This is a genomic window from Mesorhizobium sp. L103C119B0 (assembly GCF_000502235.1).
Classification (GTDB): domain Bacteria; phylum Pseudomonadota; class Alphaproteobacteria; order Rhizobiales; family Rhizobiaceae; genus Mesorhizobium.
In genome coordinates this window covers 1-54,727 of sequence record NZ_AYXE01000015.1, presented here as the reverse complement: position 1 = coordinate 54,727, position 54,727 = coordinate 1, and the positions used below count along the sequence as shown (strand labels likewise).

General features: G+C 63.1%; 52 protein-coding genes, 1 tRNA gene, 5 pseudogenes and 1 riboswitch (1 of these 59 cut by a window edge). Of the genes and pseudogenes, 29 read left to right on the top strand and 29 right to left on the bottom strand.

Annotated elements, in window-relative coordinates:
• On the top strand, nucleotides 1-1,977 hold the 3' portion of the coding sequence (locus tag X728_RS143830) for a TIGR02302 family protein (protein ID WP_023832508.1). It extends 612 nt beyond the left edge of the window; the window shows 1,977 of its 2,589 coding nt (coding positions 613-2,589); its start codon lies off the left edge, out of view; its stop codon occupies nucleotides 1,975-1,977.
• A 41-nt stretch (nucleotides 1,978-2,018) separates the two neighbouring features.
• A complete protein-coding gene (locus X728_RS143835; protein ID WP_023685340.1) occupies nucleotides 2,019-2,390 on the top strand; it encodes a glyoxalase superfamily protein in 372 nt (123 codons plus the stop codon).
• Here X728_RS143835 and X728_RS143840 read toward each other — a convergent pair.
• Complete coding sequence (locus X728_RS143840; RefSeq protein ID WP_023698713.1) at nucleotides 2,387-3,250, bottom strand: LysR substrate-binding domain-containing protein; 864 nt, start codon at nucleotides 3,248-3,250, stop codon at nucleotides 2,387-2,389. The genes X728_RS143835 and X728_RS143840 overlap by 4 nt on opposite strands.
• A 226-nt stretch (nucleotides 3,251-3,476) precedes the next feature.
• Between X728_RS143840 and X728_RS143845 the strand changes: the two genes are divergently transcribed.
• Entirely contained in the window at nucleotides 3,477-4,427 is a 951-nt protein-coding gene (locus tag X728_RS143845; RefSeq protein ID WP_023694029.1) for a DMT family transporter, read from the top strand.
• Between the two features lie 6 nt (nucleotides 4,428-4,433).
• Here X728_RS143845 and X728_RS143850 read toward each other — a convergent pair whose 3' ends face one another.
• From X728_RS143850 to X728_RS143860, 3 genes are all read right to left on the bottom strand, one after another.
• Nucleotides 4,434-4,805: a response regulator gene (locus tag X728_RS143850; RefSeq protein ID WP_023673316.1), complete on the bottom strand. Its 372-nt coding sequence runs from the start codon at nucleotides 4,803-4,805 to the stop codon at nucleotides 4,434-4,436.
• A 63-nt stretch (nucleotides 4,806-4,868) separates the two neighbouring features.
• Nucleotides 4,869-5,411 (bottom strand): hypoxanthine phosphoribosyltransferase, encoded by a 543-nt coding sequence (gene hpt / locus X728_RS143855; RefSeq protein ID WP_023673315.1) that lies wholly within the window; start codon nucleotides 5,409-5,411, stop codon nucleotides 4,869-4,871.
• A 23-nt stretch (nucleotides 5,412-5,434) separates the two neighbouring features.
• Nucleotides 5,435-6,070 (bottom strand): hypothetical protein, encoded by a 636-nt coding sequence (locus tag X728_RS143860; RefSeq protein WP_023832507.1) that lies wholly within the window; start codon nucleotides 6,068-6,070, stop codon nucleotides 5,435-5,437.
• A 180-nt stretch (nucleotides 6,071-6,250) separates the two neighbouring features.
• Here X728_RS143860 and ftsE point away from each other — a divergent pair, with 180 nt between their 5' ends.
• The 3 genes from ftsE (at nucleotide 6,251) to X728_RS143875 (ending at nucleotide 8,745) form a co-directional block, all read left to right on the top strand.
• Nucleotides 6,251-6,910: a cell division ATP-binding protein FtsE gene (gene ftsE / locus X728_RS143865; protein ID WP_023685344.1), complete on the top strand. Its 660-nt coding sequence runs from the start codon at nucleotides 6,251-6,253 to the stop codon at nucleotides 6,908-6,910.
• Nucleotides 6,903-7,892, top strand: a complete 990-nt coding sequence (locus tag X728_RS143870) for an ABC transporter permease (protein WP_023704319.1) — start codon at nucleotides 6,903-6,905, stop codon at nucleotides 7,890-7,892. Before ftsE ends, X728_RS143870 begins: the two co-directional genes overlap by 8 nt.
• Nucleotides 7,893-8,025: 133 nt before the next feature.
• Nucleotides 8,026-8,745: a YdcF family protein gene (locus tag X728_RS143875; RefSeq protein ID WP_023673311.1), complete on the top strand. Its 720-nt coding sequence runs from the start codon at nucleotides 8,026-8,028 to the stop codon at nucleotides 8,743-8,745.
• 92 nt (nucleotides 8,746-8,837) lie between these two features.
• Here the strand turns inward: X728_RS143875 and X728_RS143880 are convergent, their stop codons facing one another.
• A complete protein-coding gene (locus X728_RS143880; RefSeq protein WP_023673310.1) occupies nucleotides 8,838-9,470 on the bottom strand; it encodes a pyridoxamine 5'-phosphate oxidase family protein in 633 nt (210 codons plus the stop codon).
• A gap of 114 nt (nucleotides 9,471-9,584) precedes the next feature.
• On the opposite strand from X728_RS143880, the gene X728_RS143885 reads away from it, so the two are divergent.
• A complete protein-coding gene (locus X728_RS143885; RefSeq protein WP_023832506.1) occupies nucleotides 9,585-10,490 on the top strand; it encodes a LysR family transcriptional regulator in 906 nt (301 codons plus the stop codon).
• Nucleotides 10,491-10,605: 115 nt separating this feature from the next.
• Complete coding sequence (locus tag X728_RS143890) at nucleotides 10,606-11,415, top strand: 1-acyl-sn-glycerol-3-phosphate acyltransferase (RefSeq protein ID WP_023673308.1); 810 nt, start codon at nucleotides 10,606-10,608, stop codon at nucleotides 11,413-11,415.
• A gap of 69 nt (nucleotides 11,416-11,484) precedes the next feature.
• On the opposite strand, the pseudogene X728_RS01000000167120 reads toward X728_RS143890, so the two are convergent.
• The 3 genes and pseudogenes from X728_RS01000000167120 to X728_RS143900 form a co-directional block, all read right to left on the bottom strand.
• Nucleotides 11,485-12,110, bottom strand: a pseudogene (locus tag X728_RS01000000167120) (LysE family translocator).
• Nucleotides 12,111-12,193: 83 nt separating this feature from the next.
• On the bottom strand, nucleotides 12,194-13,141 hold the full coding sequence (locus X728_RS143895; RefSeq protein ID WP_023731073.1) for an aldo/keto reductase: 948 nt from the start codon (nucleotides 13,139-13,141) through the stop codon (nucleotides 12,194-12,196).
• Between the two features lie 164 nt (nucleotides 13,142-13,305).
• Nucleotides 13,306-13,839, bottom strand: coding sequence for a gamma-glutamylcyclotransferase (locus X728_RS143900; protein ID WP_023673305.1), 534 nt, complete (start codon nucleotides 13,837-13,839; stop codon nucleotides 13,306-13,308).
• Between the two features lie 124 nt (nucleotides 13,840-13,963).
• Between X728_RS143900 and X728_RS143905 the strand changes: the two genes are divergently transcribed.
• Together X728_RS143905 and X728_RS01000000167115 are read left to right on the top strand one after the other, a co-directional pair.
• Complete coding sequence (locus tag X728_RS143905) at nucleotides 13,964-14,962, top strand: DUF2125 domain-containing protein (RefSeq protein ID WP_023832505.1); 999 nt, start codon at nucleotides 13,964-13,966, stop codon at nucleotides 14,960-14,962.
• 124 nt (nucleotides 14,963-15,086) lie between these two features.
• A pseudogene (locus tag X728_RS01000000167115) lies at nucleotides 15,087-16,011 on the top strand (sugar kinase).
• 7 nt (nucleotides 16,012-16,018) lie between these two features.
• Here the strand turns inward: X728_RS01000000167115 and X728_RS143910 are convergent.
• Nucleotides 16,019-16,954, bottom strand: a complete 936-nt coding sequence (locus X728_RS143910; RefSeq protein WP_023832504.1) for a prephenate/arogenate dehydrogenase family protein — start codon at nucleotides 16,952-16,954, stop codon at nucleotides 16,019-16,021.
• 4 nt (nucleotides 16,955-16,958) lie between these two features.
• On the bottom strand, nucleotides 16,959-18,068 hold the full coding sequence (gene hisC / locus X728_RS143915; RefSeq protein ID WP_023832503.1) for a histidinol-phosphate transaminase: 1,110 nt from the start codon (nucleotides 18,066-18,068) through the stop codon (nucleotides 16,959-16,961).
• Between the two features lie 125 nt (nucleotides 18,069-18,193).
• Nucleotides 18,194-18,271: riboswitch (SAM riboswitch) on the top strand.
• A 60-nt stretch (nucleotides 18,272-18,331) separates the two neighbouring features.
• On the opposite strand from hisC, the gene X728_RS143920 reads away from it, so the two are divergent.
• Both X728_RS143920 and metW read left to right on the top strand, forming a co-directional pair.
• Nucleotides 18,332-19,501, top strand: coding sequence for a homoserine O-acetyltransferase (locus X728_RS143920; RefSeq protein ID WP_023832502.1), 1,170 nt, complete (start codon nucleotides 18,332-18,334; stop codon nucleotides 19,499-19,501).
• Nucleotides 19,498-20,112 carry a methionine biosynthesis protein MetW gene (metW, locus tag X728_RS143925; protein ID WP_023673299.1) on the top strand — a complete coding sequence of 205 codons (615 nt, stop codon included), beginning with the start codon at nucleotides 19,498-19,500 and terminating at the stop codon, nucleotides 20,110-20,112. Before X728_RS143920 ends, metW begins: the two co-directional genes overlap by 4 nt.
• A gap of 7 nt (nucleotides 20,113-20,119) precedes the next feature.
• Here metW and X728_RS01000000167110 read toward each other — a convergent pair.
• Nucleotides 20,120-20,438, bottom strand: a pseudogene (locus tag X728_RS01000000167110) (DUF1330 domain-containing protein).
• A 248-nt stretch (nucleotides 20,439-20,686) separates the two neighbouring features.
• On the opposite strand from X728_RS01000000167110, the gene X728_RS143930 reads away from it, so the two are divergent.
• Nucleotides 20,687-21,622, top strand: coding sequence for a glycosyltransferase family 2 protein (locus X728_RS143930; protein WP_023832501.1), 936 nt, complete (start codon nucleotides 20,687-20,689; stop codon nucleotides 21,620-21,622).
• Between the two features lie 51 nt (nucleotides 21,623-21,673).
• Here X728_RS143930 and X728_RS143935 read toward each other — a convergent pair whose 3' ends face one another.
• The 3 genes from X728_RS143935 to X728_RS143945 all read right to left on the bottom strand — a co-directional run bounded on the left by X728_RS143935 (nucleotide 21,674) and on the right by X728_RS143945 (nucleotide 25,266).
• A complete protein-coding gene (locus X728_RS143935) occupies nucleotides 21,674-22,462 on the bottom strand; it encodes a DUF1194 domain-containing protein (protein ID WP_023832500.1) in 789 nt (262 codons plus the stop codon).
• A 63-nt stretch (nucleotides 22,463-22,525) separates the two neighbouring features.
• Complete coding sequence (locus tag X728_RS143940) at nucleotides 22,526-24,346, bottom strand: ABC transporter ATP-binding protein/permease (RefSeq protein ID WP_023832499.1); 1,821 nt, start codon at nucleotides 24,344-24,346, stop codon at nucleotides 22,526-22,528.
• Between the two features lie 137 nt (nucleotides 24,347-24,483).
• A complete protein-coding gene (locus tag X728_RS143945) occupies nucleotides 24,484-25,266 on the bottom strand; it encodes a methyltransferase domain-containing protein (protein WP_023670688.1) in 783 nt (260 codons plus the stop codon).
• Nucleotides 25,267-25,384: 118 nt separating this feature from the next.
• Between X728_RS143945 and gloB the strand changes: the two genes are divergently transcribed.
• Nucleotides 25,385-26,152, top strand: coding sequence for a hydroxyacylglutathione hydrolase (gloB, locus tag X728_RS143950; RefSeq protein ID WP_023701385.1), 768 nt, complete (start codon nucleotides 25,385-25,387; stop codon nucleotides 26,150-26,152).
• A gap of 20 nt (nucleotides 26,153-26,172) precedes the next feature.
• Nucleotides 26,173-26,598, top strand: coding sequence for a cupin domain-containing protein (locus X728_RS143955; protein WP_023701384.1), 426 nt, complete (start codon nucleotides 26,173-26,175; stop codon nucleotides 26,596-26,598).
• On the opposite strand, the gene X728_RS143960 is transcribed toward X728_RS143955, so the two are convergent.
• From X728_RS143960 to X728_RS143970, 3 genes are read right to left on the bottom strand one after another with little or no spacing between them, the layout of a single operon-like run.
• Nucleotides 26,595-27,269 carry a lysoplasmalogenase family protein gene (locus X728_RS143960; RefSeq protein WP_023832498.1) on the bottom strand — a complete coding sequence of 225 codons (675 nt, stop codon included), beginning with the start codon at nucleotides 27,267-27,269 and terminating at the stop codon, nucleotides 26,595-26,597. The two genes, X728_RS143955 and X728_RS143960, sit on opposite strands and share 4 nt — an antisense overlap.
• Entirely contained in the window at nucleotides 27,266-28,153 is an 888-nt protein-coding gene (locus X728_RS143965) for an EamA family transporter (RefSeq protein WP_023670684.1), read from the bottom strand. Before X728_RS143965 ends, X728_RS143960 begins: the two co-directional genes overlap by 4 nt.
• Nucleotides 28,154-28,197: 44 nt before the next feature.
• Nucleotides 28,198-28,998, bottom strand: a complete 801-nt coding sequence (locus X728_RS143970) for a DUF3108 domain-containing protein (protein WP_023832497.1) — start codon at nucleotides 28,996-28,998, stop codon at nucleotides 28,198-28,200.
• 260 nt (nucleotides 28,999-29,258) lie between these two features.
• Between X728_RS143970 and rpmB the strand changes: the two genes are divergently transcribed.
• The 3 genes from rpmB to X728_RS143985 all read left to right on the top strand — a co-directional run bounded on the left by rpmB (nucleotide 29,259) and on the right by X728_RS143985 (nucleotide 31,033).
• Entirely contained in the window at nucleotides 29,259-29,555 is a 297-nt protein-coding gene (rpmB, locus tag X728_RS143975) for a 50S ribosomal protein L28 (RefSeq protein WP_023670682.1), read from the top strand.
• 122 nt (nucleotides 29,556-29,677) lie between these two features.
• On the top strand, nucleotides 29,678-30,358 hold the full coding sequence (locus X728_RS143980) for a queuosine precursor transporter (RefSeq protein WP_023832496.1): 681 nt from the start codon (nucleotides 29,678-29,680) through the stop codon (nucleotides 30,356-30,358).
• Nucleotides 30,359-30,361: 3 nt separating this feature from the next.
• Nucleotides 30,362-31,033, top strand: a complete 672-nt coding sequence (locus tag X728_RS143985) for a spermidine synthase (RefSeq protein WP_023670680.1) — start codon at nucleotides 30,362-30,364, stop codon at nucleotides 31,031-31,033.
• 5 nt (nucleotides 31,034-31,038) lie between these two features.
• Here the strand turns inward: X728_RS143985 and X728_RS143990 are convergent, their stop codons facing one another.
• From X728_RS143990 to X728_RS144005, 4 genes are all read right to left on the bottom strand, one after another.
• A complete protein-coding gene (locus X728_RS143990) occupies nucleotides 31,039-32,064 on the bottom strand; it encodes an esterase-like activity of phytase family protein (protein ID WP_023832495.1) in 1,026 nt (341 codons plus the stop codon).
• The gene (gene cobT, locus X728_RS143995; RefSeq protein ID WP_023706318.1) at nucleotides 32,061-33,959 is read right to left on the bottom strand and encodes a cobaltochelatase subunit CobT; all 1,899 of its coding nucleotides are present in this window, start codon (nucleotides 33,957-33,959) and stop codon (nucleotides 32,061-32,063) included. The genes X728_RS143990 and cobT overlap by 4 nt, the downstream gene beginning before the upstream one ends.
• Nucleotides 33,960-33,970: 11 nt before the next feature.
• The gene (gene cobS, locus X728_RS144000; RefSeq protein WP_023670677.1) at nucleotides 33,971-34,957 is read right to left on the bottom strand and encodes a cobaltochelatase subunit CobS; all 987 of its coding nucleotides are present in this window, start codon (nucleotides 34,955-34,957) and stop codon (nucleotides 33,971-33,973) included.
• Between the two features lie 123 nt (nucleotides 34,958-35,080).
• Nucleotides 35,081-35,710, bottom strand: a complete 630-nt coding sequence (locus X728_RS144005; RefSeq protein WP_032887126.1) for a J domain-containing protein — start codon at nucleotides 35,708-35,710, stop codon at nucleotides 35,081-35,083.
• A 168-nt stretch (nucleotides 35,711-35,878) separates the two neighbouring features.
• Here X728_RS144005 and X728_RS144010 point away from each other — a divergent pair, with 168 nt between their 5' ends.
• Nucleotides 35,879-36,181: a BolA family transcriptional regulator gene (locus tag X728_RS144010; RefSeq protein WP_023670675.1), complete on the top strand. Its 303-nt coding sequence runs from the start codon at nucleotides 35,879-35,881 to the stop codon at nucleotides 36,179-36,181.
• Nucleotides 36,182-36,192: 11 nt separating this feature from the next.
• On the opposite strand, the gene X728_RS144015 is transcribed toward X728_RS144010, so the two are convergent.
• Nucleotides 36,193-37,746, bottom strand: coding sequence for an acetolactate synthase large subunit (locus X728_RS144015; RefSeq protein ID WP_023701378.1), 1,554 nt, complete (start codon nucleotides 37,744-37,746; stop codon nucleotides 36,193-36,195).
• A 536-nt stretch (nucleotides 37,747-38,282) separates the two neighbouring features.
• On the opposite strand from X728_RS144015, the gene X728_RS144020 reads away from it, so the two are divergent.
• The 3 genes from X728_RS144020 to X728_RS144030 are packed head-to-tail and all read left to right on the top strand — an operon-like array spanning nucleotide 38,283 to nucleotide 43,117.
• Nucleotides 38,283-40,232, top strand: coding sequence for a PrkA family serine protein kinase (locus tag X728_RS144020; RefSeq protein ID WP_023832493.1), 1,950 nt, complete (start codon nucleotides 38,283-38,285; stop codon nucleotides 40,230-40,232).
• A 17-nt stretch (nucleotides 40,233-40,249) separates the two neighbouring features.
• Nucleotides 40,250-41,557, top strand: a complete 1,308-nt coding sequence (locus X728_RS144025; protein ID WP_023685368.1) for a YeaH/YhbH family protein — start codon at nucleotides 40,250-40,252, stop codon at nucleotides 41,555-41,557.
• A 9-nt stretch (nucleotides 41,558-41,566) separates the two neighbouring features.
• Nucleotides 41,567-43,117, top strand: a complete 1,551-nt coding sequence (locus X728_RS144030; RefSeq protein WP_023685369.1) for a SpoVR family protein — start codon at nucleotides 41,567-41,569, stop codon at nucleotides 43,115-43,117.
• A 41-nt stretch (nucleotides 43,118-43,158) separates the two neighbouring features.
• Here the strand turns inward: X728_RS144030 and X728_RS144035 are convergent, their stop codons facing one another.
• Genes X728_RS144035 through X728_RS144045 form a run of 3 tightly spaced genes read right to left on the bottom strand, consistent with a single transcriptional unit; the run spans nucleotide 43,159 to nucleotide 45,793 of the window.
• Nucleotides 43,159-44,055 (bottom strand): HlyC/CorC family transporter, encoded by an 897-nt coding sequence (locus tag X728_RS144035; RefSeq protein WP_023670669.1) that lies wholly within the window; start codon nucleotides 44,053-44,055, stop codon nucleotides 43,159-43,161.
• The gene (gene aroB / locus X728_RS144040; RefSeq protein ID WP_023694054.1) at nucleotides 44,052-45,185 is read right to left on the bottom strand and encodes a 3-dehydroquinate synthase; all 1,134 of its coding nucleotides are present in this window, start codon (nucleotides 45,183-45,185) and stop codon (nucleotides 44,052-44,054) included. Before aroB ends, X728_RS144035 begins: the two co-directional genes overlap by 4 nt.
• Nucleotides 45,182-45,793 carry a shikimate kinase gene (locus X728_RS144045; RefSeq protein WP_023670667.1) on the bottom strand — a complete coding sequence of 204 codons (612 nt, stop codon included), beginning with the start codon at nucleotides 45,791-45,793 and terminating at the stop codon, nucleotides 45,182-45,184. Before X728_RS144045 ends, aroB begins: the two co-directional genes overlap by 4 nt.
• Before the next feature lie 172 nt (nucleotides 45,794-45,965).
• On the opposite strand from X728_RS144045, the gene X728_RS144050 reads away from it, so the two are divergent.
• The 5 genes and pseudogenes from X728_RS144050 (at nucleotide 45,966) to X728_RS144065 (ending at nucleotide 49,934) form a co-directional block, all read left to right on the top strand.
• Entirely contained in the window at nucleotides 45,966-46,118 is a 153-nt protein-coding gene (locus X728_RS144050; RefSeq protein ID WP_023670666.1) for a hypothetical protein, read from the top strand.
• 21 nt (nucleotides 46,119-46,139) lie between these two features.
• A pseudogene (locus X728_RS01000000167105) lies at nucleotides 46,140-47,053 on the top strand (site-specific tyrosine recombinase XerD).
• Between the two features lie 88 nt (nucleotides 47,054-47,141).
• Nucleotides 47,142-48,092 carry an acetyl-CoA carboxylase carboxyltransferase subunit alpha gene (locus X728_RS144055; protein WP_023670665.1) on the top strand — a complete coding sequence of 317 codons (951 nt, stop codon included), beginning with the start codon at nucleotides 47,142-47,144 and terminating at the stop codon, nucleotides 48,090-48,092.
• A 237-nt stretch (nucleotides 48,093-48,329) separates the two neighbouring features.
• A complete protein-coding gene (locus tag X728_RS144060; protein ID WP_023832492.1) occupies nucleotides 48,330-49,625 on the top strand; it encodes a murein L,D-transpeptidase family protein in 1,296 nt (431 codons plus the stop codon).
• 60 nt (nucleotides 49,626-49,685) lie between these two features.
• Nucleotides 49,686-49,934: a sulfurtransferase TusA family protein gene (locus X728_RS144065; protein WP_027050749.1), complete on the top strand. Its 249-nt coding sequence runs from the start codon at nucleotides 49,686-49,688 to the stop codon at nucleotides 49,932-49,934.
• A gap of 12 nt (nucleotides 49,935-49,946) precedes the next feature.
• On the opposite strand, the gene X728_RS144070 is transcribed toward X728_RS144065, so the two are convergent.
• A complete protein-coding gene (locus X728_RS144070; RefSeq protein ID WP_023815674.1) occupies nucleotides 49,947-51,044 on the bottom strand; it encodes a GTP-binding protein in 1,098 nt (365 codons plus the stop codon).
• A gap of 3 nt (nucleotides 51,045-51,047) precedes the next feature.
• A complete protein-coding gene (locus X728_RS144075) occupies nucleotides 51,048-52,226 on the bottom strand; it encodes a D-alanyl-D-alanine carboxypeptidase family protein (protein WP_023832491.1) in 1,179 nt (392 codons plus the stop codon).
• 233 nt (nucleotides 52,227-52,459) lie between these two features.
• On the opposite strand from X728_RS144075, the gene X728_RS144080 reads away from it, so the two are divergent.
• Both X728_RS144080 and X728_RS144085 read left to right on the top strand, forming a co-directional pair.
• Nucleotides 52,460-53,623, top strand: coding sequence for a M20 aminoacylase family protein (locus X728_RS144080; protein WP_023699100.1), 1,164 nt, complete (start codon nucleotides 52,460-52,462; stop codon nucleotides 53,621-53,623).
• 106 nt (nucleotides 53,624-53,729) lie between these two features.
• A tRNA-Arg gene (locus X728_RS144085) sits at nucleotides 53,730-53,806 on the top strand.
• A gap of 278 nt (nucleotides 53,807-54,084) precedes the next feature.
• Here X728_RS144085 and X728_RS144090 read toward each other — a convergent pair.
• Complete coding sequence (locus X728_RS144090; protein ID WP_023708223.1) at nucleotides 54,085-54,495, bottom strand: TadE/TadG family type IV pilus assembly protein; 411 nt, start codon at nucleotides 54,493-54,495, stop codon at nucleotides 54,085-54,087.
• Nucleotides 54,485-54,727, bottom strand: a pseudogene (locus X728_RS1000000171100) (pilus assembly protein); the annotation flags it as partial. The pseudogene X728_RS1000000171100 and the gene X728_RS144090, both read right to left, overlap by 11 nt.

Here is a 54,727-nt window from a genome sequence, read left to right as displayed (position 1 = left end):
CCGGCCTATACCGGCAAGCCGCCCATCTTCTTGACCGCGCCAGTCATCGATGGCAACGCCAAGCAGGCGGTTGCCACCTTCACCGTGCCACAAGGCAGCGACGTCTCGCTGCGCGTGACCGGCGGCTCCGGCGAGGAAACGCTAAGCTTTGCCGACAAGGGCGGCAATGCTCGCGCCATCGACCCGTCGGGACCACAGGTGGCGGCCGTCAAAGCAGCGGCGGTCAACCCCGCGACCCCCAAGCTGCGCCAGTTCACCGGCAAGCTGACCGCCGACGGCACGCTGACGCTGAAGTCGGGCGAAGCCGATCTCGGTCGCTGGGCCTTCGCGGTGATCCCCGACAAGCCGCCGACGATCCGCTTCGTCGGCGAGCCCAAGCGCGCCGTCAACGGCGCCTTCGAGCTCAACTACCAGATCGACGACGACTATGGCGCGGCCACCGCCAAGGCGGTTTTCGCGCTGGCCGATCCGGCGGCGCCCGATGCGCATCCGCTCTACGGTCCGCCTGACCTGCCGCTGGCGCTGCCGCGCCGCGGCGGCAAGGCGAACGCCGCCAAGACCACCAAGGACCTCACCGAGCACGTCTGGGCCGGCGCCAGCATCAAGCTGTCGCTTGTCGCCACCGACGATGCCGGACACACCGCAACCAGCGAAACCAAGACTATTGTGATGCCGGAGCGGCCCTTCGCCAACCCGCTGGCGCGGGCGGTGGTCGAGCAGCGCCGCCTGCTGGCGCTCGACGCCAATGCCAAGCCGCGCGTGCTCGACCTGATGGACGCCATCACCCTGCGGCCCGAGGACACGTTCGACAACATGTCGCATTACCTCGCCATCATGAGCGCCCGCAGCCGGCTGAAGATGTCGGACAGCGACGATCAGTTGCGCAACGAGGTTGCCTATCTCTGGGAAATCGCGCTCGGCATCGAGGAAGGCAATCTCTCGTCCGCCGAAAAGCGGCTCCGCCAGGCCCAGCAGGCGCTGCAGGACGCCATCAAGCGCGGCGCCAGCGACGAAGAGATCGAAAAGGCGATGAAGGAACTGCGCGAGGCGATGAACGAATTCCTGCAGGAATTCGCCGAGCGCGCCAAGCAGAACCCGAACGCGCCGCAGATGCAGCAGAATGGTCGCGAGCTGCGTCAGAGTGATATCGACCGCATGATGGACCAGATCGAGAACCTGGCGAAGTCGGGCGACCGCGACAAGGCGCAGGAGCTGCTGTCGCAGCTGGAAAACATGATGAACAACCTGCAGGCCGGCCGTCAGCAGCAGGGCGGCGAGCAGGACAGCGAGATGCGCCAGCAGATGGACAAGCTGGGCGAGATCATGCGCCGCCAGCAGGAGATGATGAACGACACCTACCGCATGGACCAGATGCAGCGCGGAGATAATCAGCAGCCCGGCGAAGGCAATGGCGACGACCCGGACCAGCCGGGCGTCGGCAAGGATCGCGATCCTCTCGCCCGGCCGAAGTCGATGACACCGCAGGAATTCGCCGATGCGATGAAGCAGCTGCAGGAAGGCCAGGGCCAGTTGCAGAGCGAACTCGACAAGCTGAAGAAGGGCCTGGAAGGCATGGGCATGCAACCCAATGAGGGGTTTGGCGACGCTGGCAAATCCATGGGCAATGCCGAAAAGTCGCTTGGCGAAGGCGAAGGCGACCAGGCAGTCGGCCACCAGGGTCGCGCGCTGGAAGCGCTGCGCAAGGGCGCCAAGGAGATGATGAAGCAGCTGCAGGCGATGCAGGGCGACCAGGGCGGCAGCCAGGAAGGCGGCCGCCAACAGGACGCCGGCCGCGATCCGCTGGGCCGACCACGCGCCAGCCGCGGACCCGATTTCGGCGATTCGGTGAAGGTGCCCGACGAGATCGACGTGCAGCGCGCCCGCCAGATTCTCGAGGCGATTCGCAAGCGGCTCGGCAACGCGCTCAGCCCCGACATCGAGCGCAGCTACCTCGAGCGGCTGCTGGAGCTGAAGTAGCCTCCAAGGCAACATCCGTCGAACTGAATGGTATCAGCGCCATGCCGAAACTCGGTGCCGTCACGCCCATCCTGCGCATCTTCGACATCGCCAAGGCACGCGAATTCTATGTCGACTTTCTCGGCTTCAAGGTCGAGTTCGAGCACCGCTTCGACGACAATGCGCCGCTCTATATGGGTGTAATCCGCGACGGCTGTGTCCTGCATCTGAGCGAACATCATGGCGACGGCGCGCCGGGTATAGCCATGCGCATCAAGGTCGAGGACATCGCGGCATTGCACCGCGAACTGATCGGCAAGAGATACCGCTACGCCCGGCCGGGCCTCGAAACCACGTCGTGGCAGACCCGTGAAGTGTCGGTCGGCGACCCCTTCGGCAATCGCCTGCATTTCTACGAGGATGCAACAGACTAAGCCGGCCGGTTGACGAACGCCTCGCGGATCGCCTCCTGCATGCCGTCGATAGCCTCGCCTGAGGCATTTGGGCTGCGGTGCATCACCACATTCGAGGAATCGATATGACCGAACCCGTCAGCGGCGGTGAGTTCACGACAGCCATCCGGAATATTGCTGTGCGAGATCGGCGCGATCGCCAGGCCAGAGGTGACGGCGAGCTTCAGGCCGCCGGTGGTGTCGCTGGTATAGGCGACACGGTAGGCCAGCCCACGCTGCTCCAGCGATTTGATGGCGAAGTCCTTGCACCAGCCGGCCCGGTTGTAGAGCGCGATCGGCACCGGCCGCTCCTCATGCATGTGATGCAGGCTCGATGTCACCCACACGGTCGGATCGTGCATCAGCACCTCGCCGCCGGAAGGATCCTGCCATTCGAACACCACGGCGAGGTCGAGTTCACCGGCCGCCAACGCTGCCAGCTGGGCGCCCGAATGTGCATAGCGCACGGTGACCTCGACCTTGGTGTGACGCTTCGAGAAGGCGCCGAGCGCGCGCGACAGGATGGCGTGACCATATTCCTCGGGAATGCCGATGCGCACAGGCCCGCCAAGCGGTGCCGCCGCCATCGATGCCGCCGTCTCGTCGAGCAGCGAGACGATGCGGCGGGCATTGACGATCAGCTCGCCGCCACGGCGCGTCAGCGCCACGCCGCGCGAGCCGCGTTCGAACAGGCTGTCGCCGACCAGCTCCTCGAGCTTCTTCATCTGCATCGACACCGCCGACTGGGTGCGCCCGGCCTGCTCCGCCGCCCGGGTGAAATTGCCCGCTTCGGCAATGGCGACGAAGGTGCGCAGGAGATCGCTGTCGAGGGGTGGCCGCATCGAATCCGTCATAAGCAAATTTGATCGCTGGTATCATTCCAATTCGTTTGCAACATGTCAAACGCCGCAGCATAGTCCGCTCGCCCATTGGATATGCCGCCGCGAAATCGGCTGCGGACCAATCAAAGAGTCCTCACTCATACCCGCTGCCCGAAACGGTGGCGGGTTCTTTTTACCCCATGCCCGGGCGGCTGCGGGCAGTTAAGGCAAGGGCCGGCAGAACAACATGCGCAACCGGATCGTTCTCGGCATCATCAGCCTGTGCCTTGGCGTGCTGGTGTTCTCGCTCCAGGACCCGCTGGTCAAGGCGGTGTCGGCCGGCTATCCCGTGACCGAGGTGATGTGGATCCGCTCGATCGTCGCTTTGCCGATCCTGATCTTTCTCGTTCGCGCCGACGTCGGCCTGCGGGCCATCGCCTCGAAGCGGTTCGGCCTGCTGACGATACGCGCCTTCATCCAGTTCTCCTCCTATACGGTCTACTATCTGGCGATCGCTGCCTTGCCGCTCGCCGACGCGGTGGCGCTCTATTTCATGGCGCCCCTGTTCATCATGGCGATAGCCGGGCCCTATCTCGGCGAGCGGGTATCCTGGCAGGCTCTCGCCACCGTGCTGATCGGCATGCTGGGCGTGGTCGTGATGCTGCGCCCGGGCGCCGGCCTGTTCGACTGGGCGGCGCTGCTTTCGTTGGGCTCGGCTTTGCTCTACGGCTTTTCACAGCTGATGGCGCGCAAGATCGGCGACACCGAATCCTCCACCGTCATGGCCTTCTACCAGAACGGCGCCTATCTGGTCGGCGCCGCTGCGGTTGCCGGCACATTCTGGCTTGCCGGCATAACCCATGCTGTCCACCCCAGCCTCGAATTCCTGGTGCGGCCGTGGGTCTGGCCGACGACCCCGGATTTCCTCAAGATGGCGGCCTGCGGCTTCGTCGCTTCGGCCGGCATGATTCTGCTGTCGCAGGCCTACAGGCTGGCGCCCGCCAACCGCGTCGCCACCTTCGAATACACCGGCATCATCTGGTCGCCGCTGTGGGGCTTCCTGTTCTTCGACGAGGTGCCGCGCTCGACCACTGCCATCGGTGCGGCGCTGATCATCGGCGCCGGTCTGCTGGCGCTCAACACCGAACGGCGCCGGAGCGCTGCGCCTGTCCTCGCCGCGTCTCAGGATGCCGCCTGAAGCGTGTCAGGCGAAGCAGGCGAGCGCCTGGTCGACCCGCGAGCGGATTTCGGCCAGCGTGAAAGGCTTTTGCACGACGTCGATAATGATGCCGTTCAATTCCTCGGCGCGCTCGCGCTGGTCGGCATAGCCGGTCATCAGCAGGATCTTCATGTCAGGGAAAAGCCTGGCTGCGGCGATCGCCATCTCGATGCCATCCATTTCCGGCATGCGGATATCGGAGACGACGAGGTCGTAGCCGCCGCCTGCAGCACTGACCATCGCCAGCCCCTGCGCGCCGTCGGCGGCGATATCGATCGAGTGCCCGGCGCGTTCGAGCGCGCGGGCGGCGAGGGTGCGGACGGACTCATCGTCCTCGACGATCAGAAGCTTTGCCATGGGCCGGAATTTGGCGGGCAAAAGTTGACTTTTTCTGAAAATTTGAAGCGTCGGGCCCTTTTCTCAGGCATCGCCTTTGACCACACCGACAAACGGCAGTTCGCGAAAAGCGTGAGCGACGTCCATGCCGTAGCCGACGACGAAGTAATCGGGACAGTCGAAGCCGACATAGTCGGCGTTCAGCTCCGTCTGGCGGCGCATGCGCTTGTCCAACAGCACCGCGATGGCGCAGCTTTTGGCGCCGCGCGACAGCATCAGGTTGCGGGTGAAGGAGAGCGTCTTGCCCGACTCCAGGATATCGTCGATCAGCAGCACGTCGCGGCCGGCGACCTCATTGTCGATGTCGCGCAGCACCCTCACCTCGCCGCTGGTGGTGCCGGCGCCATAGCTGGAAATGAAGATGAACTCGACCTCGGGCGACAGCCCGACATCGTGCATGGCGCGGATCAGATCGGCGGCGAAGATGAACGAGCCCTTCAGCACCGAAATCACCAGCAGGTCGTGATAGTCGTGCTCGGCGATCTCCTTGGCGAGTTCGAGATTGCGCCGCGCGATCGCGGACGCCGAAAACAGGACCTCGATGTCCTTGCCGCGCACAACTGGCATCAACAACCTTTCCAGAGAACCGACTAGCCGGCGAAGGTGACCGCCACGGCCTTGACGCCGTTTCTAGGCACATCGAGGCGGCTGGAAAAGCCGAATCTTTCGCCGGGCGCCAGAGAACGGTTGGATGTCCCCAGAGTATAACGGGTGATGCGGCTGTCATTGCCGGTGACACGTATGTCCAGCGGCGGCAATTGTCCCGCCTTCAAACCGTCATTGACGGCCTCGCCATCCACGAACAGCACCGGGGCGGGTCCTGAGGCGTCGACACGCGACGTGACGCCGGCAATGCTGAGTACGGCGCCCTCCGGCTGTTCGACTGACCAGAACGGCGTCTGGCGCACCAGCGCGTGGCCACCCGAGACCCAGAAGGCGGCAAGCGCCGCACCGATGCCGGCAATCCAGAAGATCGGCCCGCCACGCGATGCCGGCCGCCCGGCTGACGCATCTGATTTGCGCAGCATCTCCATGCCTTCCATCGACGGCGTCGCGATGTCGCGCGCCGGCGTCGGCATGGCTTCTATCAGTGGGATCAGCTGCGGCAGCACCTCATAATCCGCATCGACGATGTCGGTCGCCACAGGCCGCGATTCCGGTGCGACACTTGTCCCGGTCATGATTTCGCCGGAAACCGGGCGCGCGGTTCGTTGCTCAGCCATCATGGCCCCGCTGTTGCCTCTTCGTTTCTTTTGCGTAAATGGAAATGGTTAACGCTTCCCCACCGGAACCCTTGTGACGCACTCAAAAACAGCGAAAATTAACCGACGGTTAACCATGGCGGCCGATGGTCGTTGGACAGAAAGGGCTGGCACGCCGCCGCCACACACCTCAGGTCGTCGCACGTGATCCGCTTCGAAAATGTCGGCCTCCGCTATGGCATGGGTCCGGAAATCCTCCGCGACATCTCCCTGCACATTCCGGAGAGCTCCTTCCAGTTCCTGAGCGGGCCCTCCGGCGCCGGCAAGACGACGCTGCTGCGCCTTCTGTTCATGTCGCTGAAGCCGACACGCGGGCTGATCACCATCTTCGGCAAGGACCGCTCGCGCATCTCGCGCGCTGAACTGCCGCATCTCAGGCGCCGCATCGGCGTGGTGTTCCAGGATTTCCGCCTGCTCGACCACATGACCACCTATGAGAATGTCGCTCTGCCGCTGCGCGTGCGCGGCCGCGAGGAAGCGAGCTACCGCACCGACGTCACCGAACTTTTGAAATGGGTTGGCCTGGGCGAGCGCATGCATGTGCTGCCGCCGGTCCTTTCGGGTGGCGAAAAGCAGCGCGCGGCAATCGCCCGGGCCTTGATCGAACAGCCCGAAATCCTGCTTGCCGACGAGCCGACCGGCAATGTCGACCCGCCGCTGGCGCGCCGGTTGCTCAGGCTGTTCATTGAGCTCAACCGGCTCGGCACCGCGGTGGTGATCGCCACTCACGATCTCGGCCTGATGGAGCAGGTCGACGCGCGCCGCATGATCCTGGCCGGCGGAAGGCTGGATATTTATGACTGAGCTATCGGCCGAACAGCTGCATGAAGACGCCGCCGAGCCCGCGACGACGACGCAGCGCGTCCACCGCCGCATGGCGCCGATCGTGCCGGCGCAGAATATTGCCGGCCGCGCCTTGGTGCTGGTCATCGCCATCATGACCTTCCTGTCCTGCCTGACTTTCGGCGCCGTCACGCTGGTGCGCGACACTGCCTCGGTCTGGGAAAACCAGATCTCGCGCGAGGCGACGATTCAGATCAAACCGGTCGACGGCCTCGACATGGAGGCAGCCCTTGCCCAGGCCTCGCAGATCGTCGGCGAATTCCCCGGCGTGAAGGAAACCCGGATCATCGATCGCGACGCCACCGCGCGTCTGTTGGAGCCATGGCTGGGCTCGGGCCTGAATATCGACGAATTGCCGGTGCCGCGCCTGATCATCGTCACCATCGACGAGACCAGTCCGCCCGACTTTAGCGCCATCCGTGCGGCGCTCACGCCCAAGCTGCCGAGTGCTTCGCTCGACGATCACCGTACATGGGTCGACCGGCTGGTCGCCATGGCCCGCACCACGGTCACCATCGGCATCGCCGTGCTGGTCCTGATGCTGTCGGCGACGGTGCTGACCGTAGTGTTTGCGACGCGCGGCGCTATGGCGGGTAACGGCCATATCATCGAAGTGCTGCATTTCGTCGGCGCCGAGGCGCGCTTCATCGCGCGCGAATTCCGCTGGCATTTCCTGGTCACCGGCATGAAGGGCGCGGCCGCCGGCGGCGCAGCCGCGATCCTGGTTTTCATCGTCTTTTCCTGGTGGTCGTCGCGCAACATGGCAACGCCGCAGGCCGACCAGGCCACCGCTTTGTTCGGCAATTTCGCCATCGGATCGGCAGGCTATCTCGGCGTCGGCCTGATGGTGCTGGTGATCGGCGGACTGACGGCGGCGACCTCGCACGCCACCGTCGTCGCCTATCTCAGCGACATCGATGTCCGCCAGCCGGATGCGGGGTGAACCGTGAGGGCAGAAGCGAAAACAGTTCGGGGGCAAGGACAGGAATGGAAGGGACGATCACGGATCGAAAACCGACGTAACGCAATGTGCGCTTTTTTCCTTACCAAAAAGGCATTTCAGGATTAACCATAGGATGATGAACGCGCGGGAGTCGACCGGAACGGCTGGACAGATGCCAGTGGTGCGTTTGCGTGTGCGTACCGGGCTGGGCCGTTTGCGCACCGCCCTGCGTCTCGCCTCCCTCTGTCTACTGCTGCTGGTGGCCCTGTTTGCCGGTGGCTTCGGCTGGTTCGCCAGCAAGGTCAGCCACATGACGACCCCGACCAACCCGGCCAAGGCCGATGCGATCATCGTCTTGACCGGCGGTCAGGCCCGCCTCGACGCAGCACTCGATCTGCTTGCCTCCGGCAAGGGCGAGCGGCTGCTGATCTCAGGCGTGCATCCCTCTGCCAGCCGCCGCCAATTGCAGGCTGCTACCGGCGGCGACAAGGCGCTGTTTTCCTGCTGTGTCGACATCGACCGCGCCGCGCTCGACACGATCGGCAATGCCGAGGAAAGCGCTAAATGGGTGGAGAGCCACGCCTATGGCAGCGTCATCCTCGTCACCAACAATTACCACATGCCGCGCAGCCTGCTCGAGATGGGCCGCCTGCTGCATGGCGCCAGGCTTGAACCCTATCCGGTGGTCAACACCAATCTGGACAATGGCGACTGGCTGACCAAGCCGGAAGCGCTACGCGTGCTTCTGACCGAATACAGCAAATACCTGCTGGCGCTTGCGCGCGGCGTCGTCCCGGTCCGCCAGACTGCCGACAGCGTCGCACTGGCCGAGGTTTCGACCGCCAAGGACTAAAGCAATTCCAGGAAAAGTGTGTAGCGGTTTTCCCGGGAAAAGCACGTACGCTTTCCCTTGGGAATTGGACAGACGATTCTGACGGCGCTCGATTACCCCTTGGCCGTGCCGTCTTCCGCGCCACGCAGCCGCGCAATCTCCTGTTCGAGGCTTTCAATCCGCTTGTCGCGTTCGGCGAGTGCGGCCGCGACATCGGCGGCCTCGAATCGCTGCGGAATGTGTTGCGGGCAATTGGCATCCCAGGCCGAGACGGTGAACAAGATGACCTGCTCGGGGCGCGCCTTGTAGTCCTGCGGCATCAGCCTTGCCAGAAGCTCGGCATCGTCCTCGACGACGCGCGCCGTGCCCCAGATCTTGACGCGCTGGCGATGCGCATAGTCGATCAGGAACAGGAATGCCTGGTTGTTGTCGGCGAGATTCCCCTGCGTGATGAACTGCCTGTTCCCGGAGAAATCGGCAAAGCCGATGGTCTTCTCGTCCAGCACCTTGAGGAAGCCGGCTGGCCCGCCGCGATGCTGGATGTAGGGCTGACCCTCGCCATTTGCCGTCGACAGGAAGACGCTGGTCTGCGCCGCGATGAAGTCGGCGAGGTCGGGCGTCATATGGGCGCGCCATCCGCCGCGCTCCTCGGCGCTGGCATAGCCCTTGCGCGAACCTTTGCGGGTCTGGATCGCCTTGACCGTCGGCGTGAAGGCGACATCGCTGGTGAAAGTATGAGCATTCATGGAAGCCTCCGCGAGGTCGAAACACGGCCATTGTACGCGAAGAGGTAGGTCCTTCCATGTTTTGGATGTAGATGGCATAGTTGCAAGCCATCCTTCCAATTTCCGGAAGACACTATGGATCGTCTCGAAGCCATGTCGCTGTTCGTCGCCGCGGTGGAAGCGGGCAGCCTTTCCGCTGCCGGCCGCCATTTCGGCATTCCACTGGCAACGGTCAGCCGCAAGGTTTCCGACCTCGAAAAGCACCTTCAGGCGCGCCTGCTGAACCGTTCGACCCGGCAGCTCACGCTGACCGATGCCGGCCAGGCCTATCTCGCCGCCTGCCGCCGCATCCTCGGCGAGGTCGGCGAAGCCGAACGCACCGCTGCCGGCGAATACAGCACGCCGACCGGCGACCTGTTCATCACCGCGCCGGTCGTCTTTGGTCGCCTGCACGTGCTGGCTGTCGTCACCGAATTCCTGGCGGCTTATCCTCAAGTCAACATTCGCCTGACGCTGGCTGACCGGATAACCCAACTGGCGGAGGAACATCTCGACCTTGCCATCCGCATCGGCGAGCTTGCGCCTTCGAGCCTCATTGCCATCCGCGTCGGCGCGATCCGTCGCGTCGTGTGCGCCAGCCCCGCCTATATCGCCGCGCATGGCATGCCGCGGACGCCGGACGATCTGGCCGCGCATGAATGCATCAGTTTCGAGGGGCCTTCCGCTCTCGCCAGCTGGAGCTTTGCCGGCGACAAGGGCGAACTGATCGTGCCGATCCGCTCACGGCTGCGCGTCAACACGGCGGAAGCTGCAATCGATGCCGCGATTGCAGGCGCCGGGATGACGCGGGTGCTCTCCTACCAGATCGCGGACGCAGTACGTTCCGGCGTGCTCGTCCCGGTCTTGCGGCCCTTAGAGCCGCAGCCATGGCCGGTGAGCCTCGTCCATGCCGGCCAAGGCCTGCTGGCGGTGAAACTCAGGGCGTTCCTCGATTTCGCCGCTCCGCGGCTGAAGCAGCGGCTATTGCAGGCGACGTGGTGAGTTGAGACTGGCTTGAGTCAGTGGCGAGCCGGCCTATGTCAGGCCATTGCGGCGTTTCCTTTTTGCCCGCGCTTGGTGTAACCAACGCACACCTCCTCAACGGGCCCTTCCCCGCATGCTCTATATCCGCTCGCTGGCGTTCAACTTCGTCTTCTATGTCAATCTGATCGTCCAGATGGTCCTCTGGACCCCTTACTACTTCCTCTCGCCACGCCATCGCGCCTGGTTCGTGCCTAAATTCTGGTCGCGCACCAGCCTGTGGCTCTACGACAAGATCGCCGGCACCAGGAGCGACATCACCGGCGTTGAAAACCTGCCCGAGGGCTCTTTCATCCTGGCGCCGAAACACCAGTCGTTTTGGGACGCGATCGCTTTCTTTCCGTTTTTACACGACCCGCTTTATATCCTGAAGCGCGAGCTGACCTGGATTCCCTTCTTCGGCTGGTACATCCTGAAGATGCGGATGATCCCGGTTCACCGCGGCAGCCGCTCCAAGGCGTTGAAGCAGGTCGTTGCATCGACAAAGCAGGAGATGGGGCGCAATCCGCGCCAGCTGATTATCTACCCCGAAGGCACGCGCCGAGCGCCAGGCGACGAGCCGGCTTACAAATACGGCATTGTCGAGCTCTATACGCAGCTTGGCGTCCCGGTGGTACCGGTCGCCCATGTCGCCGGCCTCTATTGGCCTCGCCGTAAATTCTTGCGCTTTCCCGGCACCATCAAGGCCCGCTTCCTGCCGCCGATTCCGCCCGGGCTCGGCAAGGACGAATTCATGGACCGGCTGATCGGCGATACGGAAGCCGCCTGCGACCAGCTGCTGATCGAGGCATCGCAGGCTCCTAACCCGCCGCAAATGCCGCCGACGGCGGTCAAACGGCTGGCCGAACTCGCCGCGGCCGCCAAAGCAATTCCAGGAAAAGTGTGAGCGGTTTTTTCCGTGCCGAATTGCGTCAAAACAAAAAAGACCAAAGCTTGATCTCTTCTGCGAGCCGGCTCAAGGCCACGCCGCCAGCGCCGTGGTCAGCACCAGCGTCGCCGCGAAGGCCAGATTGATGATCCGCGACGCCAGCGGCTGGCGTAGGGTGCGGGCGAAGGCCGCGCCGGCCAGCAGCCACAGCACATGAATGGCGACGATCATCAGGGTGAGAACCGCCAGCCTGGCCGGGATGCCGAGAGCATCGGCGCCGGCTGCGGTCGCGGAGCCAGCAAGGACCGCAGCAATCGCCACATAGGCTTTCGGGTTGGCAACGGCGAGCAGGAAGCCGCCGAGGAAGGTCGGCAGAACCGCGCTGCTGTCACGCGCGGCCAGCGGCGGCGCAGTCGCTATTCTGTAGGCGAGGTAGAGAATATAGGCGGCGGAAGCGACCGCCAGCACTGGCGCTACGCCCGGCATCGAGGTGAGGATAGCCTTGATGCCGGTGGCCACGACCAGCAGCACCGCGACCGTGCCTAAAATGATCCCCGATGTGTAGTGAAGCGAATTGCGCAGGCCGAAGGCGGCCCCTATCGCCGTGACGCTGATCGTCGCCGGGCCAGGACTGCCATGACGACGGTTGCCGCCAGCACCAGCGCCAGCAATTGCTGCCAGGGCTGCGCCTGCGAAAGAATCTCTGCGGCCATGCTGCCTCTTCTCCACAATAATGGAGAACAGTGTGGCAAGGCGGACAGCCGTCGTCTTGAACGATCGTGCCGAACCTGCGCGGCTAGGCGCTGGCCTTGTCCAGCGCCACGAGATCCTCCGCGCTGAGCTTCAGCGATGCGGCGCGCACCAGGCTGTCGACCTGGTCCAGCGTCGTGGCGCTGGCGATCGGCGCGGTGATGCCCGGCTGCGCCATCACCCAGGCGAGTGCTACTTCCGCCTGCTTGGCCGAATGGCGCGCCGCCACAGTGTCGAGTGCGGCCAGAATGCGCATGCCGCGCGCATTGAGATAAGCCTTCACGCCGCCGCCGCGTTCACTTTTGCCGAGATCGGCCTCGCTACGGTATTTGCCGCTCAAAAACCCCTTGGCGAGGCTGAAATAAGTGATGACGCCGATATCCTCGGCAACGCACAGATCATGCAGCGGCCCGTCGAAGGATGAGCGGTCGTAGAGATTGTATTCCGGCTGCAGCACGCTGTAGCGCGGCAGCCCGCGCAGGCTGGCAACATCGAGCGCGGCGCGCAGCTGGCCGGCGTCAAGATTCGAGGCGCCGATATGGCGGACCTTGCCGGCAGCGAGCAGCTTCTGGTAGGCGCCGAGCGTCTCTTCGTAAGGCGTGGTCGGGTCCGGCCAGTGCGACAAATAGAGGTCGATCACATCGGTCTGCAGCCGCTCAAGCGACGCCTCGACCGCCCTTTCGATATGGGCAGCGGACAGATCCTTCTTGCCTTGTCCCATATCCGAGCCGACTTTGGTGATGACGATGATCTTGTCACGGTTGCCGCGGCTTTTCATCCATTTGCCGATAATGGTCTCGGACTCGCCGCCCGCGTGGCCGGGCACCCAGCGCGAATAGGCATCGGCCGTATCGATAGCGTTGAGGCCGGCGTCGCCGAACCGGTCGAGCAGGTCGAAGGAGGTCTTCTCGTCCGCGGTCCAGCCGAAGACATTACCGCCCAGAACCAGCGGCGCGATGGAAAGGTCGGTTTGACCGAGACGGCGTTTTTGCAAGACGGGTCTCCGTGGGCTGGCGGCGGGCGACCCGAATGCTTCGGGCCGCAGCTAAGCTAGGTCTCGCCGCGCCGAGGTCAAAGGCCTCAGCCAATTTTTCCAGCGGGCCAGCGCTTCACAAAGGCGCGAGCGCTTCGCCTGCAGGCTCGCCGTGGTCTACTGGCTCACGAGGCGATCCGCTTCGCCACCTCTTCCAGCCAGTGGTCGCTGATACCCAGCGCCGCGAGATGCTGCAGCGTGTTGAGCACATAGTCCTCGTTGTTTCCGGACTGGCCGACGGCGCCACGGATAACACCTGCCGCATGCGCAGGGTCGAGCCCGCCGGCATACTGCTCATGCTGGCGGTCGACGATATAGGCGACCGCTTTCACTCTCTCTCCCGCGGCCGCCCCATTCCCGTCGAGGCTGATATCGAGCACACGCTCGAGGTAGACGCTGGTCACCAGTTCGCGCTCGCGCAGATAGGTCAGCACCTCATCGCGCAGCTCGCCGGGCACGCGAAAGGCCAGCCCGATGCAGGAGCCGCCACGGTCGAGGCCTAGCACCAGGCCCGGCCGCTGGCGCGTGCCGCGATGCACGAAGGAATAGACGCACAGCGACCGGCGGTAGCCGTAAAGCCGCGCGCGCCGTGTCTCGACATGGGCGAATCCCGGTCGCCAGATCAGCGAGCCGTAGCCAAAAACCCAAAAATCGCCCATATCGCCAAGCCTGATTGCACGAGAGTGACGCCGCCGCATCGGAATCGGTGCTCTTCTGTTCTTTTTGCTTGTTGCGTAAGCCACAGTCCACCCGCAACACGCCCGCGTTAATGAAAGCCGCAGCATGACGTCAAGTGACGAGCGTCCGTCGAAGTTTCGCCGCCGGCTGATGTGGCTCGCTGCCTTGGTCGTTATGCTGTTCGGCGTCTACAGCGCGGTCTGGTTCTATGTCGCCGGTCGCGTCAGCAGCGAAGCCGACAAGGCGGTGGCCTCGCTCAAGGACAAAGGCATCGAGGCCGGCTGCGCCAACCTCACCGTCAGCGGCTACCCCCTGAGTTTTGCCATCTCCTGTGACAATCTGGCTTACGAGGACGACGCCAGGAACGTTGCCGCCTCGGCAGGCAGCTTCAACTTCGTTGCAGAGCTCATCCGGCCTTTGTCGCCTGCCGCCGAGTTGCGTGGGCCGCTGCGCACCTCGGTGCCGGGGATGGCGCCGCTATGGATCGACTGGGACAATCTGCAGGCCAATGCCAAGCTCTCCTGGCCCCTGCCCCGGAGCATTTCGCTGCAGGCGGAGAGCTTGTCCGGCCAGACGGATCCGGCCGACGACACTGATCCGGTTTCACTGTTCAGCGCCGGAACCGCGGCGGGCGAGTTGCGACCAGACGGCCAGGACATCGGCTACGTCGGCAGCTTCACCGATCTTGAGATCGACGCCGACGCGATCGGCGGGCGCGTGCTGCCGCCGCTCGACGGCAGCGGCGACGCGACGCTGAAGAACGGCGTCGCGCTGATGAAGACGCAGGCCAGGAGCCTGCGCGGCCAGGCGGTCGACATCCACAAGCTCGATCTGTCGTCGCGAACCGCGCGCATCACCGTCTCCGGCCCGGTGTCGGTCGACGCCAACGGCCAGGTCAATGCCGACCTGACGATCAAGCTGCAGGATCCCAAAGCCGTGGCGGCAATCCTCGCCACCGCAATCCCCGAGCAGAAGAGCCAGATCGAGCAAGGCTTTGCCGGTCTGGCGCTGCTCGGCAACGAACCGTCGATGCCGCTCAAGGTGGTGAAGGGCAAGGTCTCGCTCGGCTTCATTCCGCTGGGCAAGATCAAGCCGCTCGATTAGAGCAATTCCAGGAAAAGTGTGAGCGGTTTTCCGTCCGGAATTGCGTTAAAACAAAGAGATAGAGCATGATCGCAAAGAGCGGGAACGGCTATTGGGAAGAGATCATGCTCGAGCAAGCCGACGCATGAACCGACCGGTGAAACTGCTGAGCGTTGGCGCACTGACGCTGGATACCATCCTGCGCGTCGAAACCCTGCCCACGCATCAGGGCAAGTTCATCGCCTCGGACGGCATCCAGATCGCCTCGGGCATGGCAACAAGTGCTGCCTGCGCCGCCCGCCGTCTCGGCGCCGAGGTGTTCCTGTGGGCAAGTGCAGGTGGCGATGCCGTCGGCGACCAATTGCTGGCCGGCATCGAGGCCGAGGGCGTCGATTGCGGCTTTGTCCGCCGCGTCGAAGGCGCCCGCTCGGCGCTGGCCGCGATCCTGGTCGACGCTCATGGCGAGCGCATGATCGTGCCCTTCTACGACCCAAAGGCGCAGGCCGACCCCGAGGCGGTGCCTGTCGCCGATCTTTCCGGCTTCGATGCCGTGCTGGTCGATGTGCGCTGGCCGGGCGCCGCCGCTCTTGCCTTGACCGCCGCGCGCGACGCCGGTTGCCCGGCAATCCTCGACGCCGACACGGCGCCGCTGGAGGTGCTGGAGCGTCTGTTGCCGCTGGCGTCGCACATCGTCGCTTCGGAGACGGCTGCACGCATTATCTGCGACCACGCGCTGGATCCCGAAACCGCCTGCGCCGACCTCGCCAGCCGCACAGACGCCTTTGTCGCGGTTACCGGCGGCGCCGTGGGAAGCTGGGTGGCATGACCGGTCCGCCGGATGCGTGCGCCACATCGCGGCGCCGAAGATCAAGGCGGTCGACACGCTGGCCGCCGGCGACGTTTTCCACGGCGCCTTTGCCGTTGGACTTGCTGAGGCCATGCCGGTCGAGCACGCGTTGCGCTTTGCCAGCGCGGCGGCCGCGCTCAAATGCCAGCGCTTCGGCGGCCGGCTGGGGGCGCCAAACAGGGACGAGGCAATGGCCATGGTCGCGGCGACCTGGCCCGTCTGAAACAGATTTAACTTTTCACCGGGTGCTCGACCGCCTGGCGGCCGAAATCCGGCACGTCGATATCCTGGCCGGCCTCGATGATCGAACGGCGAACGGCCCGGGTGCGGGTGAACAGGTCGAACAGCTTGTCGCCGTCGCCCCAGCGGATCGCCCGCTGCAGCGAGGCGAGGTCCTCCGAAAAGCGCGCCAGCATTTCCAGGATGGCATCCTTGTTGTGCAGGCACACGTCGCGCCACATGGTCGGGTCGGAGGCGGCCAGACGGGTGAAGTCGCGGAAACCGGAAGCCGAATATTTGATCACTTCCGACTTGGTCACCGATTCCAGATCGTCGGCCGTGCCGACGATGTTGTAGGCAATGATGTGCGGAAGATGCGAAACGATGGCCAGCGTCATGTCATGATGCTGCGGGTCCATCGTGTCGATGTTGGAGCCGCAGCGCCGCCAGAATTCCGACAGCTTTTCCAGCGCGGCCGGATCGGTTCCCGGCAGCGGCGTGAAGATGCACCAGCGGTTTGCGAACAGGTCGGCGAAACCCGCATCCGGGCCCGATTTCTCCGTACCTGCCAGCGGGTGCCCCGGAATAAAGTGCACGCCGTCCGGTACATAGGGCTGTATTTGCGCAATGACCGAGGCCTTGGTCGAACCGACATCGGTGAGGATGGCGCCCTTTTTCAGCCCCGGCGCGATCTCTTGCGCCACCTCGCCCGACGATCCCACTGGCACCGAGACGATGATCAGGTCGGCATTGCGGACCGCTTCCCTGGCGTCGGTGGTGTAGCTCTCGCCAAGACCGAGCTCCTTCGCCCGTGCCAGCGTGGCCGGGCTGCGCGTCGCGATGGCGACATGGCGGGCCAGGCCCTCGCGGCGGATGATGCGGGCCAGCGACGAGCCGATCAGGCCGATGCCGACCAGCGCGATCTTTTCAAACATCGGTGCTGTCATTGTTTCAGCTTTTCAGGAATGTCGTGAGGGCATCGATGACGCCGCGATTTGCTTCTTCGGTGCCGACGCTCATGCGCAGCGCGTTGGGAAAGCCATAGCCGGTAACGCGCCGCAATATATAGCCGCGCTGGGTGAGGTAATCGTCCGCCGCCTCAGCCGAATGCTTCTTGTCGTCGGGAAAGTGGATGAGGACGAAATTGCCGACGCTGGGCGTCACGCGCAGCCCAAGCTTCGTCAGTTCTTCATTCAACCAGGTAAGCCAGGTCTCGTTGTGCAACGAACTGCGCTCGACATGGGCGCGGTCGCGGATGGCGGCAATGCCGGCCTCGATCGCTGTTGCGTTAACGTTGAAAGGGCCGCGGATACGGTTGATGGCATCGACGATGTGCAGTGGGCCATACATCCAGCCGATGCGCGCGCCGCCAAGGCCGAGCTTGGAGAAGGTGCGGGTCATGACCACATTCTGCGCGCTGCCCGCCAGCTCGATACCTGCCTCATAGTCATTGCGCCTGACGTACTCGGCATAGGCCGCGTCCAGCACCAGAAGCACGTTGCCCGGGAGCGTGGAATGCAGGCGGCGGACCTCCTGGAAAGGCAGATAGGTGCCGGTCGGATTGTTGGGATTGGCGAGGAAGATGATTTTGGTCCGCGGCGTCACCGCGGCCAGGATCGCGTCGACGTCGGCGCGCTCCTGGGTTTCCTTCACAGCAACCGGCTTGGCCCCCGCCGACTGAATGTAGATCTTGTAGACCATGAAGGCATGTTCGGTAAAAATCGCCTCATCGCCTGGCGCAAGATAGGTCTGCGCCAGCAGGCCAAGTATCTCGTCGGAACCGTTGGAGCAGATGATGTTTGCCGGGTTGAGGCCGTGCACCTCGGCGATCGCCTCGCGCAGCCGGCGGGCGGTGCCGTCGGGATAGACATCAAGCTTGCTGGCCACTTCGCGCGCGGCCTCGATCGCCTTCGGCGACGGGCCGAGCGGGTTCTCGTTCGACGACAATTTATGGACCTTGGCGACGCCGGCAGGTGCCGTGCTCTTGCCCGGTACATAGGCGTCGATGTCCATGATGCCCGCGCGGGGCGTCGGCCGTGCCTTGCCCGCTGTCTTGTCCATGTCGCAAATCCATCCAGAATGCCTCCGTCCGGAGGCCGCAGCGGAAATACAAGCCGTAGCCGCGAATGTCGAGAGGCGGGCATAGCTGGCCGTTGACGCCGGGCCGCACGAGTTCTAGAAGAACGCAACAGTTCCGTGGTGATTTGGCCGGTCGGCTTGCAGCCACGTTAAACAACTCGCTAAAGGGCCGTTTGCGTGACGTAACCGGCTTTGCGATCGCATTGCCGGTTTTTTATTGCCTGACGGCGGGCAAGGAGAGTCACATGGCCGCGCTCCGCGCTACAAAAACCAACAACGAGGCCGACAGCCCGTCGAGCCCGGTGTTGCGTTTTGGCCCTGACAAGCCGCTGAAGCTCGACGCCGGCACGCTTTTGTCGCCGTTCCAGATCGCCTACCAGACCTATGGCACCCTCAACGATGCCCGCACCAACGCCATCCTGGTCTGCCACGCGCTGACCGGCGACCAGCATGTCGCCAACACCAATCCGGTGACCGGCAAGCCCGGCTGGTGGGAAGTGCTGATCGGTCCCGGCAAGATCATCGACACCAACCGCTTCTTCGTCATCTGCTCCAACGTCATCGGCGGGTGCCTCGGCTCCACCGGTCCGGCCTCGACCAATCCCGCCACCGGCAAGCCCTACGGCCTCGACCTGCCAATCATCACCATCCGCGACATGGTGCGGGCGCAATTGATGCTGGTCGACCATTTCGGCATCGAAAAGCTGTTTTGCGTGCTCGGCGGCTCGATGGGCGGCATGCAGGTGCTGGAATGGGCATCGTGCTATTCCGAGCGCGTCTTCTCGGCCCTGCCGATCGCCACAGGCGCACGCCATTCCTCGCAGAACATCGCCTTCCACGAGGTCGGCCGGCAGGCCGTCATGGCCGATCCGGACTGGCATGGCGGCAAATATTTCGAGCACGGCAAGCGCCCGGAAAAGGGGCTCGCCGTGGCGCGCATGGCCGCCCACATCACCTATCTGTCGGAAGCCGCCCTGCATCGGAAATTCGGCCGCAATCTGCAGGACCGCGAAGCACTGACCTTCGGTTTCGACGCAGATTTCCAGATCGAAAGCTATCTGCGCCACCAGGGCATGACATTCGTCGACCGCTTCGACGCCAACTCCTACCTCTACATGACCCGTTCGATGGATTATTTCGACCTCGCCGCCGACCATGGCGGCCGGTTGGCAGATGCCTTTGCCGGGACCAAGACCCGCTTCTGCCTGGTGTCCTTCACCTCGGACTGGCTGTTCCCGACCGAGGAGAGCCGCTCGATCGTGCATGCGCTCAACGCCGCCGGCGCCTCCGTCTCCTTCGTCGAGATCGACACCGACCGCGGCCATGATGCCTTCCTGCTCGATGAACCCGAACTGTTTGCCGCCGTCAAGGGCTTCATCGGCTCGGCGGCCCGCGCAAGGGGGCTCGCCTCATGAGCGTCAATGGCAGCCAGCGCGTCGACCTCGAAGTCGTGGCCAACCTGATACCGCCGCAGTCGCGGGTGCTCGATGTCGGCTCCGGCGACGGCCTGCTGCTCGAACTCCTGCAGGAGACCAAGCAGGTCGACGGCCGCGGGCTGGAGCTGTCACAGCGCGGCGTCAATGAATGCGTGGCGCGCGGTCTCTCGGTCATCCAGGGCGATGCCGATACCGACCTCGAATTCTATCCGGACAAGGGTTTTGACTTCGTCGTCCTGTCTCAGACGCTGCAGGCGACCCGCAACCCGAAGCTGGTGCTCGACGAGCTGCTGCGAATCGGCAACCGCGCCATCGTCTCCTTCCCCAATTTCGGCCACTGGCGGGTGCGGCTGTCGCTGTTCGTCAATGGCCGGATGCCGGTGACCGCGGACCTGCCCTATTCCTGGTACGACACGCCCAACATCCATTTCTGCACCATCCGCGACTTCGTCAATCTGGTCGAGGAACTCGGCGCTTCGGTCGAGAAAGCCACCGCGCTCGACGGCAACGGCCAGAAGATCGGCCTGTCGATGCCATGGTGGTTCTGGAATTTCTTCGGCCAGCAAGCGGTGTTCTTGCTGAAGCGGTAGTTTGCCCCTATTCCAGCACGTCCGTCGCCTTGTGCGGGTGCTGAACGCCATCGGCGATGATCACATCGGCGTGGGAGTTGTCGGTGCGCAAGGCCAGAATCTCCCGATAGGCTGATGAATCGTACCAGCCCCACGCATGCGCCCTGTCCGGAAACTCGATGACGATCAGATGCCCGGGCCATTCGTTTTCGACCACGTCCATGTCGCCGCCGTGGACAAGGAAGCGGCCGCCGAACGGCTCCAATGTGGCGTCGATCCTGCAGATACTCGACAATCTGCGGGCCCATTGTGACTTGACGCATATGGGCGACGGCGTAGGCGGCCATGGCTGAACTCCCTGTGAGATCGAAGCCCGACGACCGGCTTCGTTGGCGCAATCTGCAGACATGATGGCCATCGGTCGATTACGTCTGGGGTAATCGGCCGGCTTACCGGCGTCCTGGCTCAACAGTTTGTGATGACATTGCCGCTGGTTTTTTGTAGCGTCGAATCGAATGCCATCCCGGGGTAAGGCTTGGACGGCGACCATCAAAACCTCCGGCCTCCAGGCATTTCGGGGCACAATCGAAGCAACATGTCCAAGGCAACCGACCTCGCTCCGCTGATCTCGGTGATCACACCGACGCACAATCGCCGCAGCAAGGTGGTGCGCGCCGTGGAGAGCGTGCTGGCGCAGAATTTTCCCCGGTTCGAACACATTGTCGTCGATGACGGCTCGACCGACGGTACGGCAGCCGCACTTACCGAAATCCGCGATCCACGGCTGATCTATGTTGGCTCGAAATGGCGCGGCGCCAATGCCGCCCGCAATGCCGGCATCGAGCGGGCGCAGGCGCCGGTGGTGACATTCCTCGATTCCGACGACGTCTATTTGCCGGATCGCCTGGCGCGGACGCTGGAGCAGTTCGACAACAATCCCTCGCTCGAAGTGCTGATCAGTTCCTTCGTGTCGCTGAAGGGCAATCGCCGCACCAACTGCGTCAACCGCGAGGCGCTGCTGAGCCGCGACTCGCTGGAGCGGGCCCTTGTCGCGCAGACCATCTTCATTGCCGGGTCGGCAATCACCGCCCGGCGCGAGTCGCTGCTGGCCATCGGCGGCTACGACAGTGACGTCACGCGCATGCAGGATCGCGAATTGTTGCTGCGCTTTGCCCGTCGCAGCGGCGCGCAGCTGTCCGAAGTGATCGACTGGAAAAAGTACAACTCGGAGAATTCGATCTCCGGTCGCCGGGACGGCTATGTCGAAGCCTATGCGAGCTTGATCGACAAGCACCCCTATATCGCCGACCGCTACCCCTACATTCCGCCTTACATGATCGCCCGGCAGCTCATCGCCGATGCACTCAAGGGCAGGGTTTCGCAGGCGTTCTCCGGCTATATGGCCAACCGGTCGTCGAAGGCGCTTGGCTATTCGCTGCCGCAGCTGTTGCGTGGCTATGTCGGCGGCCGGCGCTGGCGCCGCGATCTCTATGCCGAATTTCGCGACAAATACGGTGCACGGCCGGCCTGAAGTTTGCCGACAAGCCGCGCAGCGGCTTTCCCCTCCGAACTGCCTCAAACCTCATTTGTCGAGTTCCGGCAGATATGGGTCGGAATATAGCCGCCGGTCGCGTTCGCCCTGTAGGCAGTCCATGGGTGCGGCGGCATCGATCGGGACCACGGTCGCATCGGCGATGCCGCTCACCTCCAGGATCAGCTTGCGGCGTATGGCGGTGGCGAATTCCGAGGCCGCATAGATCGGCAACACGAAGGAGCCTGGCCCACCGGTGACGCAGTCGTCATAATACTGGTCGAGATGGCTGAACGTCGGCGACGGGCTGATCAGGATCGGCAGGCCGTTGATGACGATGCCCTTGGCCACCGCCGCATCGCGTGTCGTGGCGACGGGCAGCCCGGTGTTGTTGGGACCGTCGCCGGAAATGTCGATGACGCTGCGTGGCGCATCGAACCCCGTGCCCTCGAACAGCCCGGCGCCGAAGGCAAGCGCACCGGAAATCGAGGTGCCGCGAAAGCTGCGGAACGGCCGCGCTTCTATTCTGTCGGCGAAGGCGTTGGCGCTCTCTGCGCTGTCGATCACCTGCCAGGCGATGACGCCATCCTCGCGCACGACGCCCGCCCATTCGAAATAGGCAAGCGCGATGCGCCCGGTGGTTCCCGAGCGCACGGCCTTGATGAAATCGGGATGCCTGAGGGCCTCGACATAGCCAGCGCGCTGCAGCGCGAACTCCCTCTCGTCCATCGACTGTGAGATGTCGACGGCCAGCACCAGTTCGACATCCACGGCAACGGCCGGGGCAGCCACGGGCGTGGTGCAGGCAAGGCAAGCTAACAGACTGAACGCGTCGAGCATGGCCGCACCACCGATATTTCGATCCGTGATCTTCGCCGCGATCGCGGCGAAATAAAGCCCCTTCTACTTCTTTCGCCGCACGGCCGCTTTCGGCGGCGGGTCGATGGCGCCGGTCCTGACTCGGGCGGGTTTCAGTGGCGCAGCACCCGTATCCTTCACGATGTTCAATGCGCGTGGAAAGAAATGATCATTGTGCAGTCCGCGCCCGATGTTGAGGATCGCGGTTTCCGGCAGGCGTTTCTCCAACATGGACAGCACCCTTCGTAGCGAAGGACCATCGAACGCGTCCATCGCTTCGTCGATGATCACCCATTTCGGCTGCCGCAAGGCGAGCCTGGCGAAGGCCAGCGAGCGTTGTTCGTCATCGTTGAGTTCACGCTCCCACCGTGCGGAACGGTCGAGCGAGGATGACAGCCGCTCGAGCCCGACCTCGGCCAGCACCGCCCCAAAATCAGCATCGCCAGCCGGCGCCGAGCCATTCGGATGCAGCACTTCGCGTAACGTGCCGGCAGGAAAATACGGAACACGCGGCACGAAAATCGGCGTTTCTCCGGCCGGCAAGCCGATCCGCCCGCTGCCCCAGGGCCAAAGGCCGGCAATGGCGCGGAAGAACAATGTCTTGCCGGCGCCTGGATCGCCGGTGATCATGACGCGCTCACCGGGATGGATCTCGACATGGCTGTCTGAAAGTTTGGTGCAGCCCTCCGGCGAGGCCACTTGGAGCTTCTCGAAGGTCAGGCTGCCATTGGCGTTATCGCCGAATTCGATGCGCTTTTCCTTGTCGTGCAGCACATCGGTATCATCGAGCGCAATGCGGAAGTCGGCAACGCGCATCAGCGTGGCGCGCCAGTCTGCGATGCCGCCGATATTGTTGATGAACCAGCGCAGCGACGAGTGCACCTGGTTGAAAGCGCCGACCGCCATCATCAACCCGCCAAAGCTGATATCGCCTGAAAAATAGACCGGCGATGCCACCAGGATCGGCGCCACCACGGTGATCCAGCCATAGGTATCGGTCACCCAGGAAAGGTTGATCTGCGCTTTGTAGATGTTTCGCATCGCGCCCAGTACCGTGCCAAGGTCGATTTCGAGCCGTCTCTTGGCATCGGCTTCGCCGTGATAGAGCGCGATGGCGTCGACATTCTCGTTGACGCGCACCATCCCGGAACGCAGCTCGGCCTCGCGGGTGTAGCGGTCGCTGTTGAGGCGGATCAGCGGCCGCCCGACCAGCCAGCTCAGCCAGGAGGCGATGCCGGCATAGAGGAACGCGGCCCAGACCATGTAGCCCGGTATCGCCAGCGACCAGCCGTTGATGTGGAAGACGAAGCCCGACGAGAGTTGCCAAAGCACGCCGACGAACGACACCAGCAGGATGAAGGATTGCAGCAGGCCGACGCCGAGGTCCGTCGACAGATCGGACAGATGCGCGGCATCCTGCTGCATGCGCTGGTCGGGATTGACGCCGATGGCGCCGGCATTGGCGAGCCGGAAGGCCCGCGCCGGCCGCATCCATTGGTCGATCAGGTCGAGCGTCAGCGCCTCGCGCAGCTTCAGCCGGATCATCTGGTTGAGCCAGGTCTGAGCGATGTTGAGCAGCAGCAACGTGCCGGCAATCACGGCAAAGATCATCAGCTGATGCAGGAAGGCCGCCATGTCGCGACGCGCCAGCGCATCGTAGAAAGGCTGGTTCCAGCGGTTGAGCAGAACCTGGCCGATCGACGTCGCGACGATGACCGCCATAATGCCGACCGACGTCCAGACCAGCCACTTGCGCACCGGTGAGCCTATCAGCGCCCGTTTGATCGTCGCCACCTGATCGCGCAGGCTGCTGGCATCGACGGTTACCGGCTGAGCGGCGGCGGACTTGTCCGGTTGATCAGCCATGCACGAGGTCCTTGCGTTCAGAAGCGTTGCTGAAACCAGATGGAGAGACTTGAAGGCATCCGCCGCTCAAACGGACCGCGAATGCATCTGCGACAGATAGGTGGGAAAAACCCACGCAACACCAGTTTTCATGATGATCACGAAGGTGTCACCTGACGCGTCGTCGATGTCACCCCTTCCGCCCGGCGGCCAAGCCGCGTCGCACCGTGCGGTGACAGTACCGGCACGAAGACACGGCGCGAAGCGCGCTGCGCGACCGGCACGCCCTGATAGAGCCGCTTCTGCGCCTCGACCACGATGACGCCGGAAAAGATCGGCCAGAACCGCCGGCCGGCGCGCTCCAGCACATTGTGGAACCGCATCATGAAGCGCCGCGGCGATGGCGGGAAGAACAGCGCGTCGGACCAGGAAGCCGGCGTGAAATTCGCCTCGCGCAGCAATTCTGTCAGCTGGCCGCGCGAGAACGGCCGGCCATTGCCGAACGGCGTGTGCTCGAACCGCGCCCAGACACCGCGCCGGTTGGGCACGACGATGACGACGCGCCCTGCCGGCGACAGCACCCGCCAGATCTCGTTCAGCGTCTCGCGCGGGTTTTCGACATGTTCGAGCGAATGCACGAGCAGCATGCGGTCGATGCAGGAATCGACCAGCGGCAATTCCTCGTCGAAGACCAGCGCCGTAGCCGTCGGCCCGTTCGCCGGCCAGACGACGGCGCCTTGCGTAGCAGGCATGAAGGCAAACACCCGCTCGGCATCGGTGCCGAACCGCTCCAGCCACGGCAAGGTATAGCCGAGCCCGACCAGCCGCTCATTCGGCACTGTTGCCCATATTGAGGACAGCGCCATGGTGATCGAGCGTTCAGCCAGGCGGCCGAGCGTGGTCGAATAGAAGGAGCGGAGATCGACGATATCGGAATGCATGCGCGGGACGGTAGCTGCGATGCCGCCCAAGTTCAACAAAGCCGCCACGTTCTGCAAAGCTAGAGTGACATCGGCGGCCAAGCGCCCTATGTCTGCGCCAACAGATGGAGAGATGCCAATGCCCGTCGAAATCGAACAGTTCATGTGCCGCAGCGACAATTTCGGCGTGCTGGTGCATGACCCGAAAAGCGGCGAGACCGCCATTATCGACGCGCCCGAAGAAGCGCCGATCATTGCCGCGATCGAGCGTACCGGCTGGAAGCCGACGATGATCCTGACCACCCACCACCATGTCGACCATGTCGAGGCCAATCTGGCGCTGAAGGAGCGCTTCAAGCTGCGCATAGTCGGACCGGAGGCTGAAAAGGAAAAAATTCCCGGCATCGACGAGACCGTCGGGCAAGGCTCGGTCGTCCATCTCGGCGGCGAGCGGATCGATGTCATCGCCACGCCCGGCCACACTGCGGGCCATGTCTCCTATCATTTTCCGGCCTCGAAAGTGGCGTTCACCGCCGACACTTTGTTCGCGCTCGGCTGCGGCCGGCTGTTCGAATGCAAGCCGCCGGTGATGTATGAGTCGCTGAAGAAGCTGGCGGCACTCCCGGCCGACACGGTCATCTATTGCGGCCATGAGTATACGCTTTCGAACGCCCGCTTTGCGTTGACCGTCGACCCGACCAATTCGGCGCTCAGGGAACGCGCCGCCAAAATCGAGACCCTGCGCGCCGACAACAAGGCGACGCTGCCGACCACGATCGGCGAGGAATTGTCGACCAATCCGTTCCTGCGCTGGCACGACCCGGCGATCCGCAAGCATCTCGGTATGGAGGCGGCCCCAGACGCCGAAGTGTTCGCGGAAATCCGCAAGCGCAAGGACAATTTCTGAGCATCGTTCCGGGATCAGCCATGACCAGCGCCGCTGAAATCATCGCCACGCTCGGCCTCAAGCCGCATCCGGAAGGCGGCTGGTATGCCGAGACCTTTCGCGACGGCGCCGGGCGGGGCCATTCGACGGCGATCTATTTCCTCCTTGAACAGGACCAGATTTCGGCCTGGCACCGGGTCAAGGACGCGGCCGAGGTCTGGCATTTCCATGCCGGGGCGCCGCTGGCGCTGTCGATGTGCGAGGAAGGCAGTCCAAAGGTTAACCAGGTGATCGAGCAGGTGCTCGGCATTGAACTTGCGGCGGGCGAGCGGCCGCAGATCGTCGTGCCGGCCGGCTGGTGGCAATCAGCGCGCAGCCTCGGCGAATGGACGTTGGTCGGCTGCACCGTGGCGCCGGGCTTCGACTTCGCCGCGTTTGAAATGGCCGAGCCGGGCTGGCAGCCTTAGGCCAGAAGAAAACCAAGAGTTATGCAGAGCTGGGCGGCATAGTACAGCACCCAGACCGCATAACGGATGCCGGCGCGATAGGGTGCTATTGCCGGAACCAGGAATTTCTCCGCGGCAAGCAGCCCGTCCGATGCCATGAACATAACAGCGCCGCCGATGACCCACGGATTGTCGAGCGTCAACGCCGAGATGCCCATCGCCAGAATGGCCGCGATATAGACGGCGATCGGCACCCGCAGGCCGGGACTGACACGGCGCCAGAGCGCCGCCAGCATGACGACTGCGAAGGCCGCCATGGCAAGCGCGATGGCGCCGCGCCATGTCTCGGTGCTGAGCACATCCAGCCCGCCGCCGCCGCGCAGGAAGAGCGGCACATAGAGGACATGCGCCGCAAGGAAGCTGGCCAGCCCGCCGAGGAAGGCCTTTTCGCCGTCACGCGACAGGAAGGCGTCGCCGACGGCGCTGAGCGCCAGCGCCGCGACGAGCAACAACTGCCCACCTTGCATGAAGGCCAGCGCCGCAAGCATGGCCACGGACAGCGTCTTTGCCGCCGAGCGGGCCAGCGTCGGCCGCATATCCAGGGTGAGGGCGTAGATCACCGCCGCCACCAGCGAAAAAATCAATGTGGCGTTGGCATTGGCGTCGATGCCGCCGGCAAACGGCATCGTCATGCGCTTGCTCCACCCGTTGCCGCCTTGCGCAGGAACAACGATTTCGCCGCCAGCGCCGCGCCGCCGGTGATCAGCACGCAGGCCGCCAGGATACGCAGCGACGGCTCGGCAACGCCCGCCGCGATCAGCACCAATGTCGACAGCAGTGGCGCCGCATAGCTTGCCGCGCCGAGCACCTGGATGTTGCCTCGTTTGACGCCGATATCCCAGGCGTAGAAGGCGGCACCCACCGGCATCAACCCCAAACCAACCACCGCCAGCCACTGGCCGGGGCCATCGGGCAGCACCGTCTTTTCCAGCAGAAGATGGCAGATGAGGGACAGGGCTGCCGTGGCGGCGCAGAACCAGGTGACGATCGAGGTCGGCACCGCCGGAAAGCGCCGCGACAGCAGCGAATAGGACGACCACAGCAGCGCACAGACGGCCGCCATCGCATAGCCGAAGGTGTAGCGAGCATCGAAGGCGAGGCCGCCACCCTTGGTGACGATCAGCACGGTCCCGGCGAGCCCGAGCAGCGCGCCGACGACATGGTTCCAGGCCAGCTTCTCGCCCGGCATCAGCGCTGATCCCAGCACGATCAGCAGCGGCCACAGATAGGCGATCAGGCTTGCCTCGACCGCCGGCGCGTTGCGCAGCGCGGTGAAATAGAAGAAATGGTAGCCGAACAGTCCGGCAATGCCGATCACCCAGACCTGGCGTGGGATCTTCAGGCTTTTATCGGTCGCCGGCATGAACAGCCGGGCAACCAACCCGACGGCGGTGCCGATGGTGAAGGTGATGGCCGAGAGCAAGAATGGCGGCACGGCGCCCGACGCATCGGTGAGCAACGCCAGCAGCGCCCACATGGCGACCGCCGAGAAACCGATCAGTGTTGCGCGCCCCATGCCCGTCTCCGGCGACTCGCCCCATTCTATTCGGGTGGGCGCGTCTATTCAGTAGCTTCGAACCGCCCCGCGCTGACAGTCAAGGTGCCGATCTGCGTCCCGACCGTGGCGTGGATCGGCGCATATATGCCGGTTTGGCCGAGCGGTGCAAACGTCACCATCATCTGGCTCTTCTTCTTCAGGTAATTCAGCGCCTTGCGGCCCTTGCGGTAGCCTGCCACCGGCTCGAAGCTCATCTTGCAGGTAACGGTGTCGCCCTTGTAACCCTTGACCGAGATCGATCCTTTCGAGGCGTAGGTCAGCGTCAGGTCGGCGCGCATCTCGCCGTCATAGAATTTCACCTTGCGCCCGCAGACCTGGTCGAGGCTGTCGGCATGGATAACGGTAGCCGCCATGGGATCGAGCACAGATGCCAGATCGTTGCTGCCCAGCGGTATCCAGTTTTTGGGATTGCGCTTTTTCGGTTCGGGAATGACCTGGGTGGCGGTCACCGCGCCATTGGCAAAGCGGATATCGACCATGGAAGCCTTCTTGCCGGACTTATAATCGGCGCGAAATACCTGTGGCTGCATCTGCTTGCCCAGGATCTTGCCCTTTGACGAGATCGTGCCGCTCGTGTCGTCGAACAAGGTGGCGAGACCCGCGCTGGAGACGGTGCCGTCTATGGAATAGCTACCGCCTTCGTAGTGGCTGGAAAATGTCGCCTTGGCCACGGAAAGGCCGAGGAACGACACCGTGTATTCGCCCTTGAAGGACTGTGCGGTGGCTGCGGGCGCGGCGGCAAGGGTTGATGTCGGCAAGGCGGCGACAATTATGGCGACAACGGCATGTGACGGGCGAAGCATGGCGGGCTCGGTCCTTGATTTTTTTTAACCGGAGGCGGGCGACTCCGGCTTGAGATGTCCCTGTCCGACCGCTTATAGGCTGAATTCCGGCCTTTATGTGAAACGCTCGTCACAGTCGTGGGTAAGCCGGAGCTTGACGCATTGGCGAAATGCAACTATGGAACGCCAACTTTTCCATAAGGCCGCCTGACTGAAACCGCGCGCCACCCGGCGCGGGCGAACAAGGTTTGGCAGGCTAGACAGAACTGAAGGTTAGAACCATGTCCCGCACCTGCGAACTCACTGCCAAGGCAGTCCAGACCGGCAACAATGTGAGCCACGCCAACAACAAGACCAAGCGCCGCTTCCTGCCGAACCTCGTCAATGTGACGCTGATTTCGGAAGCGCTGAACCAGAATGTGCGCCTGCGCATTTCGGCCAACGCGCTGCGTTCGGTCGAGCATCGCGGCGGCCTCGACGCCTTCCTGGCCAAGGCCGACGCCAAGGAATTGTCGCAGCGCGCGCGCCTGTTGAAGAAGCAGATCGCCAAGAAGCTGGCCGACCAGCCCGCCGCTTAACGATATCAAGGCGGGGGACGACCGCCCTGAGCATCGGAGCAATCCGATGCTCAAAACTTCTAAGGCAGCGCGACCCGAACTTCGGCTAGCGCCTGGCTGGTTCCATTACCCAGGATAAAAAAATGACTTCCTTCTCGCGATATCTGCCCTTTGTGGCCGCCATGGCGCTTGTCGTCGTGGCATCGAACATCCTCGTGCAGTTCCCGATGCAGGGCCAGGCCGGCGGTCTGTCGCTGGGCGACATCCTGACCTGGGGCGCCTTCACCTATCCCTTCTCCTTCCTGGTCACCGACCTTGCCAACCGCCGCTACGGGCCGACCGTGGCGCGCCGCATCGTCCTTGTCGGCTTCATGACCGCGGTAGTCTGCTCGATCCTCGTCCCGCCCTTCCTGTTTCGCCACGGCCTGATCGAGTTCGAGACATCAGCCGACCGGCTGGTGCGCATCGCCACAGCTTCCGGCGCGGCCTTCCTTTGCGCGCAATTGCTCGACGTCACCGTGTTCAACCGGTTGCGCCGGCAGAGCTGGTGGCGCGCGCCGATCGTCGGCACGCTGGTCGGCTCGGTGTTCGACACCCTGGTGTTCTTCAGCATCGCCTTTTCGGCCGCCTTCGCTTTTGCCGGCCCGAACGACAGCTTTGCGCTGGAGACGGCGCCGCTGATAGGCGTGCTGCCGGTCGAGTCCATGCGCTGGGTCTCCTGGGCGCTGGGCGACCTCTCGGTGAAGCTGATCATCGCTGTTGTGGCCCTGATCCCCTACCGGCTGCTCGCCGCCCACTGGAGCCAGCCGGCCGTGGCTGTCTAGGCCGTGATTCCCTGGGTCCAGCTCGGCTCGGCCAAAACGCCTGACGGCGGACAGGAACTGCGCCTCAAGCAGCGCGGCAGCGAATTCTCGATCATGCTCGGCACCAATGAGCTGATGAACAGCCGCCTCAGCGGCTCCGAGGAAGCGCTGGCCAAGCTCTCCTGTGAAAAGATCGGCGGCCGCGCCCAACCGAAAATCCTGATCGGCGGCCTCGGCATGGGTTTTACGCTGCGCGCTGCGCTTGCCCAAATGGGCGCCGACGCAGGCATCACCGTTGCCGAGCTTGTCCCCGCCGTCATCGCCTGGGCGCGCGGCCCCATGGAGGCGGTCTTCGCCGGCTGTCTCGACGATCCCCGTGTGACGGTTCGCGAAGCCGACGTCGGGCACATCATAAGATCCGACAAGGCAGCCTGGGACGCCATCCTGCTCGATGTCGACAATGGCCCCGAAGGCATCGTCTACAAGGGCAACGACGCCCTCTATGGCGCTGCCGGCCTCGGCGCGGCGCGTACAGCGCTCAGGCCCGGAGGCGTGCTGGCTGTTTGGTCGCAAGGCCCCGATGCCGGCTTCACACGTAGGCTCAAGCAGGCGGGCTTTGTCGTGGACGAGGTGAAGACGCGCGCGAATGGCAAGCGCGGCGCGCGCCACGTCATCTGGATCGCCACCAAGCCTTAGGGCTCTCAATCCTGGTGCAGGATGAATTCCAGATAGAGGTTGCGCTGCAGGATCGAGTGGTTGTCGTCCGAGATCAGCGACACCATCAGCGCTCCGTCATCGCGGGTCCAGACGTCGAGTCCTTCCATATTGTCGATCTGGTAGCCCATGTCGGCTTCCATCAGCACCGGTCCGTCGGCAACCGCGCCCTTCTCGACGCTTTCGCCATAGATGCACCTTAGCCGCATCCTGACACCGCCGGCCATCGAGAAACTGCGCTCCAAAAGCAGCAGGTCGCCATCCGGCAGGAAGGCGCCGTCAGTGATGTCGAAATCACCGTTGCGCTTGACCGTGAAGACGCCCTTGTGCGGCCCTTCGATGATGGCGGCATAGATGTTGCCAGCCTTGTCCAAGCTCTTTTCCGAGACCACGACGAGGCCGCCCTCGTGCTGGCCGCTAGGATTGGTGTGGGTGACCGTCTCGAAACCGCGGTTCTGTCGCAGTTCGCGGGCTGGAATCAGAAAATTCAGTTGCTTGAAAGGCGCCGTCATGTTGCTGGGGTCGATCTTGAACTGGGCGACGCGGTGATCGCGCTCGAAGCCGACGGTGGCGATGCCGTCCTTGACTGCAAGGCCCTCGGCATCGACTTCCCATTTCCTGTCGATCGGCCGGCCCTTCTCATCGACCATCTGCTGCATGCGGAAATTCTGGATGCCGGACGGCCGCTTGTCGGCATCATGGGTGATCGAGCCGAAGAACCAGAAGCCCGTATCGGCGACGCCGATGAAATCGCTGCCGGGTTTGACGAACCGAAATGCCGACAGCGCGCCGAAATCGCGCGTCGTCGAGTTCATCTCAAGACCGCCGACGAATTCCAGCGGCCCAAACTGCTTGTCGGCGCTGCCGATATGGAAGGTGGTGATCGGCCGCGCCGGGACTTCGACCGGCTCGACCGCGCTTGGGCCGGCGGCGATGGCCGGCGCAAACGCCATGCCGAACAAGGCAGTGACCGCGAAGAGCATCTGCCGAAACCCGCCGCGCAAAAAAATCATCCGGCGCGCCGGTAGCCGCCGCGGCGTGTATCGCGCACGTTTTCCTCGGCGAACAGCGAGGCCAGCTGCTCGGTCATGGCGCCGGCCAGTTCCTCGGCATCGACGATGGTGACGGCGCGCCTGTAATAGCGGGTGACGTCGTGGCCGATGCCGATGGCCAGAAGCTCGACCGGCGAGCGCGTCTCGATCAGCTCGATGACGGCGCGCAGATGCCGCTCGAGGTAATTGCCAGGATTGACCGACAGCGTCGAATCGTCGACCGGCGCGCCGTCCGAGATCATCATCAGGATCTTGCGCTGTTCGGGCCGGGCGATCAGCCGGTTGTGCGCCCATAACAACGCCTCGCCGTCGATGTTTTCCTTGAGCAGGCCCTCGCGCATCATCAGGCCGAGATTGCGCCGGGCGCGACGCCACGGATGATCGGCGGATTTGTAGATGATGTGGCGCAGATCGTTGAGCCGGCCGGGGTTCGGCGGCTTGCCGTCCTTCAGCCACTTCTCGCGAGCCTGTCCGCCCTTCCACGCCCGCGTGGTGAAGCCGAGGATCTCGACCGAGACGCCGCAGCGCTCCAGCGTGCGCGCCAGAATGTCGGCACAGGTGGCGGCAACCGTGATCGGCCGACCGCGCATCGAGCCCGAATTGTCGAGCACCAGCGTCACCACCGTGTCGCGGAATTTGGTGTCGCGCTCCTGCTTGAACGACAACGGCTGCATCGGGTCGATGACGACACGAACCAGGCGTGCCGGATCGAGATAACCCTCTTCGAGGTCGAAATCCCAGGAACGGTTCTGCTGCGCCATCAGGCGGCGCTGCAGCCGGTTGGCGAGCCGGCCGACGACGCCGGAGAGATTGGCCAACTGCTTGTCGAGGAAGGCGCGCAGCCGGTCGAGTTCTTCCTCCTCGCACAGCTCTTCCGCACCGACCGTCTCGTCGAAGGCGGTGGTGAAAACCTTGTAGTCGATCTCTTTCGGCAGGTTGGCGAAGGGGTTGTCGTTACGGCGCGCCTCGCCCGGCGTCTCGGCGTCCGCATCGTCATCGTCGGAAAGATCGTCGGCGGTGGCGTCGGACGCCTCCGTCTCGGACGACTGTTCGTCATCAGCCGAGGCCTCGGCATCCTCGGACTGCGACTGCTCGGAGCCGGAATCGTCTTCACCGCCCTCCTCGCTCTGCTCCTCGCCTTGCGGCTGGTTGTCGTCATTGTCCTCGGAGTCTTCGGTTTCCTGGTCGTCGCCGAGTTCCTCGGCCATCTCCATGGACGCAAGCATCTCGCGCACGACGCGGGCAAAGGCCTGCTGGTCGCCAAGCTTGGCCGACAGTCCGTCGAGATCGGCCTTGGCTTTTTCCTCGACCCAGGGCCGCCAGAGGTCGACCAGACGCTCGCCGCTCTTCGGGATCGGCCGCCCGGTCAGCTTCTCGCGCACCATCAGCGCCAGCGCTTCCTCGATCGGCGCGTCGGCCTTGTCCTTGACGTCGACAAGGTTGGCCTTGGCGTATTTGTCCTCCAGCATCGAGCCGATATTGTCGGCGACGCCTTGCATGGCGCGGCTGCCGATCGCCTCGACGCGGGCCTGTTCCACGGCGTCATAGATCGAGCGCGCCAGCTTGCCTTCCGGCGCCAGTTTGGTGTGGATGCGCTGATCGTGGCAGGCGCGCTTCAGCGCCATGGAATCGCCCAGGCCACGAGTAATCGCGATGTCTGTCTTGGACGCTTTCTTCGGCAGTTCGGGCAGACGGGCGCGGCTGCCGGCGAGCGCCGGGCGGTCCTTGGCGAAACCGACTTCGAGCTCCTTGTCGCCGGCGATGGCGCGCATGCAGACGGTGACGGCACGCTTGAAGCTGTCGGCTTCAGACCCCGTCTTCGACTTGTTGCGCGTGTTGTCGCCCGGACCCGCCATCGAGGCTCTGCTCAGCCCAGCACCACGTTGGCGGCGCTCTCGGGCAGGTCCTCGCCGAAGGCGCGCTGGTAGAACTCGGCCACCACCGAACGCTCCAGCTCGTCGCACTTGTTGAGGAAGGTCAGCCGGAACGCCATGCCGATATTGCCGAAGATCTCGGCATTTTCGGCCCAGGTGATGACGGTACGCGGGCTCATCACGGTCGACAGATCGCCATTGATGAAGGCCGAGCGCGTCATGTCGGCGACCCGCACCATCTTGTTGACGATGTCCTTGCCCTTGCCGTCGCGATAGTGCTTGGCCTTGGCCAGCACGATGTTCACCTCATTGTCGTGCGGCAGGTAGTTCAGCGTGGTGACGATCGACCAGCGATCCATCTGCGCCTGGTTGATCTGCTGCGTGCCGTGATAGAGGCCGGTAGTGTCGCCGAGGCCGACCGTGTTGGCGGTCGAAAACAGCCGGAACGCCGGATGCGGTCGGATGACCCGGCTCTGGTCGAGCAGCGTCAGGCGGCCCGACGATTCCAGCACGCGCTGGATGACGAACATCACGTCCGGACGGCCTGCATCGTACTCGTCGAAGCAGAGCGCGACATTGTGCTGGTAGGCCCAGGGCAGGATGCCGTCGCGGAATTCGGTGATCTGCAGGCCATCCTTGACGACGATGGCGTCCTTGCCGACGAGGTCGATACGGCTGACATGGCTGTCGAGGTTGACGCGCACGCAGGGCCAGTTAAGGCGGGCGGCGACCTGTTCGATATGGGTCGATTTGCCGGTGCCGTGATAGCCAGACACCATGACGCGGCGATTGTAGGCAAAGCCGGCAAGGATCGCCAGCGTCGTCGCCTTGTCGAACAGATAGTCCGGATCGATGTCCGGCACATGTTCCGAGGTCACCGAATAGGCCGGCACCACCATCTTGGACTCGAAGCCGAATTTGTCTTTCACCGACACCGTCGTGTCGGGCAAATTGGCGATGTCGCGATCGACCTTGTTCATCTCTATCCAAGTCTCCACTGGCGAAATGCCTGATTTCGCCGGCAATCGATTTTGTCCGGGGGCGGTCTTAGAGCCTTTTCCACCCTTATGAAAGTTGGAAAACGACACGAACCGTTAGGTTGCTCAGCACAAACCCGCCTGCTTGAGCACGCGATAGGCCTGCAGCACATCGCGGAACCGGTCTTCCGAACCTCTATCGCCGCCATTCGCATCCGGATGGTGGCGCTTCACAAGTTCCTTATAGCGCGCCTTGATGTCCTTGCCAGTCGCCTTTGTATCAAGGCCAAGCGTTTCCAGCGCCTTGGCCTCAAGCGGCTTGGCCTTGCGTTCGCGCGCCTCGCGCGGGTCCTTCGGCCCTTTGAACAGATCGAAGGGATCGCGCATGCGGTTGTAATAGCCGGCGCGACCGGAACGCTGCTGGGCGAAATCGGGCGAGGAGCGCGTCGAGGCGCCGGCGACGCCCATCTTCCATGTCGGCCGGTGGCCGGTCATCGCTTCCTTCTGGAAGCGGGCTATCTCGGTGTCCGGCACGCCGGAGAAGTAGTTGAAACCCTTGTTGTATTCGCGCACATGATCGAAGCAGAACTGAAAATACTCGCCTTCCTTCATGCGTCCGACCGGCGCCCGGTGGGTACCGGCCTCCTTGCAGCCGTCCCACTGGCAGATCGGCGAGTGCGACTTCAGCTCCGCATCCTTGTCGGGGCGGACCCGAATTTTCTCGAAATATTTGGGGTACGGTTTCATCTCACCCATTTATGGGCTGTTCGCACGTGCGAAACAAGAATTGACATTTTCGCGATCATCGCCCTAACCGCTGAATCGCGGCATAAAGCAGGGCGAATGGCGATTTTTGAGGCGGCCCGGCGGGATCGATCCCGATTTCCCGATCACGCCTTGCAGATATGGTGAAGGGAGATGGCGATGTCCATACAGGCGACGATGGAAGACAAGCTGAACAAGGCGTTTTCGCCGGAGCGGCTGGCGATCGTCAATGAAAGCCACCTTCATGCCGGTCATCACCACCACGGCTCCGACGATCACGGTGCCTATGACGGCACCGGCGAGACGCATTTTCGCGTCCGCATCGTCTCATCCGTCTTTGCCGGCATGAGCCGCATCGACCGCCACCGCGCCGTCAACGAATTGCTCGCAGCGGAGCTGCAAGCCGGCGTCCATGCGCTGGCAATCGAACCGGCTGCACCCGGCGAAAAGACCCGTTGGTAAGTCTCTCCGCCTCAGATCACCGCTTCGATGAGAAACGGTCCCGGACGCGACAGGGCACTGTCGAGCAGCGCGTCGAACCGCTCGCACGTGTCGGCGCGGGCCGCCTCGACGCCCATGCCTTTGGCCAGCGCAACCCAGTCCAGCGCCGGATGGTCGAGATCGAGCATGCGCCTAGCGTTCTCGCCGATCTCATTGACCCCGACATTCTTCATTTCGCCATGCAGGATGGCGTAGGTCCGGTTGGAAAAGATGATGGTCACGACGTCAAGCTTTTCCCTGGCCTGGGTCCACAGTCCCTGCACCGTGTACATGCCGCTGCCGTCGGCCTCGAGATTGATCACCTTGCGGTCCGGGCAGGCGATCGCTGCTCCTGTCGCCATCGGAATGCCGCCGCCGATCGATCCGCCCGTACCCATCATGTAGTCGTGCGGCGCCGCAAAGGCGGATAGCGCGAAGAACCGTCTCGCCGAGGTGACCGCTTCGTCGCAGACGATGGCATTGGCCGGAAGTTTGCGCGCCACCGACAGCGCGATGGCATCGTCCGTCAGTCTGCCGCTCAGCGTCGGTTCGTCTGGAAAGGCGGTTGCGGCGGCGAATTGCTGCGTCGGCTTGATGCCGACCTCGGCAGCCAGCGCCTCCAGCGCCGCTTTCAGATCCTGGCCATGCGCCGCCAGCGAAAGCACCTTGCAATCGTCCCGAACCAGCCGCCCGGGCTTGCCTGGATAGGCGAAGAAGGCAACCGGCTCCTTGGCGCCGACCAGCACCAGCAAGTCGATATCCCGGAGCATGGCCGTCGCCGCATCGACCGGATAGGGAATGCGGGTCGGGGCGAACCGCCCGCGGCCGCGCTGCATGCGGGCGATCAGAACCTCACTGAACAGCCTGACATCGCTTCCCGATGACATTCTCCCTGCGATTTCAAGTCCATCGGCGCGCGCCGCCTGCCCACGCACCACCATGCCGACACGGCCCGGCGCGGCGCGGATTGCTTCGGCGATCGTGCGCACAACAGCCATGTCGACGGCGGGCGGCGGCTCCAGCTTCACCTTGCCAGGCGAAATCGCAGCAACTTCGCCCCAGGCGGCATCCGCAGGCAGGATCAAGGTCGTGACGCCAGGCGGCGTGAGTGAGGCGCGGAAAGCCGCCTCTGCGGCCGGCACAATATCGGCCGGCCCCTTGACGCGGCCAACCCAGTTCGACATCGGCGACGCCAGGCCTTCTATGTCGCTGGTCAGCGGGGCATCGAGCGGCAGATGGTAGGAAGCATGGTCGCCGACAATGTTGATCATCGGGCTGCGCGCACGCCTTGCGTTGTGCATGTTGGCCAAACCGTTGGCGAGACCCGGTCCGGTATGCAGCAACGTTGCTGCCGGGCGGTCGGTCATGCGCGCATAGCCGTCGGCGGCGCCGGTCACCACGCCCTCGAACAGGCCGAGCACGCAGCGCATCTGAGGTTTGCGGTCCAGTGCGGCAACGAAATGCATTTCGGATGTGCCAGGATTGGCGAAGCAGACCGTGACGTCATTGGCCAGGAGCACGTCGCACAGCAGATCGGCGCCATTCATGATTTTCTTTCCCAATCGACAACTCAGGAACAATTGCACCTGTAGCCGCCGGGTCGGCAATGTCCCGCCGGGGCTTTTGGTCTGATCCAGGACGCCTCGCGGGGATCGGGGATCAACCGACGGTCCATTCAGGAAGGCCAGCATCGCGGCGGTCAACGCGTCGCCGTCCTCGCCGAAGTCGTGATTGATCGACATATGCGTGTAGGCGTTGCCGTCGAACAGCGTCACTTCAGTGCCGATGGCGCGCAGGCGTTTGGCAAAGCCCTCGATTGGTCGTCGCGGCCTTCGGCGCGCGAATAGGCGATGAAGGTCGGCGGATGCTTGTGTCCATCGAGATAGCTGGCCGGCGACAACGCCGCCCATCAGCGCCGCAGCACCGGGCAACCCGCCATTCCAGCCACTCCGAATGTTTCCTCCCAAGCCTTCTACCCGGATTGCAGCCACTCTCCTTCATGTGAAGGGAACCAACAATGCTTTCCGACAGTTGAAGGTGATGAGGCGATTGGAATCCAGATCGGCTCCGAGGGCAGAACATCATGCGTGCAACCCAATCCGACGTCTTCGATCTTTTTTCGGAAATTTATGCCAATGCGGCGGACGAAGAGGTCAGCATCCAACAGTATCTTCTTGCCTGTCGGGAAGACAAATCGATGTACGCTTCGGCGCCCGAAAGGATGGTCGACGCAATCGGCGAACCAAAACTGGTTGACACCAGCAAAGACGAGCGCCTCGGCCGCATTTTCGCGAATCGGACCCTCAAGATCTACCCTCATTTTTCTGACTTCTATGGAATGGAGGATACGATCGAGCGCATAGCTGGATATTTCCGCTATGCCTCGCAGGGGCTCGAAGAACGCAAGCAGATCCTCTATCTCCTCGGCCCGGTCGGCGGCGGCAAATCCTCTCTGGCCGAGCGCCTGAAGAAACTGATGGAGCAGCGCCCGATCTACACGCTGAAGGTCGGCAACCAGATCAGCCCGGTTTTCGAGTCGCCGCTTGGGCTGTTCCATCCCGATCACATGGGTGATCTGCTAGAGGATAAATACGGCATAGCCCGGCGCCGGCTGAACGGATTGATTTCGCCATGGGCGGCCAAGCGCCTCGACGAATTGTCTGGCGACATTTCCAAATTCAGCGTCGTCAAGCTGATGCCGTCGCGGCTGCGCCAGATCGGCATTGCCAAGACCGAACCTGGCGATGAGAACAATCAGGATGTCTCGGCCCTGGTCGGCAAGGTCGACATCAGGCAATTGGAAAATTTTAGCCAGTCCGACCCCGATGCCTATTCCTATAGCGGTGGCCTGAACCGGACCACGCAAGGTCTGCTTGAATTCGTCGAGATGTTCAAGGCACCCATCAAGGTTCTGCATCCGCTGCTGACCGCGACACAGGAAGGCAGCTACAACGGCACTGAAAATTTCGGCGCCTTTCCCTACCAGGGGATCATCGTCGCCCATTCCAACGAGTCGGAATGGCAACAGTTCAAGAGCAACAAGAACAACGAGGCGTTTCTTGATCGCATCCTGGTGGTCAAGGTACCCTATTGCCTGCGGATCACCGAAGAGAGGCAGATCTATGAGAAATTGCTGCGTGAGAGCGAGTTGGCCGCCAGCCCCTGTGCCCCTGAAGTTTTGGACATCCTCAGCCGCTTTGCAGTTTCGACGCGCTTGGCCGAGCACGACAACTCGCCGCTCTACACCAAGATGCGCGCCTATGACGGCGAAAATCTGAAGGAAGTCGATCCCAGGGCAAAGTCGGTCCAAGAATATCGCGACGCCGCCGGCGTCGATGAAGGCATGACGGGCGTCAGCACGCGCTTTGCCTTTAAGATCCTTTCGCAGACATTCAACTTCGATAATGAGGAGGTGGCCGCCGATCCTGTGCATCTGATGTACATTCTGGAGGAGGCGATCAAGCGGGAGCAGTTCCCGAAGGAAGCGGAAGCGGCCTATCTTGAATTCATCAAGTCGGAGCTTGCGGCGCGCTACGCCGAGTTTATCGGCCACGAAATCCAGAAGGCCTATCTGGAGTCCTATAGCGAATACGGCCAGAACCTCTTCGACCGCTACATCGCCTATGCGGATGCCTGGATTGAGGACCAGGACTACAAGGACCCCGACACCGGCCAGATCCTCAACCGGGAGATCCTGGACAACGAACTTTCGCAGGTCGAGAAACCGGCAGGCATCGCCAATCCCAAGGACTTCCGTAACGAGGTGGTGAAGTTCACTCTGCGCGCTCGCGCAAGAAACCACGGCCGCAACCCGTCATGGACCAGCTATGAAAAACTGCGCGAGGTCATCGAGAAGCGGATGTTCGGACAGGTCGAGGACCTCTTGCCGGTGATCAGCTTCGGCTCCAAGCAAGACAGCGTTACGGAAAAGCGCCATAACGAATTCGTACAGCGCATGATCGAGCGTGGCTACACAGAACGGCAGGTACGCCGGCTGGTGGACTGGTACATGCGGGTGAACAAGGCGGGTTGACAGAGCCGGATGGTTCCATGCCGATCTTCATCGACCGTCGCCTGAATCCCAAGGACAAGAGCCTTGGCAATCGACAGCGCTTCCTCAGGCGTGCTCGCGAGGAGTTGAAGCGGAGCATTCGCGATCAAATCCGCACTGGCAGGATCGCCGACGTGGATACCGAGCACGCCGTGCCCATGCCTGAAAGGAAAACGGCCGAGCCGAGCTTCAACGATGACAGGGCCAGCGGACGGCGCCGACACATCCTTCCGGGCAACAGGCATTTTTCCCCTGGAGACCTGCTCCCGAAGCCGCATGGGGGCGGCGCGGCGTCGTCGCCAGGAAACACGGCGTCGGAAGACGATTTTCGTTTCGTGCTGTCACGCGAGGAGGTGCTCGAACTCTTTTTTGAGGATCTCGAACTGCCCGACCTGGTTAAGCTCAATCTCAAGGAAATCCTTGCCTTCAAGCCGCGCCGGGCCGGCTTCGCGGCAACTGGTTCCCCGACCAACATCAATGCCGGCCGCACGATGCGCAACAGCCTAGGCCGGCGCATTGCGCTGAGGCGCCCCACGCAGCAGGAACTGGAGGCGATCCTCCGGGAAATCGTCACGCTTGAGTCGGCCCCGGCCGGCGCGGCGGTGCGCCAGCGCATCGCGGAATTACGCGACGAGCTTGACCGGCTGGAGCGACGGCGCAGGCGAATTGCCTTTGTCGATCCGGTCGATATCCGATTCAACCGCTTCGACGCCCGGCCGGTGCCGAATGCCAATGCCGTCATGTTCTGCCTTATGGACGTGTCCGGATCGATGGGCCAACGCGAAAAGGACTTGGCCAAACGCTTCTTCGTGCTGCTGCACCTGTTCTTGAAACGGCGCTACGAACGCACGGAGATCGTCTTCATCCGCCATACCCATGAGGCGCACGAAGTGGATGAGGACACGTTCTTCTACAACACGCAGAGCGGCGGTACGATCGTCTCCACCGCGCTCGACGAAATGCACCGCATTATCGGCCAGCGCTATCCTGCCAGCGAGTGGAACATTTACGCCGCGCAGGCCTCTGACGGGGACAATTTCACCACCGATTCCGAGCGATGCATAGAGCTCATGAACGGCAAGCTCATGCGCCTGTGCCAGTATTTCGCCTATGTCGAGATCATCGACGAACGCGAGAGCCACATATTCGGTGCTACCGAAAACGGGACGTCGCTTTGGCGCGCCTACAGTACGATCGAGCTGAAATGGCCCAACTTCCAGATGAGCCGCATCGCTGCTCCCGCGGATATTTACCCGGTCTTCCACCGGCTCTTCGCCAGGCAGCCGGTGGCCATCAAGAGCGCTTGAGAGAGAGAGATGGTCAGGCGAGCCAACGAAACGAATTTGTTGTTTTCCGGTTCCGACTGGAATTTCGAGAAATTATCGCGGGCTTTTGAAGAGATCGAGGCGATCGCGGTCGACGAGTTGCATCTCGATACTTACCCGGTCCAGATGGAGATAATCTCCTCCCAGCAGATGCTCGACGCCTACTCATCTATCGGCATGCCACTGATGTATCGGCATTGGTCGTTCGGCAAACATTTCCTTCACCAGGAGCTTCTTTACCGTAAGGGTGGTCGGGGGCTGGCCTATGAACTGGTCATCAACTCCAATCCCTGCATCGTCTACCTCATGGAGGAAAACACCATGGCCTTGCAGGCCCTTGTGACGGCCCACGCGGCGCTTGGCCACAATCATTTCTTCAAGAACAATCATCTGTTTCAGCAATGGACCGACGCCGGGGCAATCCTGGGTTATCTGGACTTCGCCAAGGGCTACATCGCCCGGTGCGAGGAGCGGCACGGCCTTGCAGCAGTGGAGGCTATTCTCGATTCCGCCCATGCGCTGATGGAACAAGGGGTGTTCCGCTACCACCGGCCGCCAAAGCTCTCGTCGGAGCGACAGCGCGAAGGGCTTCGCGAGCGCCTCGAATACGAAGAGCGCTCCTACAACGATCTGTGGCGCACGCTGCCGCCGTCGCAGAACAAAAACAAGTCCGGCAATGAGGATCAAGGGATGGCGGAGCGCAAGAGATCGCTCAACCTTCCCGAGGAAAACCTCCTTTATTTCCTCGAGAAGAACAGCCTGATCCTGGAACCCTGGCAGCGCGAGATCATCAGGATCGTCCGCGTCATCGCGCAATATTTCTACCCGCAGCGACAGACTCAAGTCATGAATGAAGGCTGCGCCACCTTCGTGCATTATACGCTCATGAACATGCTATTCGATCGCGGCCGGATCGGCGAAGGTGCCATGCTCGAAATCCTGCGCAACCATTCGAACGTGATCTTCCAGCCGGCCTTTGACGATCCCCGGTTTTCAGGCATCAATCCCTATGCCCTCGGCCTCGACATGATGCAGGACATACAGCGCATTTCGACCGAGCCGACGGCGGAGGACCGCGACTGGTTCCCGGACATTGCAGGACATGGCAACTGGCGCGAGGTCCTGCTTGAGGCCTGGGCCAACCACCGCGACGAATCCTTTATCCGCCAGTACCTCAGCCCGAGCTTGATCCGAAAATGGCGGTTCTTCGTGCTTGGCGATGGAGCCGACCAACCGCATTTCGAAGTCGCCTCGATCCACAACGAACGTGGCTATCACAAGATACGGGCCGAGCTAGCCCACGGTTACGACCTTGGAGCGAATCGGCCGGACATCCAGGTGATTGATGTCGACCTGCTCGGCGACCGGCAGTTGCGACTGCAACACAGGGTAAAGGATGGTGTTGTGCTCGAAGGGGCCAGCCGTGACGCGACGCTGCGCCATGTCCGCAGCCTCTGGGGCTACGAGGTCAGCCTGGTCGCAGTTGACGCTCAAACCGGTGCGACCATCCACGAACGGTCTACGAGCCAGATCGCGGCATAAGCTCGGCAAAGAGCGTCATGTGGCGGGCCTGCTCGGTACCTTTAAGATTCGCCCGCCGGCCTGATCCTGATTCTGGCGATCCGGTTTTTGTCGCGCTTCATCACCACGAAGCGCTTGCCGTGGAAGGTGAAAGCCTGCTTTTCCTCGGGGATCGACTGCGTCTCGTGGATGACCAGGCCGGCAATGGTGGTCGCTTCCTCGTCAGGCAGGTTCCAGTCGAGCGCCCGGTTGAGATCGCGGATCGGCACGGTGCCGTCGACGACCACGGAACCGTCCGCCTCCTGCTTCACGCCCTGAATGTCTACATCGTGCTCGTCGGCGATCTCGCCAACGATCTCCTCGATAATGTCCTCCAGCGTCACCAGCCCTTCGACCTCGCCATATTCGTCGACGACGATAGCGAAATGCGCCTTGGCGCGCAGGAAGGCGTTGAGCTGTTCCTGCAGCGTCGTGGTGTCGGGCACGAACCAAGGCTTCGAAGCGATCTTCATCACGTCGATCCGGGAAAAGTCGTTGCCGACCTCGTTCAGCGCTCGCAGCAGGTCCTTGGCGTGCAGCACGCCGACAATGTTGTCGAGAGAGCCTTTCCACAACGGCATGCGGGTGTGCGGGCTTTGCAGGATCTCGCGCACCACCGCTTCCGGCCCATTGTCGGCATTGACCGAGCGCATATTGGTGCGGTGGACCATGATGTCGGAGACTTCGAGCTCGGCGAGATCGAACAGCCCGCCGACGCGGTCGCGGTCCTCACGCACCATCTGGCCGTCGCGGCGGAAATCGTCGACCGCGCCGCGCAACTCGTCCTGTGTCGAGCGCTGCGGCTCGATGCGCGACAGCTCATAGCCGAACATGGCAAGCAGGCGCGTGCGCACGGCCAGGACCAGCAGGATGAGGATGGCAAGGACGGCGACGACGGTCCAGCCGGGCTCGTTGATCATCGCTGCCGGCTTTCCTGGCCCGGGTGGTTCTCCCTGAGGAACGAAAGCACTTCCGACGCCGGTACATCCTTGGCAATAAAAGCCTGGCCAACGCCGCGCGTCAGGATGAAGGTCAGCGCGCCGCGCGACACTTTCTTGTCCTGGGTGATGAAGCCAAGCAGCGCCTCGGCATCGGGCAACTCACCAGGGATGTCGGCCATCCGCCAGGGTAGACCGACGGCGCGAAGATGCGCCTCCACGCGCGCCGCGTCGTCCGGGCTGGCCAGATTGAGCCTTGCGGAAAAGCGGTGCGCCAGCGCCATGCCGATGGCGACGCCTTCGCCATGGACGAGGCGGGCGCCATCATACTGTGTGGCGCCTTCCAGCGCATGGCCGAACGTGTGGCCAAGATTGAGCAGTGCGCGGTCGCCGGTTTCGAACTCGTCGCGGGCGACGACATCGGCTTTGGCGCGGCAGGCCTCGGCAATCGCCTCCGCCCGTTCCGCACCACCGGCGAACACCTTTTCCCAGTTCGCTTCCAGCCAGGCGAAAAACGCCGGTCGGTCGATCAACCCGTATTTGGCAAGCTCGGCATAGCCGGCGCGAAATTCGCGGATCGGCAGCGTGTCGAGCACTTCGGTGTCGGCCAGCACCAGCTTCGGCTGATGGAAGACGCCGACCAGATTCTTGCCGCGCGGGCTGTTGATGCCGGTCTTCCCACCGACCGAGGAATCGACCTGCGCCAGCAGCGAGGTTGGAATCTGGACGAAATTCATGCCGCGGCGCACGATGCCGGCGGCAAAGCCGGTCAGGTCGCCGATGACGCCACCGCCGAGCGCAATGACGACATCGCCGCGCTCCAGCTTGGCGGCGAGCACGCCGTCGACCACCTCTTCGAGATGGGCAAAGCTCTTGGTCTTTTCGCCGGCCGGCAAAGTGATGACGGCAGGCTGGATGCCGCCTGTTTCCAGACCGGCCTTCAGCGCGTCGAGATGTGCCGCCGCGACATTGTCGTCGGTGACCACCGCCGCCCTCGTGCCGGGCAGGCGGCGCGAAATCTCGGCGCCGGCGCGCGCCAAAAGGCCAGGGCCGATCAGGATGTCATAGGCACGCTCGCCAAGGCCGACCTCGACAGTGACCGGTTCGCTCACAGCCGCACCTCGCCTGGCGCAGTCGGAGCCGGAATGCCGAAATGCCCGCACAGCGCGTCGACAACCTCCGTCGCAATGACCTCCTTGCGGTCGTCGCGTGTCGGCACGGTGATGTTGGACGTGGCATAGACCGGGTAGCGCTCGCCCATCAGTCGCTCGAGCACGGCGCGCGGATCGGCGCTTTTGAGCAACGGCCGGTTCTGCTTCTTGGACACGCGTTCCATCAATAGGTCGATCTCGGCCTTCAGCCACACCGACACGCCATGCCCGGCGATCGCTTCCCGCGTCTGCGCATTCATGAACGCGCCGCCGCCGGTCGACAGCACCTGCGGCCCACTCTCCAGCACGCGCAGGATGACGCGCTGCTCCAATGCCCGGAATTCGGTCTCGCCATAGCGTTCGAACAGTTCCGGCACCGTCATGCGCGACACGGTTTCGATCTCCTGGTCGCTGTCGACGAAGGGCAGCGACAGCATCGTCGCCACCTTGCGGCCGATCGCCGTCTTTCCGGCGCCCATCAGGCCGACAAAGACGATCGAGCGGCTGCCCAGCCTGTCGAGCAGCGCGGCATGGCTATCGCCGGGAGGATTTGCTGGTAACGCGTTCATGAGACCATGCTGTTTCTAAGCCGTCTTTGCCGGCGTATCGACATCAAAAGCCCGTTTGCGTCAAGCACAGCGCCTTTCGCACGCAGAGCCCTTCGTCCTTGAATTGACGGAATTAGCGTCCCATAAGGACACAGGGCTTGGAATCGCAGAGCAAGAAGACGGGCGAAGATTGATGCCGACACTGTTCCGCTTTGTCGTGACGATGATGATTCTTGCCGGCATTGCCTATGGTACGATGGTGGCGTTGGCGATGTTCGTCGAGCCGAAAAAAGCCGAAATCACCGTGCGCATTCCACCGGAAAAGCTGAACCCCAAGAAAAACTGACCCAAAACTGACCCCTGGAACATGAACAGCGCGGCTCGCATCGAAGCCTTTCTCGAGATGATGAGCGCCGAACGCGGTGCCGCTGCAAACACGCTGTCTTCCTACCGCCGTGATCTCGAAGACGCTTCGCAGCAGATTGCCGGCGGGCTTGCCGCTGCCGCCGCAGCCGACATCCGCGCCTATCTCGACGATATCGCGGCGCGCGGCTTTGCGTCGACGTCGCAGGCGCGCAAACTGTCGGCGATCCGCCAGTTCTTCAAGTTTCTCTACGCCGAGGGCTTGCGCGGCGACGACCCGACCGGCACGCTGGACAGTCCGAAAAAGGGCCGGCCGCTGCCCAAGACGATGAGCGAGGCCGATACCGGTCGGCTGCTCGACCGCGCCGCGCTTGAGACAGGCGATGCCGTCAATGGTGACCGGGTGGCTGCACTGCGCCTGCACGCTTTGGTGGAGGTGCTCTATGCCACCGGCTTGCGCGTCTCCGAACTAGTCGGCCTGCCGGTGACCGTCGCCCAGCGCGACGACCGCTTCTTCATGGTGCGCGGCAAGGGCGACAAGGAGCGCATGGTGCCGCTGTCGGCCAAGGCCCGCACGGCGATGCGGGCTTGGCTCACAGCCCGGGCCACGGTGCCGGCTTTCGCCGACAGCCCGTTTCTGTTCCCGGCCGCCGGCGACAGCGGCTTTCTCTCCCGGCAGGTCTTTGCCCGCGATCTCAAAGGCCTTGCCGCGCGGGCCGGCATATCGGCGGCGAAAATTTCGCCGCATGTGCTGCGCCATGCTTTCGCCAGCCATCTCCTGCAGAACGGCGCCGATCTCAGGGCGGTGCAGCAGCTGCTCGGCCACGCCGATATCTCGACCACGCAGNGATTTACACGCATGTGCTGGAAGAGCGGTTGGTGCGGCTGGTCAACGATCATCATCCGCTTGCCGACTAGGCCTCATATCGCTATGTGAGGGCAACGTGCCCGCGCGGAGCCTACATCTGCGCGATGTTTGCCTTCCGACGCATCGGTCCGCTCAAGAATGTACAATTACCTCGATTTCGAAAAGCCGGTGCAGGACCTTGAACTCAAGATCCTCGAGCTGAAGAAGCTTGCCGAGAATGGCGAGGCGGTCGATGTCGGCGACGAAATCAGCCGGCTCGAGAAGCGCGTGCGCGACGCGCTGCGCGACATCTACAAGGCGCTGACGCCGTGGCAGAAGGTGCAGGTCGCGCGCCACACCGACAGGCCGCATTGCCTCGACTACATCAAGGGTCTGTTCAGCGATTTCACGCCGCTCGCCGGCGACCGCAATTTCGGCGAGGACCAGGCGATCATCGGCGGCTTCGCCCGATTCCGCGGCGAACCGGTGGCCGTCATCGGCCAGGAAAAGGGCTCCGACACGGCGAGCCGGCTCAAGCACAATTTCGGCTCGGTGCGCCCTGAAGGCTACCGTAAGGCCGTGCGGCTGATGGAACTTGCCGACCGCTTCCAGATTCCACTTCTGACGCTGGTCGACACCGCCGGCGCCTACCCCGGCGTTGGCGCCGAGGAACGCGGCCAGGCTGAAGCCATCGCCCGTTCAACCTCGGCCTGCCTCGGCCTCAAAGTGCCATCGATTTCGGTCGTCATCGGCGAAGGCGGTTCGGGCGGCGCCATTGCGATCGCCACCGCCAACCGCGTCTACATGCTGGAACACGCCATCTATTCGGTGATCTCGCCGGAAGGCGCTGCCTCGATCCTGTGGCGCGACACCACGCGCTCGAAGGATGCGGCGACCAACATGAAGATCACCGCCCAGGACCTTCTGGAAATGAAGATCATCGACGCCATCATTGCCGAGCCGCTCGGCGGCGCCCAGCGCGCGCCCGAAACGGTGATCGCCGCCACCGGCGACCTCATTGCCAAGACGATGAAGGAATTTGCCGGCGCCAATACCGATTTTCGCGAGCAGCGCCGCGAAAAATACCTGGCGATGGGCCGCAGCCTCTGATTTCGGCGGGCAACGCACCGCAATGTGGCGTCAAGGAGCAATTTCGCCATAAAAATGCCGCCGCATTCGGCTCAATAAAAAATCCGTGACACCGGGCGAATTGCCGTGGGGGACGCCGTCCGACGCTTGCGGTAAGGAATTTTCAAGGTTAACGGGCTTAGGGTGTCCGTCAGTGTTCAGCATACAGGACCGGGCGCTATCCGGCCCGTGACGCGAGAAAAAGACATAGCCGTATCCATGTTTACCAAGCTTGCCCGCACCGCACTTCTGATCGCCGCGCTTGGCGTTGCCGGCTGCAACGATTCCTCTATGAAGAATTTTGCGCCGGAAGCCAGCAAGCCGCTGCCGGACAAGATCCTGGCCGACATGAAGGCCAAGGGCATGATCCGCACCTCGTCGGTGATGGCTCGCATCTTCAAGGAAGAAGGCAAGCTCGAAATCTGGAAGGCCAAGACCACCGGCCGCTACGAGATGGTCGCCAGCTACGACATCTGCAAATGGTCGGGCAAGCTCGGCCCGAAATACACGGAGGGCGACCGCCAGGCGCCGGAAGGTTTCTATACGGTCCGCCCGTCGCAGATGAATCCGCGCTCGAACTATCACCTGTCCTTCAACATCGGCTATCCCAACGCCTATGACCGTGCCAATGGCCGCACCGGCGCCAATCTGATGGTGCACGGCGCCTGCTCGTCGTCGGGCTGTTATTCGATGACCGACCCGCAGATCGAGCAGATCTACGCTTTTGGTCGCGATGCCTTCCAGGGCGGCCAGACCGAGTTCCAGATCCAGGCGTTCCCATTCCGCATGACCGCCGCCAACATGGCGCGCTACCGCAACGACCCGAACTATGAGTTCTGGAAGATGCTGAAGGTCGGTTACGACAATTTCGAGATCACCAAGGTGCCGCCGAAGGTCGATGTCTGCGACAAGCGCTATGTCTTCAACCAGGTGGCGCCTGAGGGCACGACATTCGATCCGACTGGCGCCTGCCCCGCGACCACGCAGCCGGATTCGCTGAAGAGCGCACTCAACGCCTATCAAAGCAGCTATGACGCGGCCTTCACAGGCGCGGTCAAGGCCAGTGTTCCGGCGCCCAAGCCGACCATTGCCGGCATCAAGGAAGCCAGCATCGTTTCCGACTGGTCGAAGCGCCGCGCCCGGGGCGAGCGCGTGCCGATCGAACCGCCGTCGCTGAATTCCGACGGCACGTTGACCGAGACGGCGCGCATGGGCCGCATCGATTCGCCCGCCGGCCGCAAGATGGCGGCGCTGGACGCAGAGAAGGAAGCCAAGCGCAAGGCCGAGGAACAGCGGGTTGCTGCCATCGAGGCTGCGAAAGCCGCCAAGGCCCAGGCACTGGCTGAAAAGCAAGCCGCAAAGGCCCAAGCGCTGGCCGAAAAGGAAGCAGCCAAGCAGGCCCCCCAGCAGCCGGTCGCCACTGCGAGCGTCGAGGCGGCGCCTGCAGAACCGCCGGCGGACGAAAGCCGGATGTCGAAGATCAAGAACAAGCTGCTAGGCATGTTCGGCGGCTGAGGTTTTTCGCCTTGCCGATGCATGTCGCCCAAAAGTGCGCAGCGGTTTTGGGACAAAGACATGCATGAAGACAAACAAACAAATCACACCGCGATCTATGACCTCAAGGGCCTGAACTGCCCCCTGCCCGTTCTCAAGGCGAAAAAACGCCTGGCGGCAATGCAGCCGGGCAGCCGGCTTTGGCTGGAGACCACCGACCCGCTGGCGGTCATCGACATCCCCGCCTTTTGCGCCGACGCTGGCCACCAGCTTGTTGAAACATCAGCCGTCAGCGGCGGCCACCGCTTCCTGGTCGAACGCGGCGCATAGCGAGCCTGACAATCAGCCCCCGGCTATCGCCAGCGGATTGCTCTCCAGCGCCGCGCGATCCGGCGTGTCGATCGACGGCCGGTTGGTGAAGGCGGAAAACAGCCGGCGCACATAATCTTCCGGCATATCGAGCGTGATCAGCACCAGCCTGGTGCCGCGTTGGCCGTCCGGCCAGGCCAGCAGCCGCGCCGGCGGATGCAGGATCTTCTGCACCCCGTGGACGACAAGCGGCCGCGACGGGTCCTCCGCAAGCTCGATGACGCCCTTCATCCGCAAAAGCTTGTCGCCATGCGCAGAACGCAGCAGGTCGAGGAACATCTCGATCGCCGAAAACGGCACCGGGCCGTCATGGACCAGCGAGTAGGAGCGCACGCGGGAATCGTGGCAGTGGTGGTGCTCATGTTCGCCGTGATCATGATGATGGTGGTGCTCATGGGCGGCTTCTTCGCCGAGCCAGCGCCGGACATCGGCGGATTTGGTCGCCGGATTGTAGAGGCCGCAATCGAACAGCGCCGTGACGCCGGTTCGGCCGTCGCCGGCCTCCAGCACCACGGCGCCTGGATTGAGCTGATGGAGTCGCGTTCGCAAAGCATCGACGTCGCCGGGATCGCTGGCCAGATCGACCTTGGTCAGCACGATGCGATCGGCGACCGCCACCTGCTTGACCGCCTCGACATGGCCGTCGAGCGTCGCATTGCCGTTGACCGCGTCGACCAGCGTGATGACGCCATCAAGTCGGAAGGCCTGCACAAGGGCGGGATGCGCCATGATCGACTGCAGCACCGGCGCCGGATCGGCGAGCCCGGTGGTTTCGACGACGACGCGGGCAAGGCGGGCGATACGGCCGGTCTGCAGCCGGTCGACGAGGTCAGCCAGCGTATCGACCAGTTCGCCGCGCACCGTGCAGCACAGACAGCCGTCGGACAACTGGATGATGCCGTCCGAGGCCTGCTCGACCAGCAGGTGGTCGATCGCCACCTCACCGAATTCGTTGATGATGACGGCCGTGTCGACCAGTGCCGGATCTTTGAGCAACCGGTTGAGCAATGTCGTCTTGCCGGCGCCGAGGAAGCCGGTGACCACCGTGACGGGTATCGGAAAGCCAGCCATCGCCTAGTTCGCGGCTTTGACCAGCTGGTCGCCCTGCACCGCGGTTGCCTGGCCCACCGCGGCCGGTTCGGCGCCCTTTGGCGCCGGAATGTCTGGCCGCCAGCTCGGCAGCGGCACATCGGCGTATTCCTGGCCGCCCTGGTCGAGCATCGCCTTCGGCGCCGGCCCGGTGGCGCCGCCGAGGCCCACGGCAACCAGCGTCGGCACGTGGTCGAGCTTTTCCTGATAGGGCGATTTCGGCACGTCGGCACCCTTCGCGGCCACCGGCGGAGCCGCCTCGGACTGCTCGTGCGGCGCCTTCTTCCTGCAGATCTCATCATGCATGTCGTTGGGTGACATTGTATCGCCATAGGAAGGCATGGCCGCGACCGTGAGCCAGTTCGGGTCGGGCGTGGCAAAGCCCTGGTCGAGCAGCCTGGCGGCGGTCTCGGCACGGCTGATCGCCGATTTTTCGCCGAGCACGACCGCGACCAGCGTGCGGCCATTGCGTGTCGCTGAGCCGATCATGTTGAAGCCCGAGGGACAGACGAACCCGGTTTTCATGCCGTCGGCGCCGGGATAGCGCCCGATCAAGAGATTGTAGTTGGAGATCGCCTTCTTGCCGACGGCAAGGCCTTCGATCGAGAACCAGGGGGCGTATTGCGGGAATTCCTTGCGGATCGCCATCACCAGCAGGGCAAGATCGCGCGCCGTCGTATACTGCTCCGGCGAAAACAGTCCGTTCGGATTGACGAAATGCGTTCCGGTCATGCCGAGCCGCGCCGCCTCCGCATTCATGCGAACGGCGAATCCGGCCTGCGAGCCGCCTATGTTTTCGCCGATGGCCATGGCGATATCGTTGGCCGATTTGACCAGCATCATCTTCAACGCATTGTCGAGCCGCATCACCGAGCCCGGCTTGAAGCCCATCTTGCTCGGCGGTTCGCCCGCCGAATGCTTGGTCACCTTGATCGGTGAATCGAGCTGGACCTCGCCGGCGGCAATCGCCCGGAAGCTGACATAGGCGGTCATCAGCTTGCTCAGCGAAGCGGGATACCAGCGCTTGAATGCGTCCTGGTGCTGCAGAACCTTGCCGCTGTTGAGGTCGAACAGGATCACCGGATTGGCCAAAGCTGGCCCAGCCAGCATGGGTAGCGCCAAGCCGCCCGTTAGCAGTAATTTGAGGATATGGCTGTGCCGCATCATGGAATCCGAAATCGCCTCTTGCCGTAGTCGCCCCTGGCTCCGTAAGATTTCGTTACGCGATGGCCAGCATGACCTGATCCGGCCCTCAATTTCCGGATCACATTGTCTGGGGTGCTATTTACCCTATGTGACGCCAAGATGGCAAAGTGCCAAGATGGCAACAAGCATGGCAATCACAATTGCAATCAAGCAGGCCAGATCGTCTGCTCCAACAGCGAGATGGAACCATTATGCCGATTCTCAACCGCGCCGCCGAGATGCAGGATGAAGTTGCCGGCTGGCGACGCCATCTGCACCAGACGCCAGAACTGAATTTCGATGTCTTCAAGACCGCCGCCTTCGTCACCGAGAAGCTGAAGGAATTCGGCTGCGACGACGTGGTGACGGGCCTCGGCAAGACCGGCGTCGTCGGCATCATCCATGGCCGCAAGGGGCAAGGCGCGACCATCGGCTTGCGCGCCGACATGGACGCGCTGCCGATCAACGAGATCACCGGCAAGCCCTATGCCTCGACCATTCCTGGCAAAATGCATGCCTGCGGCCATGACGGCCATACGGCGATGCTTTTGGGCGCCGCCAAATATCTGACCGAAACGCGCAATTTCGCCGGCTCGGTCGCGGTCATCTTCCAGCCGGCGGAAGAGGGCGGCGGCGGCGGCAACGAGATGGTCAAGGACGGCATGATGGAGCGTTTCGATATTTCGCGCGTCTTTGGCATGCACAACATGCCGGGCCTGCCGGTGGGCCAGTTCGCCATCCGGCCGGGCCCGATCATGGCGGCGACCGCCGAGTTCACCATCACCGTGAAGGGCCGCGGCGGCCATGCGGCGATGCCGCACGGCACGATCGACCCGATCGTCATCACCAGCCAGTTGGTCGGCGCCCTTCAGACGGTCGCTTCGCGCAGCACCGATCCGGTCGAGGCGGTGGTGGTTTCGGTGACGAAGTTCCACGCCGGCGACGCCTACAACGTCATTCCCGAGACCGCCGAGATTGCCGGCACGGTGCGCACACTGAAGAAAGAGATCGCCAAGAAGTCGGAAGAGCGCATCCGCACCATCTGCGAAGGAATAGCCACGGCCTTCGGCGCGACGATCACTGTCGACTATGACGCCAACTATCCCGTGACCTTCAATCATCCGGAAGAAACGGTCTTTGCCGGCGATGTCGCGGCACATGTCGCCGGCGACACCCAGGTCCACCGCGCCATCCAGCCGGTGATGGGCGGCGAAGACTTCTCCTACATGCTGGAAGCCCGACCTGGCGCCTTCATCTTCATCGGCAATGGCGAGACCGCCGGCCTCCATCATCCGGCCTACGACTTCAACGACGAAGTCATACCGCACGGCATGAGCTACTGGGTGAAACTGGCCGAAACGGCGCTGGCAGCCTGACCTGCCCCGACGAAAGGCCGGCCGATTAGCCTTCGGCCGGCCTCTTCATTGCCTTCGGCGAGCCTCTTGGCGAAACGATCGGAAGCGGCTATGTGTCGGGCCGCGTGGTCCCGTAGCTCAGTAGGATAGAGCGGCAGATTCCTAATCTGTAGGTCACAGGTTCGATTCCTGTCGGGATCACCAGCAAGATCAAAGGCTTGGTGACTGAGATAGCCTGTCGGCATGTTGCAGCACTGATGGACTGGTTTTCGGTGATTTTCACGGACGCGACCAAGCAAGCAGCCTGACTTTAGTTCCATAGAAAAAGTCCATCCCTGAGGTCTCAGGAGCGAGCTTTAAGCATCTACAGCCGCGAAGAGAATCGACCTCTTGCAAGTACAATTCCAGATCGAGCGATGGTTCCCAGTCGATCCGTTACCGTCTGAGTTCGGCGCCGCCAACTCAACGAAGCCGGCCGTATCCTAGCTGGCAACCAGGGGCACCGTGACGGTCGTGGCGTAATTTATCGGATACTGGTCGAAATACGGGAAAGCGATGACGAAGGCATAGCTGGCGGTCAGATGCGCCATCTTGAAACCGCCGCTGGCAGGGTCGGTCGCGATCGTCACAATGACGTTCTTCAGACCCAGGTTCACCAATTTCTGCGTGGCGATGGCCTGGATGTCGCTCTGCGAAAGCGTGTTGTTCAGCTGCAGCGCCCGAGAAGAGGTTTCCAGCGTATAGCGGACGGTCGACACGGCATTCATGGCCCAGCCGAAGGCGAAGATTCCGAACAAAAGCATTACCAGGAAAGGCGCGATCAAGGCGAACTCCAGCCCGGCTGCGCCGGAGCAGTCACGGCGCCATCTGGATCCGATCCTTTCAGCGGACACGGATCACCTCCTGATGGCTGATCGCGCGCGGGTCCGGGAAGACACCGAAGTTGAACGGGGGCACCCAGGTGCCCGTGGCCGTTATCTGGACGAACACGGTCGGCAGCTTCGTTCCGCCGCAAATGGTGGTCGCATCCACGACCGTGGCGCCGCACAAATAGGAGCGGACCAGCACGACCGCGGCGTCCTCGGGCTTGTCGTTCCAGCTCGAAAGCGCGACCGCCTGCGTTCC

What these genes read in the sequence shown, in the direction of transcription:
- X728_RS143835 (WP_023685340.1), top strand. Translation starts at nt 2,019, where the DNA reads ATGCCGAAACTCGGTGCCGTCACGCCCATCCTGCGCATCTTCGACATC.
- X728_RS143840 (WP_023698713.1), bottom strand. Translation starts at nt 3,250, where the DNA reads ATGCGGCCACCCCTCGACAGCGATCTCCTGCGCACCTTCGTCGCCATT.
- X728_RS143845 (WP_023694029.1), top strand. Translation starts at nt 3,477, where the DNA reads ATGCGCAACCGGATCGTTCTCGGCATCATCAGCCTGTGCCTTGGCGTG.
- X728_RS143850 (WP_023673316.1), bottom strand. Translation starts at nt 4,805, where the DNA reads ATGGCAAAGCTTCTGATCGTCGAGGACGATGAGTCCGTCCGCACCCTC.
- hpt (WP_023673315.1), bottom strand. Translation starts at nt 5,411, where the DNA reads ATGCCAGTTGTGCGCGGCAAGGACATCGAGGTCCTGTTTTCGGCGTCC.
- X728_RS143860 (WP_023832507.1), bottom strand. Translation starts at nt 6,070, where the DNA reads ATGATGGCTGAGCAACGAACCGCGCGCCCGGTTTCCGGCGAAATCATG.
- X728_RS143870 (WP_023704319.1), top strand. Translation starts at nt 6,903, where the DNA reads ATGACTGAGCTATCGGCCGAACAGCTGCATGAAGACGCCGCCGAGCCC.
- X728_RS143875 (WP_023673311.1), top strand. Translation starts at nt 8,026, where the DNA reads ATGATGAACGCGCGGGAGTCGACCGGAACGGCTGGACAGATGCCAGTG.
- X728_RS143880 (WP_023673310.1), bottom strand. Translation starts at nt 9,470, where the DNA reads ATGAATGCTCATACTTTCACCAGCGATGTCGCCTTCACGCCGACGGTC.
- X728_RS143885 (WP_023832506.1), top strand. Translation starts at nt 9,585, where the DNA reads ATGGATCGTCTCGAAGCCATGTCGCTGTTCGTCGCCGCGGTGGAAGCG.
- X728_RS143890 (WP_023673308.1), top strand. Translation starts at nt 10,606, where the DNA reads ATGCTCTATATCCGCTCGCTGGCGTTCAACTTCGTCTTCTATGTCAAT.
- X728_RS143900 (WP_023673305.1), bottom strand. Translation starts at nt 13,839, where the DNA reads ATGGGCGATTTTTGGGTTTTTGGCTACGGCTCGCTGATCTGGCGACCG.
- X728_RS143905 (WP_023832505.1), top strand. Translation starts at nt 13,964, where the DNA reads ATGACGTCAAGTGACGAGCGTCCGTCGAAGTTTCGCCGCCGGCTGATG.
- X728_RS143910 (WP_023832504.1), bottom strand. Translation starts at nt 16,954, where the DNA reads ATGACAGCACCGATGTTTGAAAAGATCGCGCTGGTCGGCATCGGCCTG.
- hisC (WP_023832503.1), bottom strand. Translation starts at nt 18,068, where the DNA reads ATGGACAAGACAGCGGGCAAGGCACGGCCGACGCCCCGCGCGGGCATC.
- X728_RS143920 (WP_023832502.1), top strand. Translation starts at nt 18,332, where the DNA reads ATGGCCGCGCTCCGCGCTACAAAAACCAACAACGAGGCCGACAGCCCG.
- metW (WP_023673299.1), top strand. Translation starts at nt 19,498, where the DNA reads ATGAGCGTCAATGGCAGCCAGCGCGTCGACCTCGAAGTCGTGGCCAAC.
- X728_RS143930 (WP_023832501.1), top strand. Translation starts at nt 20,687, where the DNA reads ATGTCCAAGGCAACCGACCTCGCTCCGCTGATCTCGGTGATCACACCG.
- X728_RS143935 (WP_023832500.1), bottom strand. Translation starts at nt 22,462, where the DNA reads ATGCTCGACGCGTTCAGTCTGTTAGCTTGCCTTGCCTGCACCACGCCC.
- X728_RS143940 (WP_023832499.1), bottom strand. Translation starts at nt 24,346, where the DNA reads ATGGCTGATCAACCGGACAAGTCCGCCGCCGCTCAGCCGGTAACCGTC.
- X728_RS143945 (WP_023670688.1), bottom strand. Translation starts at nt 25,266, where the DNA reads ATGCATTCCGATATCGTCGATCTCCGCTCCTTCTATTCGACCACGCTC.
- gloB (WP_023701385.1), top strand. Translation starts at nt 25,385, where the DNA reads ATGCCCGTCGAAATCGAACAGTTCATGTGCCGCAGCGACAATTTCGGC.
- X728_RS143955 (WP_023701384.1), top strand. Translation starts at nt 26,173, where the DNA reads ATGACCAGCGCCGCTGAAATCATCGCCACGCTCGGCCTCAAGCCGCAT.
- X728_RS143960 (WP_023832498.1), bottom strand. Translation starts at nt 27,269, where the DNA reads ATGACGATGCCGTTTGCCGGCGGCATCGACGCCAATGCCAACGCCACA.
- X728_RS143965 (WP_023670684.1), bottom strand. Translation starts at nt 28,153, where the DNA reads ATGGGGCGCGCAACACTGATCGGTTTCTCGGCGGTCGCCATGTGGGCG.
- X728_RS143970 (WP_023832497.1), bottom strand. Translation starts at nt 28,998, where the DNA reads ATGCTTCGCCCGTCACATGCCGTTGTCGCCATAATTGTCGCCGCCTTG.
- rpmB (WP_023670682.1), top strand. Translation starts at nt 29,259, where the DNA reads ATGTCCCGCACCTGCGAACTCACTGCCAAGGCAGTCCAGACCGGCAAC.
- X728_RS143980 (WP_023832496.1), top strand. Translation starts at nt 29,678, where the DNA reads ATGACTTCCTTCTCGCGATATCTGCCCTTTGTGGCCGCCATGGCGCTT.
- X728_RS143990 (WP_023832495.1), bottom strand. Translation starts at nt 32,064, where the DNA reads ATGATTTTTTTGCGCGGCGGGTTTCGGCAGATGCTCTTCGCGGTCACT.
- cobT (WP_023706318.1), bottom strand. Translation starts at nt 33,959, where the DNA reads ATGGCGGGTCCGGGCGACAACACGCGCAACAAGTCGAAGACGGGGTCT.
- cobS (WP_023670677.1), bottom strand. Translation starts at nt 34,957, where the DNA reads ATGAACAAGGTCGATCGCGACATCGCCAATTTGCCCGACACGACGGTG.
- X728_RS144005 (WP_032887126.1), bottom strand. Translation starts at nt 35,710, where the DNA reads ATGGGTGAGATGAAACCGTACCCCAAATATTTCGAGAAAATTCGGGTC.
- X728_RS144010 (WP_023670675.1), top strand. Translation starts at nt 35,879, where the DNA reads ATGTCCATACAGGCGACGATGGAAGACAAGCTGAACAAGGCGTTTTCG.
- X728_RS144015 (WP_023701378.1), bottom strand. Translation starts at nt 37,746, where the DNA reads ATGAATGGCGCCGATCTGCTGTGCGACGTGCTCCTGGCCAATGACGTC.
- X728_RS144020 (WP_023832493.1), top strand. Translation starts at nt 38,283, where the DNA reads ATGCGTGCAACCCAATCCGACGTCTTCGATCTTTTTTCGGAAATTTAT.
- X728_RS144025 (WP_023685368.1), top strand. Translation starts at nt 40,250, where the DNA reads ATGCCGATCTTCATCGACCGTCGCCTGAATCCCAAGGACAAGAGCCTT.
- X728_RS144030 (WP_023685369.1), top strand. Translation starts at nt 41,567, where the DNA reads ATGGTCAGGCGAGCCAACGAAACGAATTTGTTGTTTTCCGGTTCCGAC.
- X728_RS144035 (WP_023670669.1), bottom strand. Translation starts at nt 44,055, where the DNA reads ATGATCAACGAGCCCGGCTGGACCGTCGTCGCCGTCCTTGCCATCCTC.
- X728_RS144045 (WP_023670667.1), bottom strand. Translation starts at nt 45,793, where the DNA reads ATGAACGCGTTACCAGCAAATCCTCCCGGCGATAGCCATGCCGCGCTG.
- X728_RS144050 (WP_023670666.1), top strand. Translation starts at nt 45,966, where the DNA reads ATGCCGACACTGTTCCGCTTTGTCGTGACGATGATGATTCTTGCCGGC.
- X728_RS144055 (WP_023670665.1), top strand. Translation starts at nt 47,142, where the DNA reads ATGTACAATTACCTCGATTTCGAAAAGCCGGTGCAGGACCTTGAACTC.
- X728_RS144060 (WP_023832492.1), top strand. Translation starts at nt 48,330, where the DNA reads ATGTTTACCAAGCTTGCCCGCACCGCACTTCTGATCGCCGCGCTTGGC.
- X728_RS144065 (WP_027050749.1), top strand. Translation starts at nt 49,686, where the DNA reads ATGCATGAAGACAAACAAACAAATCACACCGCGATCTATGACCTCAAG.
- X728_RS144070 (WP_023815674.1), bottom strand. Translation starts at nt 51,044, where the DNA reads ATGGCTGGCTTTCCGATACCCGTCACGGTGGTCACCGGCTTCCTCGGC.
- X728_RS144075 (WP_023832491.1), bottom strand. Translation starts at nt 52,226, where the DNA reads ATGCGGCACAGCCATATCCTCAAATTACTGCTAACGGGCGGCTTGGCG.
- X728_RS144080 (WP_023699100.1), top strand. Translation starts at nt 52,460, where the DNA reads ATGCCGATTCTCAACCGCGCCGCCGAGATGCAGGATGAAGTTGCCGGC.